Genomic DNA, 57,671 nt, shown 5'->3' with positions numbered 1-57,671 from the left:
ACACACCCACTAAGCAGTAGAGGCCCACGATGCCCTGGATGAAAATGGTACAGAGCGTCAGGATACCTGCGCCTACAGCAAAGAGGAAGAGCAGACGTCCTCCGGTAAAGTACCGCAGCAGGAAAGTTCCGATCCAGCGGCCAACGAGGAAAATGACCAGGGCAGCAACAGCGTAGTACACCGCATCCGCGTTGGCAATTCCAATAGATTCGGCCAGTTGGTAAACGTATGTCCAGCACATGATCTGCGCACCCACATAGAAAGCCTGCGCAATTACCCCTCCAACAAAGCGGGATTGGGACCACAACCGGCCAAGGGCCGCCATGATACCAAGCCCGTCATCTTTCTCTTCTTTTTCCGGCATTTTGGTGACCAAAAAGAGCATCAGCATAGCGATAACCGCGATCCCTAACACAACGTAGGGGTTACGAATGGTGGCCAGGTCGGAGGTCCTGATCCCCGCCTTTTCGGTAGCATCCAGCGCAGCGTAGGCCTGCGCACCGAGGTCGGCAGCCGTCTGCCCGAGACGCTCTCCTTCAGGCAGGGCAGCGTAGGCAGAGCGCCCCAGTTCTTCGACCCGCAATTTGGCGAGGATGAATTGTTGGGCAACCAGCAAACCACCCAACGCTCCGATCGGGTTGAAGGCCTGGGCAAGGTTCAGGCGCTGCGTCGCAGTTTCCTCCGAGCCAAGCGTCATCACGTAAGGGCTGGCGGTGGTCTCCAGAAACGCCAGTCCGCAGGTAATGACGAAGTAGGACAGCAGGAAGAAGCCGAAGCTCTCCGCGCTTGCGGCCGGGTAGAAAAGCAGGGCACCAACAGCGTAGAGTGCTAAGCCGATAATGATTGACTTCTTGTACGAATACTTTTTCGCAAAAATAGCGGCCGGGAGCGCCATGCAGAAGTAGCCGATGTAAAAGGCAAACTGTACGTAGGACGCCTTGGTGTTGTCCAGTTCAAGTACCTTCTTAAAAGCAGATACCATCGGGTTGGTGATGTCGTTGGCAAAACCCCACAGGGCAAACAGCGAAGTGACGATAATGAAAGGCAGCAGGTACTGCTTGGGAACTAAGGCTTTTGAGTTTTCCATAATAAAGGCTAAATCTGATAGTGCGTGATCGAATAATGGGTAAGGCAGTTCTGACGGTAAAAACGCGCCATGCTCTCGCGTAAGGAAAAGCTTACTCCTGGGTAAGCAAAGACCGGTCTAAATGTACGTAACCTCCGTCGCAAAATACATGCTGCCCCGTGGTGTGCGAAGCACACCCGGAAATCAGGAACATAGCCGTGTTGGCGATTTCCTCCGGAGTAGTCATTCGGTTCTCCAGAGGGATCTTTTCTACGATACCCTTGAGCTTTTCTTTGCCGTTAGGCAGGGAATTGATCCACGTATCGTACGCAGGCGTCCAGCTTTCGGCGATGATGATGGCGTTGGAGCGGCCACCCCACTTGACGAAGTCTACCGCCCACTCGCGGGTTAGCGCCAGTACCCCACCCTTCGCAGCGGCGTAGCCGGAAGTGTTGCCCTGGCCGGTGTACCCGACTTTAGAGCCAATGTTGAGGATGTTGCCCTTCGCGGCTTTAAGCTGCGGCAGGCAGTGCTTCGCCAACAGGAAATAACTCACCATATTCAACTGAAGGCTGTACATGAAGTCTTCGTAGCTTCCCTCGAGCCCTACCCCGTCGTTTACGCCAACGTTGTTGATCAGAACATCGATGCGGCCGTATTTGGCTACCACGCCTTCCACGGCGGCTTTTATCTGCTCGGGCTTGGTTACATCGGTCTGGAAAAACGAGGCATCGACGCCTTCAGCCTGTAGTTCCTCCACGTAGCCGAAGCCACGGGCGTTACGGTCGATAATTGCCGGGATGGCTCCCTCGCGGGCAATGGCCCGCATCATTACCTCCCCAATGCTGCCGCGGTGCCCCGCAGCGCCGGAAATAACAACAACTTTATCTTTCAGTTTCAAATCCATGGTGGTCGTTTTTAAGCTTGATATTTTTGAATTCCCGCACTGAGCGCATCGGTCAGGCCGGGCACCTCGTTGAGGTCCGTACCCCACCAATCCGTTTTGCTGAGCACGTTACGTGCGAGCTGAACCGTTGTTTGCTCGTTGGCAGTAACCCGGCTCCACTCCTGCTGAAGGAAGGTAATGCGGTCTTCAGCATCCCGCAGGGCAATGGGCGCTCCATTGCGGTCACCCCGGTAAAACCGGATCAGGGCAGCGAAGGCGCGGACAATGCCCGCCGGAAGTTCGCCTTTTTTCTTTTGGTAGGCCAGTAATGAAGGCAAGAGTCTGGTCCTGAATTTACTGGTGGAATTCAGGGAGATGTCCATCAGTTTATGATGGATACTTGGGTTACGGAAGCGGTCGAGCACATCGGCCGCGAAGGCTTTAAGTTCAGCTTCCGGATAATCGAGCGAGGGGATGATTTCGTCGTTCAGAACACTGTCCAGGAACGCGCTCATTTCAGCGTCGGCCATCACATCGCCTACGGTTTCGAGGCCGGCAAGGTAGCCTGTAGGTACAATACTGGTATGGGCGCCGTTCAGGATACGGACTTTAATCTCCCGGTACGCGTCGAGGTCATCGGTAAAAGTAACGTTGAGGTCAGTATCGCTAAAAGGCAGTTCTTCAGCCACTTGAGGTGGGCCTGATATTACCCAGCTGTGGTAATATTCTCCGGCTACGAGCAGGGGGTCAGTGTGGCCGGTCTCGGCGGCGATGGCCGCCGCGCGATCCGCAGGATAGCCCGAAACGATACGGTCGACAAGCGTATTACAGAAGTGATTTTCCTCCTGTATCCACTGCCGGAAGGCATCCGACAAGCCCCAGTGCACTGCGTACTTGAGGATGCATTCCCGGAGTTCATCGCCGTTGTTCCCGATGAGTTCCAAAGGCAAAACAATGCACCCGCGGCCGCGCCCTGCTGCCCCGAAATGCTGAAACCGATGATGGAGCCACAAACAGAGTTTAGCCGGAAACTCGGTTGGCATTCCCTCTTCCGGAAGCGGTTCCTCCCGGAAGCGGATACCGGCTTCGGTGGTGTTGGAAATCACGAACCTCATCCCGGGCAGCTCGGCGGTAGCCAGGTAGGCGGCCCGCTCGGTATAAGGCTGAATGACCTGCTGCACGCAGGTTACGACCCGCCGGTCGCTGATCAGTTCTCCCTTACGAATGCCATCGAGCGCCACGGAGAACAAGCCGTGCTGCGCCCGGAGTTCTGTATAGTCTCCACGGCTGGTTGGTTTCACGATGACCACGCCACCGTTGAAGTCCGTTTGTTCGTTTAAAACGTCGATCATCCAGTCGACAAAGGCCCGCAGAAAGTTGCCACCTCCGAACTGAAGGATGCGTAAAGGGCGTTGCGGACGGTCAAAATCCTGAGGATTCAGCATTGTTAATTTTTTAAAGGGAAACGCCTCGTTTCCAGGGAATAAAATCGTCCTGCCCCAGGCGTTGGGCTGCGGTTTGGTATTTTCCGGAGGCTACCTCGATCAGCAGTTCCAGCAGTGCTTCGCCACGTTCGGCGATGGATTCTTCTCCGGTAATGACCGGCCCGGCATCGAAGTCGATAATATCTGCCATGCGCCCGGCAAGTATTGAATTACTGGCCATTTTGACTACCGGAACAATGGGGTTTCCGGTGGGTGTGCCGAGGCCGGTGGTGAAGACGATGAGGTTACAGCCGGAACCGGCCAGGCCGGTGGTGCTTTCCACATCGTTGCCCGGCGTACACAGCAGGTTCAGGCCGGCTTTGGTGACGGGCTCGGCGTAGTCGAGTACATCCGCAACTGGTCCGGAGCCCCCTTTTTTGGCTGCGCCGGCCGATTTCATAGCGTCGGTGATCAAGCCGTCCCTGATGTTTCCCGGAGAGGGATTGTTTTTGAAGCCGGAGCCTACGGCTTCCGCCGCGTCGGAATAGGCCCGCATGAGCGCCGAGAATTTATCGGCCAGTTCAGGGCTTGCGCAGCGGTCGATCATCTCCTGTTCCACCCCGTTCAGTTCGGGGAATTCGGCAAGAACTGTTTTTGCTTTCAGCGCTACCAATAAGTCAGACACGTGGCCCAGAACCGGATTGGCAGACAAGCCGGAGAAACCATCGGAGCCACCACACTCGAGTCCTAAGGTAAGGGCAGATAAGGGCGCCGGAGCGCGGGTGCAAAGATCGGCTTCCATGAGCCCGGCAAAGGTGAACTTCACCGCTTCTGCCACGAACGAGCGTTCGCTGTTGCTCGCCTGCTGTTCGAGATAAAAGACCGTTTTATCACCGGCAGCACCTCGTTTTTTCAGGGCTTCCTGCAGGATGGGAATCTGTGCGTTCTGGCAACCAAGACTTAGCACCGTAGCACCCGCAACGTTGGGGTGACTGATGTAACCCGCCAGTAATTCGCAGAGCACTTCCGCGTCTTGCCGGATGCCACCACAGCCACCGTCGTGGGTCAGGAACTTGATGCCGTCTACGTTAGGGAATACTTTCTCGGGCTGCACTTCGCTTCCTTTCCGCAGCGGGTCGAGTTGCAGGATCGCTTCAACGTCTGCACCGGATCGGTAGGCATCTACGAGCCGGTGCACGTCGACGATCGTATCCGGTTGACGGCCGTACCCCAGTTGATCGATCATTGCGTCGCGGATGGTTTCCACATTGCGGTTTTCGCAGAAAACCAGCGGAATAACCAGCCAGTAATTGGCCGTGCCAACCGCGCCACCGGCGCGGTGATACCCGAGGAACTCCCGACCTTCCCATTTGCTTACATCCGGAGGGCTCCAGGTGTAGCCCTGTTTGCGGGCGCCGTAGGATTGTGCTGCATGAACTACGTTGCCCGTGTGGATCAATCCTCCGGCAGGAATGGCCTCCGTGGCTTCGCCCACCAGTACCCCGTACATAAAAAGTTGCTCACCAACGGCCAGGGAGCGGTCGGTGAACTTATGCTTTGCGCGGACAGCATTCTGCAGACACAACGGTTTTCCCGCAACGTCGATATTGTGTCCCGCGGGGAAGTCACGCAGTGCGACCAATAAGTTATCGGCAGGATCGAGCCTAAGCCATTCGTGAGTCATGTATCAGTATCCGTTTAATTCCGGGGCGACTGTTCTTCAAAGGAAGAGCAATCGCCCCGGATAGGTCGTAGCTGTACTCAATGCAGCGTACTAATCTAAAGAATAATTACTCCAGTTCGAGTTTCACTACGGTTGCCATTTCATTCATCGGGGCGTCCGGAATCACGATGTAGCTCTCGTATTTGTCGATAGCGAATTCCACTTCCGTACCGCTTCCCAAGAGGGTCGCTCTCTTTACCGGGGTAGCCGGTGGGTACTGAATGCTGGAGAGGCTGCTCAGCTTCACCTTTTTGCCCTTTTCGGGAGCCCCGAGGAAGATGACGTAGATGGCACTGTGGTCTTTTGCTTCGGTAAACCGGACATCGCCCGGGCCGTACTTAACGGTAGCAGACTGACCACCGTGGTTGCCGTCTTTCGCCTTTGCGGTTCCGAACCCGTACTCCATCCGTGCGCGGGTGTTGTAAATCGCCTCGCCGTACGTGTCGAGCCAGCTACCGAGTTCTTTCAGTACATCAACCTGCTCCTGGGGGATGCTGCCATCGGCCCGGGGCGAGATATTGAGCAGTACCACACCATTTTTACTGACTACGTCGATGAAATTACGGATAACGACTTTAGGGTCTTTGTACGTTTGCCCTTTTACGTAGCTCCACGACTTGTTGCTGAGCGTAATGTCAGTAAGCCACACGCGCTCGGAGGCATCCTTCTTACCTCCCTGTTCGATATCGAGAATACTGACGTCGAGGGGAAGATCATCCTTTTTGTGAGCGATGACGACCTCTTTACCCTTAGCCTTGGCGTGGTTGAGGTAATAGGCACAGAATTCTTTGCGGTATTCTTCGGGAATCAGATTCAGCCACACGTCGAACCAGATCACGTCGGGATCATACTGGTCGATAACTTCCTCGAGCTGAGCCAGCCAGTAGGGGTACCATTCTTCTTCGGGAACGTTGCCGTACAGCCACTTGAGCTTATCGTCTTCGGTGGAAGTTGCCCAATCGGGGTTGTACGGGTAGTGGCTGTCCCAGCCATCCCAGTATTTTTCGTTGTCGGCGTTGCGCTGCAGGTTGCGGGCGTGGTGGAATGAAGTGATGAGCTTCATGCCTCTTGCTCTGAGGGCTTTTGCCATCTCTCCGGTAATATCACGCTTGGGGCCCATTGCGGCGGTGTTCCATGGGTTGACTTTGCTGTCCCACATTGCAAACCCATCGTGGTGCTGGGCCACGGGCCCTCCCCACTTAGCCCCTGCCATCTTCATGAGGTCAGCGATTTCGTCGGCATTGAACTTATCTGCCGTGAACATAGGGATGAAGTCATGGTAGTTGAACTCCGACTGATCGCCGAAGTTTTCCTGGTGGAATTTGTAGGCTTCCTGCCCGGGCAGGTACATATTCCGGGGGTACCATTCACTGTGTTGCTCGGGCACGACATAAGGCCCCCAGTGAAAGTAAATTCCTAGTTTTGAATCGGCAAACCAATCGGGCGATTCGTTTACTTTAGCCAACGACTCCCAGTCGGCGGTGAAGTCACCGTCCGTGGAGGTTGAGGAAATATCCGCAGCGTTTTTCACTTCGGTCATATGGCATGCCTGAGCGAAAAACAGCAGTGCCAAAAAGGGCAGGCAAAGTCTCATAAGTAGGTAGTTTTTGATGATGTCAATACGTGGTTCGAGGGGACTATTATTTGTCCCAGTTGGCCTCAATGACCTGCTGAAAGCGGGGGTAATTTTCGTCCGTTTCTTTTAGTTCTTCCCGCATTTCCCGAAGGTCATCCTTTAGGCTGGCGATGACGTCGGCGTAGGCCGGGTCATCGTAGCGGTTTACATTTTCCGATGGATCTTTTTTCAGATCATAGAATTCCCACGCTACGGGCGTTGCCGTTATGGGGTAAGAATCCTCTTTCCACCACATACTTCCGGTCCCGATCAACTTTTCTTTATAGGGTTGTGCGTAGTAGAAAATGAGTTTAAAGTCTTTGGTCCGCAGGCCAAAGTTCGCCGGCACATCGTGGTGCGTGAGGTGCATCCAGTAGCGGTAGTAGGTTGATTTCCTCCAGTCGTCCGGTTCACTTCCGTCGAGGTACTCGGCGAAGCTCCGGCCCTGCATATAGTCCGGCGTTTCACCTCCGGCCAGTGAAAGCATGGTTGGCCCAAAATCAGTATTATTGATGAGCAACTCACTTTTCGTACCTGCCTTGATCCCTGCGGGATAGTGCATTATGAACGGCATTCGCATGCTTTCGTCGTACATCCAGCGCTTGTCCATGTAGTCATGCTCTCCGAGCATGAATCCCTGATCTCCGGTATAGATGATAACTGTATTCTCCCAAAGACCTTCGGCTTTCAGGTAGTCAAACAGGCGGCCCAGGTTGTCGTCGACTCCTTTTACGCACCTCAGGTAGCGTTTGAGGTATTCCTGATAGGCCGCGCTGGTGGCAGAATCCCGGGGTGTTTTGGTGATGCCATACTGTTCGGTATAGCTGCGGTACGGATGCCGGTCCGATACGGACGTACCGATGCGATTGCGGAGGTCGTCGTTGACGCCCCGGGTAGCTTCGGAGCCGAAGTCCGGCTGATTTTGATCGTAGAGGTTGGCCGGTTCGGGAATGTGGGTGTTTTCCAGGTAATCCGCGTAGCGGGGAGCAAACTCGAAATCGTCGTGCGGTGCTTTATAATGGTGCATCAGGAAAAACGGCTGATCCTTTTTACGTTTCGTCTTCAGCCAGTCAAGGGTAACGTCGGTAACGATGTCTGTCGAATGCCCTTCGTATTTCACGAAGTTGTCGGGCCAGGTGCCCGCGTCGCTGGCGCGGAATTCGGGGTTGAAGTATTTGCCCTGGCTTTCCAGAACGTGGTAATAGTCGTAAGCTGCAGGCTCCGCCTTAAGGTGCCATTTCCCGATCATGGCGGTTTGGTAGCCCAGCTTGCTCATTTCCATGGGCAGGTATTGCCGTGCCGGAGGCAGGGTGTCGTCCAGAGTCAGGATACCGTTGGTCTGGCTGTACTGCCCGGTCATGATGTTGCCCCGCGAGGGCGTACAAATGGAATTGGTACAGAATACATGGCTGAACAGCGCTCCGTCGGCCGCCAGTGCGTCGATGTTCGGGGTTGGGTTCAAGCTGGCCAGTCTGCTACCGTACGCACCAACGGCCTGGGTGGTATGGTCATCCGACATGATGAAGATGATGTTCGGTCGTGCGGTGTCTTCCCCTTTGGCCGGAGCCAGGGCGGTCTGGTTCCCACAAGCGGAAAACAGGAAGAGTGCAAGGATCAATAGATCTGTTGTCAGGGTTAAGTTCTTCACGGGCGGACGACTTTATGATGGGTTAGTTTGCCTGCAAAATCCAGGCGAAGAATGTAAACCCCGCGCGAAATTCCGGGCAGGGGCAGAGTAATGCTCCGCTGGTCGGCAGAGACCAGTAACTGATCTTTGTAAACGATGCGGCCTGAAGACGTAAGCAACTTCACCTGCAGGTCACCTTCTCCTGTGGGGAGTTGGAGCTGTAGTTCATCGGAACGTAACGGATTGGGGTATACGATGGGTTGGTCGGCAGCCTCATACACACGAATGCGTATGGGTTGCAGTACGGGGCAAAGACCCTGCCCTGCTATTGTATCAACCAGCACTGCATCCTGCGTGCGCGCCAGATCACGGTAAACTTCCCCCGAAGTAAGTTCAACGATCTGCTCTTCGAGCACGGTGAACGGCAGTTTTTCGGTACGTTCGATCAGCAAAATTTCCTGATCCGAGGTGTTCGTCTGCCAGTTGTAGCGAAGTTCGGGTTCTGCAGCCTCCGGGCTGCACTCCGTACGGGAAGTATGGTCGATCAGGTACCAGCTTCCGTCGGAACGGATTCCGGTTAATTGGTTCCAGGCGATACCGGTGTACGTTTGTGCAGTCTGGCTGGTAAAAGTCACCACCACACTATCAATCGGAGCACTGGAGGCAGGCGCTCCGAAGTGAACCGGAACCGCGGAATGAGAGAGGTATCCGGAACCTCCGTCTACCTCGCGCAGCCAGCTTTCTTCGCCGGCAAAAAGGGTTAGTTTAAGTGTATTTCCAGGAGTTTCGAGTGCGAGCCATTTACCCGTTTCTCCGCCTTCGTTGTGCAGCAGGCCGGCGGTAGTCTCATTGCCGCCAGAGCCCGTCTGTACTGAGTTGATGGCTACGTCGGGGTAGCCGTCGAGATCGTAATCCGCCACCGCAAGGCCGCGGGCCATTTTAACTACCGCACCAACGCCTGACGGTGCCGATTGGTCGGCAAAGGAGCCGTCTCCGTTATTGTGGTAATAACGTTGTGCTTCTGGTTCGTTGTTGAGTTCCGCAACCTGTCCGTTGGCAACGATCAGGTCGAGATGACCGTCAAGATCGAAATCGGTGAAGGAGGTTCCCCAGCTGGTGAGTTCGGGCAGGGCAACGCCTGCGAAGTAAGAACTGAAGTTGAAGAAAAGGCCTCCTCCGGTGTTCGTAAAAAGCGGATTCTCCCTGATATTGGTAACGTAGAGGTCGAGGTCGCCATCGTTGTCGTAATCGCCCTTGGCGATGCCCATCGCGTTGATGGTCGCGGCGGTTCCGTTTCTATCCGCTTTTCTGGAGAAAGACGGGAAGTCGTTCTGAAAATATTCGTTGGGTTCAATGGCGTAACCAAAGTCGTTGGCGAGGTAAAGGTCGGGCCGCCCATCATCGTTCAGGTCCGAAAAGGTAACCCCGAGGCCGCAGCCCGGGTCGTCGAGCTGCAGTGCGGTGGCCACTTCCGTAAAGCTGAAGTTACCGTCGTTGCGATACATGAAGTTCAGTTGTCCTCCGTCTGCGGGCACGGTGCCCGCCATGTAGTTGCTCACGTAGATGTCCAGGTCGCCGTCGCCGTCGTAATCGCCGGTAGCCGCTGATGCGCTGTAGGCAACGTCGGTGATGCCGGCCGTAACGGATACGTTGCGAAAGGTGTTGCCGCCGGTGTTTTCAAGTAAAACATTCGGTGTGCCGTCCATCGTTGTGATGAATAAATCGGCGAAGCCATCGTTGTTGAAATCAGCACTGACAGCGCCCATTGTTCCCGTTATGCTTAACACTCCTGTGCTTTCGCTCACGTCGGTAAAACTGCCGTTCCAGTTGTTACGGAACAGCCGCGTCGGTTGCAGACCGTTGAGGAACAAGAGGTCGGGGTACCGGTCGTTGTTGTAGTCGAACCACACTACTCCACCAGACATGAGCACCGGGTCGGTAGCCTGTCCGTCGATCCCGGCAGCTGCGCTAACCTCACTGAAGTTTTGCGCCGGCAAAGCGGACGTTGCCGCCAGCACACCGATCAGAATTACCGTTAGGAATTTGGTCATAAGTTGGAGTTTCACCGGTGGTGAAATGGAGGGAGATGCGAAAAAGAGTGACCCGACCTTCGCCGGGCCACTCCGAAAAATCACTTAATTATCAGTATAATCGATGCTTCGTTTTTTCCGGAAAATCAATTCCTACCGGCCACTGGCCGTTACGTAAATCGTTCCTCCCATAGGAGAGTTATGATTGACTGTCAGGCCACCTTCAGTAATGGTTCCTTCCAGAATGGCGGAAATTCTGACGGCCTGGTTGCGGTTGCCCTGCTTGGTTATGGTAAGGGTGGTTCCGTCGCTGGAAAGAACGCCTTCAGGAATGAAGTCCGGATTACCGAATCCATTTACGAACCTGAGATCGGTGATGGGTTGTGAGAAGGTGTACACGGTACCGATCGGTCCGAGCCAGCCCATCTCGATGCCAACGTCTCCGAGGTCGGAAAGCGTCGCGTTGGCTCCCGGAGTAATTTGCATGCCGTACGTAGAGGCGTTGTTGTGGTAAGTCTGCGTAATTGCTGCCGCACCCGGATTGAAGATATACAGGGCCGTATTCGCTACGTCAGAGAAGGTGACGCCACTCTGGGTGAAGGTGAATTCCTCACCACCGAGGGTAACGGTCCGCGAGTCGTTGCCACCTCCGGTATTGAAGTTGAGCTCAGCCCAGGTCTGCGACTCTCCCAGAAAGGAAACAGCATAAGAGAAAGGCAGAACAATCGAGCCACTGGCTACGGAGAATGATCCGGTTTCGGTGAACGAAAGAGTGTACGTTTCACCAACGTTGAAGTCAGCCGGGTTAACGTTCAGTTGCACGATGTTGCTTGCCCAGGCCGGAGTTTCCACACTGGAAACGGCTACCGTTCCACCACCACTTCCGGTGATCGTGAATTTGTCGGCGAGGTCGGCAGCCAGAGCGCCGGTGTCTTCGTTCAGGGCCAGCAGGATCGCCGATCCATCGCGGTTGAAGCGGGCACTTCTTGATTGCGTAACCGGGTCATCGAACGTTTGGATGAAGTCTTCTTTGGTAATTACGTCCGACGCACCGGTGCTTCTCCGTATTACCTCCAGGGTTACGGAGTAGGTGCCGGTTTCGGGGAATACGATCGAAGGATTGCTTTCGTAAATAGTATCGGTCGTCACGCCAGGAACAAACCAGGCGTAAATGATGGCACTGTCGCCCTCCATCAAAACGGAAGGGATCGCTCCTACCCCGGTAGTCAGGTTCTGGAACTGAACGGCCGAGCCTTTCTGCAACGACGTTGGCGTTGCCGAGAAGTTGGCCACTACGGGAGGAACTACCAGTATCGGTAGCCGGCGACGCTCGGTTGAGCCGTCATCGAAGGTAGTGGTAACGTAGGTGAGAAACTCTCCGGCATCCGGGTAGGTTACCGTCGGGTTGATGTCGGTAGACGTTGCCGGAATACCTCCTTCAAAACTCCATTCACGGCTGACCGCGTCGTTGGATTGATCTTCGTAGGTGATGGTACTTCCGGCGTCGGTTACGAGGCGGTCGGCAGAGATGAAGAAGTCTACCGGACTGAAGTTGTAGAAGTCGTCATCTTCGGGTGTACAGGCGGTGAAGAGTGCCGTAGCGGCGAGGCAAAAAACGAACAGTTTGCCGAGGTAGTTGAAAAAAGATGGTTTCATATTCAAGCAATGAGTTGTAAAGTACTTTAAGTCTTCCGGCACATATTGAATTACCGGTTACTTACATGATCGGTGTAAATATCCAGTCATTCCGCGCCCCACGGGGCAACAGATGTTTAAAAGGAAAGCACATATGGATTTACCCCACGAAAAGTCCGCAGTTTTCCCGCTTTTTAGTGCTTTTGGGGCGCAAACGCAGGTGCAGGCAAGGGTTTTGGCTCCGGTCCTGCAACAATATCACCCCTCTCCGTACCAATGGGTACGTGCTCCGAAACCAACCTTTATGAATGTCTCCATATTACTGGACATTTTTGATTTTCCACCTTACCCTCCGCCCTCTCCAGCAAGGTTTGCTTCGCAGTACTTCGTGCTCGCCTTAAGGCTCAGCGGAGAGGGAACCAAACCTCGAAGAAGCCGCGAAGCAAAAGGTCCAGTAGTATGGAATGTCTCTTACTTCAACCGGCGTGTGCAGCCCTGCTGCAAGGAGTTGACAGCACTTGGATCCGGCACTCAAGCCATACCGGCCTGTTTCGCTCGTAAGACTAAAGTCCCGATTCAAAATTTGAGAAAACACCAGGGTGCGTAGTCTTCCTTTGGCGTCTTTTACGTTTTGTTACTGCTGAAACGCAGGACGTTTCACAGAATACCCCCTCTCCGCTGAGTCCTGGGGCGAAGCTCATCGGAGAGGGGGTTGAGATGAGGCGTATACAGGCAGAGCTGATGTCCCGTTATACACCTCATTACCCTAATACTTCAGCAACCGGAGCGGCCCTTCGTTGATAGCGACCAATAATGCCCGCTGTCCGTTTTCGCCCAACCGGATCGGGTAAGCACCCTTCACGTTTTCCGGCAAAAACACGCCGGATTCCGCCGGGGAAAGAGCCACGAAAGTTTCGTCTCCTTTCCCGCCAAGCAGTACCGTCCCCGTGCCGCCATCAGCACGGGTGGTTTCTATCTCTACTTCGTACTTATTGCCTACCGTTACGAGATCCTCATGGCCGTCACCGTTTACATCCGTTGCAACTATCCCGTTGATTACCGAAAACTGAGCTTCCAGCGGCAGACGGTGAAGCACCAGTTTGCCACCGTCGTTTTCCAGCCAGGAGTTGGCAAATTCACGCACTTCGTACCTGATGGCATCGGGCTTTTCGAGGTCGATGATCTCTGCGAGTTCTGCGGCAGCGAATGCATTATAAGTCGGGAATTTTTCCGCGATACCCGGCACCTGCTGGCTGGAGCATTCCCGTCCTCTGATCGGGACGAGGTCTTTGCCGTTTTCTTTGGCCAGAAAAATATCGTTGCTGCCGTTCTGATCGAAGTCAGACGCGAAGACGTAAAATGGCTTTTCGGCCGAGGCACTGAATTTGTAATTGAGCCCCAGGTTGCCAAGAACAAAGTCTTCATCCCCGTCTCCGTCCAAATCCGCAGCTATTACTTTGTTCCACCAGCCCTGGGTTTCTTCCAAACCTCCGGCGGCGGTAACGTTTTGGTAGGTACTTCCCTCCTTTTTGAACACTGTGATGGGCATCCACTCTCCGACCACGATCAGTTCGGCCACTCCGTCGCCGTCGGTGTCGCTCCATACGGCCGAGGAAACCATTCCGACCCGCTCCAGTTCGGGAGCCCGTTCTGCGGTCACGTCCCGGAATATTCCGCCTTCGTTTTCCAACAGGAAGCTTTGCGGTGCCGCCGGGTAACGGGCTGGCACTACCCTCCCCCCTACGAAAAGGTCGAGATCGCCGTCGCCGTCCATATCAAAAGGAGCGATACAGGAACCACTACTCCGGATATCGGGCAGGCCTTCCGACTTGCTGAAACGTCCGCTTCCATCGTTCAGGTAAAGCCGATCCTGAAAATTCGGCGATTCTTCGGGGAATTCACTTCCTCCGCTGACTACGTAGAGGTCTGGGTCTCCATCTCCGTCTGCATCAAAAAATTCTGCGGCGGTATCCTCGTGTTTGGCGTCCGCTGCTACAAAAGCGGCATCTCCTGCTGTGAATTTGCCGTCTGCTTGCTGCAGGAAGAGTGCTCCGGCGATCTTTTTGGCCCCACCAACGTAGAAATCATCCCGCCCATCGCCGTTCACATCACCAACTGCAACCGCCGGCCCCGATTTGCTGTGGGCGTGGGGCAACAACACCTGGCTGGCGTAATCATCGAACTCATTTTCCCGCTGGATGAAGGTGGTCGCAAAATGCTCGTCGGTAACCTCTGCAAACAAAGGCGCTAACGGAACGGGCGGCGATGAACGCTGCTTCGCATCCTGATGGCTGACGGTCAGTAATTCTGCTGTTGCGGGCCGCTCCACTACCGATTCTTTACCGTCGGGCCATACCACCCGGACCCGCTCAACCGGTCCGAGCTCGCCCAAACCGAAGTGTACGTATGGCTCGACGGAAGAGAGGTACCCCCGAACTGTTTTCATCTGCTGGTACTGTTTCCCTTCCGCCTGCTCCACGGTAACCTTTGCTCCCAGGCCGTAGCTGTTCCCCTTCGGGCCTTGTAACCACAAGCGGAGACTCCCGCCCGGGGTGATGTTGTTCCGGTAAATGAAAGCCTCTTCCTCCAGGTTGTTGATCACCAGGTCGAGGTCGCCGTCGTTGTCAAGGTCGCCGTAGGCGGCACCGTTGGAGAAAGATGCTTCCCCAAGCCCCCATTCCCCGGCGGCGTTCCGGAAGCGTAACGCTCCGGAGTCATCGTACAGGTAATTCTGCAACGGAACCGATTTAAACATATCGATCACGATCCGGGCATTTTCTTCGTCGGTTCGGGCCCTCCTCTCCGGGCTTTTGAGGTATTTCTGGAAGCGGATGTTCCCGTCTTTATCGGCTACGTCGCGCCGGTACCCGTTGGTGATGAAAATCTCTTTTTGCGCGTCGTTGTCGAAGTCGGCGCCAAGTACGGCCCAGCTCCAGTCCGATTTCGCGACTCCGGACAACTGGCTGATTTCGCTGAAAAAGCCATTCCCACGGTTCAATTGCAGGCTGTTGTGCATATACTGGTCATGAAAACCGCTGGCCATTATGCGGCGGTATTCATCTACGTTCATGCTGGCCATCGTCGTCTTGGAGCGGACGTAATCTTCGGGCGACATATCCAGTTGGATCAGGTCTTCGAAGCCGTCGTTGTTCAGGTCCGAAGCATCGATGCCCATCCCGTAGAAACTGGTGTGGTTGGTGTACTTCTCGATGCTTTCCACGAAGGTTCCATCGCCCTGATTTTCGTAGAGGTAATCATTTTCGAGGTAATCGTTGGAAACCAGGATGTCGGTAAAGCCGTCGTTGTTTACGTCGGCGGTAACGAGACCGAGGCCGTAACCGAAGTTCCGGGTGATTCCGGCAGTTTCGGTTACCTGGGTAAACTGATTGTTATCGTTGCGGTACAGCTGATCGCTGAACTTGGGGTCCTGACGCGCCTTGGCTTCCAGCACGCTCCGGTAAGGGATGAAAAACTTATCCGGCCGGTTGGTGACGTAGACGTCCAGGTCGTTATCGTTGTCCATATCGAAGAATACCGCTTGTAGCGAGTAGCCGGTATCCGCCAATCCGAATTCTTTTGCGGCTTCCCTGAATTTACCTTTCCCGTCGTTGAGAAACAGCAGGTTGGCGCGATCTCCGGGGCTGCTGTCGTCAGCAGATCCTCCGCGGCAGAGATATATGTCCAGGTGTCCGTCGCCGTTCACATCGGCCATCACCACGCCGTTGTCCCAGCCGCCGTTTCCGGCTACGCCGGCGGCATCGGTGATGTCCTCGAAGGTCATGTCGCCGGTATTCCGGTAAAGCTTGTTGCCCGTTTCGTTGGCGGTAAAGTAAACGTCCTGCAACCCGTCGCCGTCGATGTCGCCAATCGCCACGCCTCCCCCGTTGTACACGTACTGAAAGCGGGCGAAGAAATTTTTGAAGTTCTCCTCTACGTGGTTCGTGAAGGAGATATTACTGCTGGAGGATGGGACACGCTCAAAAACAGCTTTCCCTTCTTCGGTTAATGGAGTCTGAATGGTCTCCGGTGTTGGCTCATTGGTACACGAGACAAGCAGAAAGATGAATATGACAGAGGTCAGTAAAAAGCGCATGATTCTAAATTTTCGATAAAAATTTACCTGATACTAAGCGGATAAAACAGCGTGTGCTTAGGTAGCGCGGCCGCAGGTGCAAAGCGGGGATTACGGCAGAGCGGAGACCAGCCTGAAAGGTCGTTTCCTTTGCTCGTAAAACTGGCTTTGCACCCGCGTACGCGCCCAAAAAAAGACCCCGGCAAATAACGCGTATTTGCCGGGGTAAGATAAGATTGTTGCTGTAACTGCCCCGGATACCGTAAGTGGTGAGACAGGTACAGGATTAATCTGAAACCACTAATTCTCGTAACCCGGATTCTGCGTCATGCTCTCGTTGAGGTCAAGAACACGCTGCGGAATAGGCCAGTAAATGTGGTGAGGTTTCGGATCGGGCCTACCCGGACAAACCGCCGAGAAAGAACAATCGAAATCGGACATCAGCGGGATCAGTCTGCCGGTACGGATCAGGTCTCCTTTGCGGTGGCCTTCGTAAAGCAGTTCCTTCTGGCGCTCCTTCAGGATGGCGTCGATCAGCGCTTCTGTCCCCATGTCGGCGGTCAGGTCCGGAAGGAATTCATCCGCCGAGGCTTCGCCACGGGCACGAGCCCGGACGCGGTTTGCGGCAGCAACTGCCGCTTCGATGTCTCCACCCGAGCGGATCTCTGCTTCAGCATAACCGAGCAAAACTCCCGCCAGACGAATGTACACGTAATCGAAAGGTGTATCGTTGGCCCACGACTGGCCGTTGGCCACCTGCGGCTTCTGCCATTTCCAGGGAAGGAACTGGTTGGGGCCACGGGTACTATCCTGTACGTTGGGTGCATTGTGGTAGGCAAAAGAAACACGGCGGCGAATATCATCACGGTCGAACTCCATCTCCAGTTCGGAGTTGGCCCATGCAGTACCCCAGCCCGCACCGTCAGGCAGCTGACCACCGGGGCCCATGAAACTACCCAGGTTGGAGGTAGCGGTGTTGTCCAGCGACTGGCCGGGGCCGTCGTGCTCTACGATGTAGATGCCCTCGTCGTTGAGTTCATTCTGGTAACTGAACACAGATTCAAAATCATCGAGCAGGTTGTAGCCCATACCCATTACAGATTCGTACTGGTCGGCAGCGAGTGCGTACTTATCGTTCTGGTTGAGCGGCTCCCCTGCCATCTGAAGGTAAACGTTGCCCAGAAGTGCCTGAGCTGCACCCTGTGTGATCCGGCCGGTATTCATTCCCGGCTCAAGGACGCTGACTGCAAACTCCAGTTCGCTGGTAATGAACTCATAGATAGCAGCGGGGTCGGCCTGGGTGAAATCGAGGTTCGTAAAGTCAGTACGCTCTTCGGTTTCCAGCGGAACGTTACCGTAAATACGAACGAGGTTGAAGTAGAAGCTGGCGCGGATGGTCCGGCCTTCGGCCAGGATACGGGCTTTCTCCTCCGGATCGATCTTATCTTCCGTCATCAGACTGATCTGATTAAGGATGGTATTGGCCCGGGCAATTTCCTGATAGTGGCGCTGGTAGATCGTGTAGAAAGCGTTGATCGTAGGATCGAGTTGAAACAGTGCGATGAGACGGCGATCCGGCGGATTGGTCCATGGTGGCACCACGATGTCGTCCGTTCCGTGCATACCCCAAACGTTGGCTACGCCGGCATCACCTCCGGAGTAACCCTGGATACGTTGTTGGCCGGCATAGATGGCGTTGAGGGCAACCTCCGCATCGCTGGCGTTGCGGAAAAAGTTGGTAGGAGAAAGTCGGTCCGTTGGTTGTTCCACCAGCAGGTCATCGTTACACGAAGTAAAAACAAGCAGCATGGGGACAAATAGCAACCAGAGTGACCTAGTAGTATGTTTTAGCATGATTTTTTTAAAATTGAATCCGTCCTGGACGGATAATTGTTAGACAATCTGTTTTCTATTAGAAAGTTACGCTCAGTCCACCGCGGAAAACGCGCTGACGAGGGTAGCTGTCTAAGTCGACACCCGGGGTTGTAGCGTTATTACTTACACTTACTTCGGGATCGTAACCGGAGTAGTTGGAAATAATCCAGGCGTTGTCGACGGCCAGGAAAACGCGTGCGTTACTGCTCGATATGAAGCCACGCGGAAGATTGTAGTTAAAGGTGACGTTGGACAGGCGCAGGAATGATCCGTCTTCGACGTAATCACTAAGTGCCTCTGAGCTTACACCGCCGTCCGTAAGTCCCCAAATGCCAGGGATGTCAGAATCGGGGTCATCTAGTGTCCAGCGGTCACGGATTTCACCGAGTTTGTTCAGGCCGGTGATTGCCGTGGTTGTACCGAGGTTACGGTTGAGGTTATACACCTCGTTGCCGATGGAGAACTGCCACAGGAAATTCAGGCTGAAAGATTTATAGCGGAAATCGTTGGTGAAACCACCGAAAAGATCAGGTTGTACGGATCCCAGGATGGTCCGGTCAGCAGAGTTGACGATTCCGTCGGGAACCATTACACGGTTACCGTTTTCATCGAAACCGGCAATGTCCTTGATTTTAACCATACCAGGACGGTACTGCGCAACACCAGCGCGGGTAACCACACCTTCATGGAGGGTGTAGAAGTTGTCCCAGTACTGAGGGTTCTCACTGTTCCGGATCACGTCGGCGGCTTCCTGAGTGGAAAGACCATCGAAGATGGGGAAGTCAGAGTAGTTGTACACTCCGTCGGTGATGTAGCCGTAGTAGCTGCCCAGCGGGTCTCCTACCCGGACGATGAAGTCCTGGCTGGTAGGCCCGGGTGCATTGAAGAGAATCTCTTCGGCATCGCCGATGTCTTTAACGGTGTTCTCGTTACGGCTGAGGTTCAGGCGAATGTTCCAGGTAAAGTCTCCCCGGTCGATTGGAGTAGCGTTGAGCGAGAGCTCGATGCCTTTGTTTTCCACTTCGCCCAGGTTCTGCAGAATCACATCAAAACCACTCTCCGGCGGAGAAGGAGTGTTGAGGAGTAGGTCAGAGGTGGTCTTCACGTAGTAGTCGAAGTCGAATGTGATCCGGTTGTTGAACAAACCGAGTTCAAAACCTACATCAGACTGTGCGGTGGTTTCCCAGGTCAAAGCTTCGTTAGCAGGACTGGTCTGGGTGGCACCACCAACGATAGAGCCGTCGATGATGGCACGGGTCGGGCCGAAGGCCGCCAGCGAACGGTACTCACCGATGTTGTTGTTGCCCGATACACCGTAGGTAGCACGAAGTTTCAGGTTACTGATGGTCTTGCTGTTGGTCAGCCAGGGTTCTTCGCTTACGCGCCAGCTGAAGGCAGCAGAGGGGAAGAAGCCCCATTTGTTACCTTCGGCAAAACGGCTCGAACCATCGCTACGGCCACTTACCGTAAAGAGGTATTTATCGTTGAGGGTGTAGTTTACACGCCCCAGGTACGACTTCAGCCCCCAGGTGGATTTACCGGACTGGGTAAGGAGCTGGAGGCGCGAAGACTCCAGTGCATCGATGCTGACCCCCGGAAGCGGGAAGTCCTGGTTGTTCGTGCTGAGGTTGCGGTTAGTAGACTGCTGCTGGGTAAAACCGGCAACAACGTTGAAGCGGTGTATACCGAGGTCTTTATTGTAGTTGACCGTGTTCTCGTTTAACCAGCCGTAGCTGCGGAAAAGGTTCGTGAAGGCTGCACCGCCAATGGCTTCGGACCAGCCGAAGTCACTCGGGTAAGCACCCTCGCTGTTGACGTTGTAGAAGTTACCACCAAAGGTAGATTTAACGGTCAGCTCATCACTGAAAGCGTACTGCAGGTAAGTGTTCGCGAATGCATTGACGGTATTACCGAAGTTGTGGGTGCTTTCTACCTGGCGCTCCGGGTTGAAGGTTGCTCCGTTACGGCCACTAAGGATAAAACCATCCTCATCATAAGTAGCTTCCGCGTCACGGATGCGGCCCTGCACGTTGGGGAACAACAAAATCTGAGTCAGCAAACTGGAACGTGAAGTACTGTTGCCCTCAACAGCAGCCGTAACGGGGCCGCCACGGTCGACAAAACCAGCGTTTACGTTAATGCCCGCGCTCAGGCGGTTAGCAAGTTCCTGATTGATGTTCAGGTTGGTGGAGTAACGCTCGTAGAAAGAGCCGGGCAAAATGCCTTCGTCACGTCCGTACCCGAAGGAAACGTTGTAACGTGTGCGGTCGCTACCTCCGTTCAGGTTGAGGTTATGACGCATATTGAAGGAGTTCTTGAATATACGCTCGGCCCAGTTTCTGGTTTGGATCACGTCTCCGTCAAGCGCGAGGTCGTTGCCGAAATCATCACGGTAGGCACGGTCCTGATCGTTGAAAGTAACGACGCCGAAGGCGTAGTATTCGTTCCAGAAGTCCACGTACTCCTGCGGAGAGAGGATGTCGATGTTTTTAGTGATCGACCCGACGCCGAAAGAGTTGTTGTACGTCAGGCGTGCACGGCCTTCTTTACCCGTCTTGGTGGTAATCAGAATTACCCCGTTGGCACCACGGCTACCGTAGATGGCCGTAGAGGAGGCATCTTTGAGTACCTCGATCGACTCGATATCCTCGGGGTTGATGGTGGAGAGCGGGCTCTCACTCACCGTACCGGGTCCGGCGCTACCGTTTACGTTGGAACCAACCAGCGGGAAACCGTCGATTACGTACAGCGGATCGCTGGTTCCGGTGATACTCGTACCTCCACGGATGCGGATAGTAGAGCCGGAACCGGGGCCACCCTGTGTCCCCGTCACCTGAACTCCCGCAGCCTGGGCCGCAAGGCCCTGCTCGAAGCTCGAAGACTGAACACGCGTCAGATCTTCCGACTTCACGGAAGAAACAGCTCCTGTGAGGTCCTTTTTATCGACGTAACCATAACCAACTACGACAACCTCTTCCAGCGTTTCCGCATCGGTAGCCATAGTAACGTCAATCGAGGAACGGTTGTTAACCGCTATCTCCTGCGTCTTATAGCCGGTGTAAGAAAGCAGCAAAACACTGGAACCACTGGGAACGGTAAGTTCATATTTACCGTCGAAGTCAGTAATCGTACCAGTATTCAGGTCTTCTTTTACCCTAATCGTTACGCCAATCAGAGGATCTCCTTCATCGGAGACAATTGTACCGGAAACAGCCAACTGGCCGTAAACGGTACTGCTCATAGCACATAGCAGTATGGGCAAAATTGCCCCTGCCGCCAGGCGATGAAACATAATTTGAAAAGTGTTTTTTAGCATGATAAACTAGTTGAGTGTGAGGTAAAAGACCATCCGAAATACGGGAGGTCTTCTTCAATTATCCTTGAGGACGGAACAAATGTGGGAATTGAATCAATCCCGCTACGCTACGCATGTTTTATAAGCTAGAACAAATGGTTTAAAGCGATTGAATCCTTGGTTTTTACCGTTTATTCTGGTTTTCAGACCTTTCCGGAGCAGAAATTACAAGCAGCTACAGCCGGAATGAAAGTCAGTTTTTTCGCTTTTATCCTTTTGGTGCCAGGGTTACGTAGTAAGCTCCCCGCTCTGTTCCGCTTTCGTCTTTCACTACGGTGAAAAGCTTTGTGGGGCCGGCAACTAATTCTGCCTCAAATTCGACGTAAGCATCCGCTGATCCCGCCGTGGCCTGTAGTTCCTGATCATCGATGAAGCAACTGACCTCTACCGGGCGGATGCTCAACCCCGGTTTGTAGGCAGTACCGTTGGGAATTTCGTCTCCCGGCGGAGCAACGGACCCGAAAGCAAGCCCTGATTCCGGAGGGTACCGGTACAGTCTGATGCGGTAGGTTCCTGCCCTTGCTGTTTCGAGTGCCCACCAGCCATTGTCCGCCAGGCCAGCACGGATGTAATTTTGGTTCCAGGGCGGCGGATTGGTCGTGTGCCAATCGTGGGCTGTAAGCAGGGTTTCGGGCTCTGCCTCGTCCCCGATGACGATTCGGTGCATCACTTTCAGGTCTTCGGTCATGCTGTCCCACCAGGCATCATAAGCGGCCTGCATGGCCGCTACCCGCTCAGGATGCTGACCAGCCAGGTCTTCCCGCTGGCCAGGATCTGCGGCCAGATTGTACAGGTTTTTCCCGTTGATCAGGCGCCAGTCGGCTTGCATCACACAGCTCTGTTTGCCTCTTACCGGTACCTGTTTGCGCTGCGTATCCACTACCAGGAAACGGTCGTTCAGAAGTTCCTGACTCCCGGATGTGAGCAGTGGCATCAGGCTGGTTCCGTCGAGGCGATCCCGGGAGGCGACCTCTCCTCCGGCGTATTCCACCAGGGTTGGCATGAAATCGGTGTAAGCCGTTAGCTGATTGTACTCTTGCGGCTTAATTTCGCTTTTAGCGGGGAACTTCATGAAGAAGGGAACCCGGTGACCGCCTTCGTATTCTTTGCCTTTGTAACCGCGCATCCCTGCATTAAATCCTCTGGTGACGTGGAACGATTGATCATAGGCGGCACCCGCAGCGGTGCCGTTGTCGGTCATGAAAATAACGAGCGTGTTTTCGTCCAGCCCCGAGGCTTTCAGCATCGACATCAGTTTGCCCACGTTTTCGTCTACGTTGGCGATCATGCCGTAGAAATTAGGATTCACGATAGCATCGTTGTTTCGGTAGGGCGCTACGTATTTTTCCTCGATGTGAAACGGACCGTGCGGAGCGTTCGTAGCGATGTAAGCAAAAAACGGCTGTTTCGCCGCCGCTTTGTCCTTAATGAACTTCATCCCTTCCTCAAACCATACGTCTGTGCAGTAACCGCTGTATTTTTCAGGCTGTCCGTTGTGGAAGTAGGTATCATCGAAGTAATCGTTGTTCCAGGCGTCCGGGGTTTGACCAACGCCACCTCCGCCGTGAATCAGGACTTCATCGAAGCCCCGGTCCTGCGGCCGGAAGGGATAATTATCGCCCAGGTGCCACTTCCCGAAAATGCCGGTGGTATAACCCTCTTCTTTGAGTTCATCAGCCAGGGTAACAAAACGGGTGCCAAGCATCGAGTGCCCACCGATCGTGTGCCATGCTCCGGCACGGTTGCAGTTCACACCGCCCATCAGTCCGGCCCGCGTCGGCGCACACGTAGTCGCGACGTGAAAATTGGTGAAGCGGACGCTCTCGTCGTGCAGCGCATCGAGGTTCGGCGTCTGCAGCCACGGATTTCCGTGTGCGCCCAGGTCTCCGTAGCCCTGGTCGTCGGTCAGGATAAATACTATGTTCGGAGGCTGTTCCTTTGCGTCGGTTTCAGGTTGGACGGCGCGGGCGCAGGTGCAAAGAGTCGTTAACGAAAGAAGGGCAATTAATCGGAGCATGTCGGTTATTCTGATCGAAATTAAGATGGATCAAACCGCTGTACATTTTGCTCCGAAAACAACGAACGTCCCAAAACGCATAGCGTTTCACAAGTCCCTCCCCCGTGGGGAGGGATTTAGAGAGGGGTTTCATGGGCAATGTACAGCCATTTGAAAATGGATGTAAATTTTACTTTTCAGCGCTGGTCAGGGTATAGGTTCTCACCCAGTCCACGTACATCCGGTTGCGGGAGTCATCGGCGAGCTCTTCGTCGGTTGGGGTGTTCCCTTTTTCCACGCGCCAGTCGTGGTCTTCGGTGTCCAGGATGAGGTACATCGGCCGGTCCATATTGTCGACGCTTTTGTCGAGGTAGGTTTTCGTGTAGTTCTGGTCAAAGAGCTTCGCGTCGGCCCACGAGCTGTTCTCCATTTCCTTCCCGTCGATGTAAAAGCTCACTTCGGTAGGGCTCTTCCAAAAAACACCGAAGGTGTGGTAATCCATACGCCATGGGGTGGTATCCGGCAGGTAGTGCCCACTCAGGTCATTGAAGTCGCCGTGAATGCCGGATGCATCTCTTTTGAAGAGATGAAAATTAGTGGTTGCCCGGGTCGGGTGCGGCCAGGCCTCGGTTCCTCCGTACACCTCCAGCACGTCGATCTCCCGCTTAGCGTCTTTGCTCAGCATCCAGAAGTTGCTGCTCAACTCCAGGTTGCTGGCCTTGATGCGCGCCTCGGTGTACACCGGATAGCTGATGGGCTTCTGAGAGGTGATGATGCCCGCCCCTACTTTACCGTCGGATTCCCGCGAGGCCCTGATCACCAGATTTCCGTTTTCAACCTGGCTGTGGTCTTCCCGCCAGCGGGTAAGCCCGGGCCCTTCCCATTTGCTCATGTAAGCAGACCGCCAGCGCTTCGTGAAAGCCTCCGGCTTTCCGCTGTAGTTGAAGTCGTCGGAATAATCCTCCAGCAGGGTCCATTCCATGCCCGGCCCGGCAGGGGCCGGTACGGGCAACGCTTCCCAGTCGGCCGCAACCTTCTTTTCCGGAAAGTCCTTACTCCATACACGTACGTATTTTACTTTCATCTTTCCCTTCAGGCGGTCATCGTCCGGCAAGGCACCGAACCATTTGTTGGACTCACAATTGATGTTGATCTCCAGCGGCTGATGCCAGTGGGTGTTTTCCTGTTCCCGGAACAGGACGCCGTCGAGGTAGAAACGGATAAACTCCGGCGTCCATTCCAGTCCCCAGACGTGGTAATCCTTTTGCAGTTCGAATGGTACGTAGTATTTTTTGTTGAGGGCAAAGTGCTCCGTTACGTTCCCTTTACCGGGCGGAGCCCGGAAGACGTGGACGTTGGAGTTCAGGTCGTGACGGTTCCATTTCACCCCCGGCGCATTTTCGCAAATATCGATCTCTGTCCACCAGTCTTTATCCACGTTGGTCAGCCAAAAACCGCTCACCCAGGGAGCGTCCATCGGCTTGAGTTCCGCTTCGATGTAGCCGTACAGGAATTTCTCCCGGCTCTTGATGAAGCCCGTGGTATGGGTAAAGCCTTCCGGTAAAGCCTCCTTGCCGTGTTGGTTTACGCGCACCACTACTTCGCCACCTTTCTGGCGGATGTTACTACCGTGGAAAAAAGTAGGCGGGCGCCCTTTCCACTTCGGGTTGTTGGGGTACCATTTCGTTTCGTTGAGTTTGCGCCCTTTAAACTCATCACTCAGCGAAGTATTCAACTCCCAACCGCCACTGTTTTTCTGGTCACTGAGGGGCAACTGGTCGGTGCTGCGTTGGGGCGCTGCGGAAAAGTCGAGACTATCGGTATAGTGCTTCAGTGGTTTGGTCTCCTGCGCCTGAAGCCCGGCACCAAGGAGAACCGAAATTGAAAGTAACAGGCAGCGGAGCGTGGTAAAACTCATTTGTTTTTATTTTAATTTGAGGCACCCACCGGGCGGGTGCGATTGTGTTTTTTCGGTAGCCGCACAGATCGTTGATCAGCGGACTTTTTTACGGCACAACAGGGCCGACTACAGCCGGGGAGCTCTGCTTTTTAAGACCCTTTTTTGCACCCGCGGCCGCGCCCCATAAAGAGCGGAGCAACTCAAGAATACCTGCCATCCTTCGGTCAGACGAGCAGTTTCTTCACTACGTGGCCGTGTACATCCGTCAGTCGGTACCTCCGGCCCTGGTGCTTGAAGGTGAGTCGTTCGTGGTCTACCCCAAAGAGGTGCATGATGGTAGCGTGAAAGTCGTGTACGTGCACGGGATCCTTGGTAATGTTATAGCTCAGATCGTCCGTCTCTCCGTAAGATAATCCCGGTTTTACGCCGCCGCCGGCCATCCACATGGTGAAGCACCGCGGGTGATGATCGCGGCCGTAGTTCGTCTTGGTCAGTTTCCCCTGAGAGTACACCGTCCGGCCGAATTCTCCGCCCCAGATCACGAGCGTATTTTCCAGTAATCCCCGCTGTTTGAGGTCTTTAACCAGTGCCGCAGAACCCTGATCGGTGGCTTTGCACTGGTTTTTTATACCGCCGGGCAGGTAAACGTGCTGGTCCCATCCACGGTGGTAGAGGGCGACGTACCGCACGTCTTTTTCCAGGAGTTTCCGGGCCAGCAGACAGTTGGCGGCAAAGGTTCCCGGGTCGCGGCTGTCGGGGCCGTACATATCGAAAACAGAATCCGGTTCATCGCTCATGTCCGCCATTTCCGGCACGGAGCTTTGCATTCGGTAAGCCATTTCGTACTGTGATATACGGGCGTCGATTTCAGGGTCTCCGTAGGCAGATTTCTGCACGCTGTTCAGCCCTTTGAGGTAGCCCAGCATCCGGTGCCGGTCTTTACCATCGTAGCCTTCCGGATCGTTGAGGTACAAAACGGGGTCTTTGCCCGACGAGAACTGTACGCCCTGGTGCTCGGCGGGCAAAAAGCCGTTGCCCCACAAGCGGGCGTAGAGCGGCTGCCCGCCTGCGTTCTTCGATTGGAGCACCACGAAGGTTGGCAGATTGTTGTTCAAAGATCCCAGGCCGTAACTCATCCACGAACCAATGCTCGGCCGGCCGGGCAACTGGTGGCCGGTATGGAAAAAAGTGATGGCCGGGTCGTGGTTGATCTGCTCGGTGTAAAGGGATTTCACAAAGCATAGGTCATCAACGATGCCCGCAGTATGGGGCAGCAATTCACTCACCCACGCCCCTGACTCGCCGTACTGCTTGAAGTCATAGACCGAAGGAGCGATCGGTAAACTCGACTGATTAGCACTCATCCCCGTCAGCCGTTGCCCTTTCCGGAACGAATCGGGCAGGTCCTGCCCGAACATGTCTTTCAGCTTGGGCTTGTAATCGAAAGTTTCCAGCTGTGACGGTCCCCCACTCTGAAAGAGGAAAACGATGCGCTTTGCCCGCGGCGCAAAATGGGGCAGACCGGGAATTGCGGCCATCATTTCTTCCTGAGATTCAGCCTTCATCAGGTTACTGAGCGCAAGCGCGCCAATACCGAGGGTTGCCTTGGTCAGGAAGTTCCGACGGTCCATTTTCTGCTGTACTTTGAATAGCTCGTGCATGATCTTTAGGTTTTTTGGATGACGGTGGCAGGTGCCTTTGGGCGCGGTGCGCAGGTGCCGAAATAGTTAGGGGAAAAAGCGGAGAGATTACCGTTTGGTAATCACCGCGTCGGAATTGATGATGACGCTGGCCAGTACGGCGTCAGCGGCCACCTCGATGGGATCGAGCGTTGGGTCGGCCCGGGTATAACCGGCCGACAACCAACCGTCTGCCTTGGCGGGGTGATCGGAGAAAACATCTACTTCCTGTTTACGCAATTGCCGCAACAGATTGATTTCCTCCTCTCCCGGCGGCCGACCGCTCAGGTAGGTAAATACCTCCCTAATGGCTTCGTCCCGGTTCTGAGCTTTGGTGATCCTGCTGCCCAGAATGCGGGCAGCTTCGACAAAAGCAGGATCGTTCATCAGCACCAATGCCTGCAGCGGCGTATTGGTCTCCTGCCGGCGAACGGTGCATTCGTTGCGGTTCGGTACGTCGAAGGTGGCCAGGGTTGGGTGCGGAACCGTTCGTTTCCAAAACACATAAAGGCTCCTCCGGTAGAGTTCATCTCCTTCGTCCTGCTCGTAAACGGCGTTGTTCATCTTCCACAGCCCTTCGGGTTGGTAAGGCTTCACGCTTTTGCCCCCGATTTTATCGTTCAGCAGCCCGCTTGCAGCCAGGGCATTGTCGCGAATCATTTCCGCGCCCAGCCGGCCCGAAGGGCCGCGCGCGAGCCACACATTGTCCACATCCGCCAGGCGTTGCTCCTCACTTACTGGTTTAGAACTCATGCGGTAGGTCCTGCTCATCACGATGGTCTTCAGCAAAGCTTTGGTGTCCCAGCCGTTGCTGATATATTCTGTGGCCAGCCAGTCCAGTAATTCCGGATGGGTAGGCAGTTCTCCCTGGTTACCGAAGTCTTCGGCGGTTCTCACCAGGCCCCGCCCGAAGAGTTGCAGCCAATAGCGGTTGACGGCTACACGGGCGGTCAGTGGATGCTCCGGCTGGAACAACCACTGCGCCAGCCCCAGGCGGTTGGCCGGGGCCCCTTCGGGCATCGGGGCCAGCCAGTCCGGCGTCCGGGTTTCTACGGGTTCAGTTGGCGAATCGTAAAGCCCGCGGTCCAGGATATGTGATTGCCGGGGAGTTTTCATTTCCCGCATAACCATTATCTCTTTCACCTGCTCCATACTGTCGACCAGGCGGGAGCGCGTTGCCATCAGGTCTTTGTAGGCGATCTGGTAGGCTGGTAGCGTAACCATGAAGTAGTACTGCCGCAATAAATCCTTCTCGGAGGAGGAGAGTTCTGCAGCTCCTTTGGCCAACAGTCGACGGGCTTCTTCCGGGTTTCCGGAGCGCATCACCTCCAGTGCACTGAGTGCACGGCTGTACACTTTGATTTCGTCCACTACGGTTCCCTTCACGCCTTTCCCCCGCCAGCGGGCACCGATTTGCAGCCCGGGTTCGATCACGTCTTTATAAATGACATCGGTCATATTATGAAAGATGATGTCGCGGGTCAGGTCGTCGGTTCTAACGTCGGTAGGCAGTTCTTTACCGTTCATGTACAGGCGGTATCCGCTGGCTTTGCTGGAACCGTCGTACGTAACTGCCAAGTGAATCCATTCATCGCGGGGTACGTCTGTCTCGGCAAACTCGACGATCGAATTGCCGGGGTTGACGTGTGCCATCAGTAGTTCCAGCCCGAAGGTGTCGAGGTAAAGATGGTACCCCCGTTCTCCGTGCAGGCGGGTCCCCTGCCCTTTGTGGAAGAGAAAGCCGGTTTTCAGGTCTTTGGGTATTTTGGTCCACATTTCAATCGAGAATGCTTCGTCCCGCGAGTAAACTCCGACCGGGTAGAGGTCCAGCCAGGCGTCTCCGTCCAGCAGGAGGCCGTTCCCGGAATGACCTTTCGTCATTTCGGGCGATTCGCTTTGAGAAAACTTTCGATCCATTTTACCTTTCTCAGCGGGTCGGGCGGCGTTGATCAGCCGATTGTTATCGAGCGGATAGTGGGCCCGCAGGCTCGCGGTTCGTGGCAGTTTCTTGTAGCCTTCCTGATTGATCCACTCTTCGGCCCTGGCCTTGTTTTCTTCCGTTACCGCCACTAGCCCGGCTTCCTGTTTTTTTTCCATTTCCCGGAGGAAGGTGATGATGCTGTCCTGGCGCTCGGTTGGCAGGTCGAGACGGGGCGGTGGCGTTGCGCCGTCCCAGGGGATGAGCCCGGCTTCGTCGACATTGTTGAAGAAACTGTAGAACTCGTAGTAATTCCGCTGGCTGATGGGATCGAACTTATGGTCGTGGCACTTTGCGCAAGAGAGCGTAAGCCCCAGCAGCCCGGTACCTAATACATCGGCCCGGTCCGCAACGTAAGCGCTGCGGAATTCCTCTTCGATGATTCCTCCCTCCAGGTTTTGCGGGTGCAGGCGGTTGAAGCCCGTGGCCAGGATTTGTTCGCGCGTAGCGTTGGGCAGCAGGTCGCCGGCCAGTTGCCAGGTTACGAATTCATCGTAGGGTTGGTTTTCGTTGAACTTCTCAATCACCCAGTCCCGCCAGGGGCTCATGTCGCGGTAACGATCGACGGTGTAGCCATGGGTATCGGCAAAGCGGGCCAGGTCCATCCACTGGGTGGCCATGCGTTCGCCGTAAGCGGGGCTGGCCAGCAGGCGGTCTACCTGTTTTTCGTAAGCATCAGCGGACCGGTCGCTCTCGAATGCTGCAATTTCGGCTGGGGTTGGGGGCAGGCCGGTTAGGTCGAAGCTCAGCCTGCGGAGTAGCAAGTCGCGGTCGGCCTCCGGGGCGAAGCCGAAGCCCCTGGCTTGCTGTTTGCGGCGGATGAACTTATCGATCGGGTGATCATTCCATTCTGCTTCCGCTACGGTAGGCGGTTCCGGCCTTTCGGGAGGGATGAACGCCCAGTGATCGGCGTAGTCTGCTCCCTGTTCTATCCACTTAGCGATCACGGCTTTTTCGTGGTCGGAGAGCGGAATTTTGGCGGCGGCCTCGGGCATAACGAAGTCGGGATCGTCGCTGAAGATCCGGGCCAGTATTTCGTCTCCGTCAACGAAGCCGGGTACGTCGAGGCGCAGGTCGGCGGCCCGGCGGGCCGCATCGGGCCCGTGGCAAAGGAAGCACTTATCGGACAGTACCGGTTTAACGTGAATGTTATAATCTAACCGTTTGGGTAAAGCGGCATAAGCCTCTTCCACCCCTTCAGGTAAGTTGGGCCCACAGCCACTACAAAGTGCCAGCACGGTCATAACTAACAGACCATAAAGGAGATAACTTTTCATGGTTGCAAGATAACGGCACGCCTAAGGCCTCTGATACAACAAATGATTATTAGACTACTACTGAAAACCATATCCGGACTTTCATGATCCTGATCCTTGAAAATGCTACTTACCTTTTGCCATCGGTACTAAATAACCATTCATTATTAACCCATTTGTCGTCATGTTTTCAACTTTTATTCAGCGTTTTGCGCCCTTGTTTCTGCTGGGGTTTCTGGCTGCAGCCTGCTCCCCTAAAGTAACCACTCCTGATCCGGTTACGAGCTTCCCCTTCGAGTTGCCCGACACCCGCCCCGACCGGCCGCTGAGCAGGGCCATGGAACGCAACTACACTGCCTACCCTGCCCCCCGCCCTGAGGAGAACGAGCTCTTTTCACAATTCCGCTACACCAAGCTCGAAGGCTTCGACTACAACAACGGCGACGGAACCATCTCCCGGCGGGATCCCTCCAAGGTCATATTTGCCAACGGCAAATACTACGTCTGGTACACCTACCGCAACACCCCGACCCCGCCCAAAGGAGCTGATGCTTCCACCGAAACCATTCCGTCCAGCGACTGGGACCTGAGCGAAATCTGGTACGCAACCAGTAAGGACGGATTCACCTGGGAAGAACAAGGTGTCGCCGTAGCCCGCCCGCCCAAGCCTCAGGTGGGCTGGCGCTCCGTAACCACCTGCGACATCCTGGAGTGGAAGGGCAAATACTACCTCTATTACCAGGGTTTCATGGAAGCCAGCGGAAAAAGAGGCGACGACTGCCCGGTGGCGGTGTCTTACGCCGATTCTCCGGACGGGCCCTGGACGCCGGCCAACCAGGTCGTAATCCCCAATGGCCCGGAAGGAGCGTGGGATCAGTATTCCATCCACGATCCTTACCCACTGGTTCACGATGGTAAGATTTACATTTACTACAAATCCGATTTCGGCGGCGCTAACAAAACCCTCGTCCGGATGCAGGGGCTGGCCACCGCCGATGATCCGCTGGGCCCCTTCACGAAGCACCCGCTCAATCCGGTCATCAACTCTGGTCACGAAACCACGCTCTTCCCGTGGCGCGAAGGCATCGCCGCGCTCGTCATCAAGGACGGCAACGAACACTTCACGATACAGTACGCTGAAGACGGTGTCAACTTCGACATCAAGTCGATCGTGAAGCTTATGCCTACCGCAGCGGGGCCTTACCTGCCCGATGCTTTTACCGATACAAAAGATGGCCGGGGAATAACCTGGGGCATTTCTCACATCACCAACGCAACCACCTGGAGCCAGAACCACGCAGTACTGTTACGCTTCGATTGCGACCTCAGCCAGGACGTACACGACCCCGAGATGAAGAAGCACAATACATACTACAAGCCAGACTTTTACTACAAGCACGGCCTCAGCAAGGCCCAGCGGGAACGCATCAGGAAAGCGAATACAAAGCAGTAATTTCCGGGGGGGGGAATAAGCTCTAACTTTCAATGCACCTGCGTGCGCGCCGGATACGATTGTATTTCGGGCGCGCACGCGGGTGCAGGGAGAGGTTTCCGGCGAGGATTTCCCCAGGCACTACGGTAGAATCAAAAAAGATCTCTAGCCGCTAACGTACGGTAACCACCAGCGAATCACTTAGCCCGTCGCGCCGGAAAGTAACGGGCAGATTGGTGGCCAACGGTTTTGCGTCCTCCCAGGAATAGAGCGACACGACCGCCCTACCCTTTTTCACGCCACGAACCATCCCGAACTTGTCCACCTCCGCCACCAGCGGATCGCTGGAATGGTAAATCACGTTGTTTCTCGTAGCGTTGGCCGGCTCCAGCGTATGGTTAAGCTGCTGGGTTTCACCCACCGACATCTCCACATCACGCTGCACCAAACCAACGGATTCGACCGGGATGTATTCGTTGCGGACAATCACATTACGCAGGCGTTGGTAGGCGGCCTCCTGTTCGTCCGTAAGGTGGTTCAGGTCAAGGCCGCTGTAAAGACGTACTTTCCATTTCCGCTCCAGAAACGTGTCACCGGCCTGTTCCAGGCTGTCGCTTCTCAGGTCGAAGAAGCGGCCTTCAGGAAACTCTTCGGTAGGCCCGTAGTACTTAAAATCGTTGTCGAAGGCGTACCGCAGCAGCTTATCCGTTTTCTCTACCGGGTCGTTGCCATTCCACCACGAGTAAACATGATCGCGGTGAGGTTCCGGCTTTCCCATCACCTGCTGCCAGAAACTGACACCATCCAACTCCGAAGCACGGGGTATCTCTATTCCCGTCGCTTCAGCGATGGTAGGAAATATGTCGGTGATATCAACAATGCCCGTGTATTCGCGGTAAGGCCGGCTGCGGGTAGATTGAATGGTTCCGGGCTGGCTGAAAATCAGCGGAACGTGGGTTCCGTTGTCGGCGGTTCCGCCTTTCCTACCGGGATATTCTTCTCCCGCCGGCCACACATGGGTAAAGATTTCCTTGGTGCCGTTGTCGCCCATCACCACGATCAGGGTACGTTCACGCAGCCCGTGTTCTTCGAGTTTGGCGACCACTTTCCCGATGAGCTTGTCCATGTATTCGATCATATCGGGCAGGTACCGGGGGTCGTCACCTGTGTGTCCGTCGCGGTTATGGTTTGCTTCGTCGAAGTTGTCGAACAGGCTTTCGGGTTTTGTATCCGGGGTCGGCTTATGGTCGTCGTGCACCAGTAACATCGGGTAATAGAGGAAGAAGGGTTCGTCTTTATGACGGTCGATAAAGTCGAGGGCGTAGCGGTTGCAGATGTCGGGCCCGTACCAGCGTCGCCCGGTGGCGGGGTCGGTGTCCGTACGACCGTTGTAATCCATTATTTCCCCGTTGATGACCAGGTTGGGATTGATGAAGCGCTGCCCTTCTCCGATGACGTCGAAACAAGCGAACTCATCCCAACCGAACTCGTAGATGTAGTCTTTGCCCGGTATTTCCTTGGTCCCACGGGTCTGCTTCCATTTCCCGAAAATGCCCGTGGCGTAACCTTCGCGCTGAAACACGTCACCAAAGGTTACATCCGAAGCATGTTGCGACTTGACCTTCAGCAAGTTGCGCTGGTTGGTTTTGCCACTCATGAGCGCAATGCGACTGTTTTCGCAGATGGGATAAGCGTGGGAATTGGCACAGACGAGGCCATCGGTCGTTAGTCCGTCCAGGGTTGGGGTACTGAACTTCTGGTTGGTAAACAGGCCCCAATTGGAAGAAAGACGGTCGGCTCCGTAGGCCGAAACACCGAGGTAACTGAGGTCATCGATCAGTACGAGAACCACGTTGGTTTTTTCCTCCTTTGTGAGGACATCGCTCACTTCAGCTGCTTCCGGCGTGCAGCCCGTGGCCAGGGCAAAGTGAAAGATCAGCAGTAGTTGGATAAATCGTGTATTAAGCATGGTCCAAAGCTATCGCCCCGGGCCACCCGGGGCTAACACGATCCGTTTTGAGCGTAATACGAATGATTTAATCCTGAGTTACCGGATCGCCTGACGGCAGACCAACGCTTCCGAGAAACGGAATTAGGGATCAGGGCATGATGCTACGGGGGTGGAGTTCTACTTCGGGATCGGCCAGCTTTTCCGGGGCCGGGCTGCGCCCTTCTTTCAGAATTTTCATGCCCAGCATATACGCGCGGGCATGGTTGACGGCATCCACCGCAACCAGCTGGTCGTCGGTAAAATACCATAGCGAACGTTTGCAGGGCGTGCTGTCCGCTTCGTTGCGAACGATCACCCGGTTGTACCCTGCGGCGATGCCACACATTTGTAGTTTCACTTCGTACTGATCCGACCAAAACCAGGGAATGGCGTCGTAAGCTGTGGAAGAACCGCAGATGTTAGCGGCGGCGACCTTAGCCTGGTCTACCGCGTTCTGAACGGATTCAAGCCGAATCTCGCGGCCGTAGCGGGGGTGGTGAAAGCTTGTGCAGTCTCCGATGGCGTAGATATCAGGGTCGGAGGTAAGCATCCGGCCATCTACCAGAATACCGTTCGAGTTTTTCAATCCTGCGGATCTTGCCAGTTCCGTATTCACCCTTACCCCGACGCCGACGATGACCAGGTCAGCAGAGAACCGCAAACCACCAGCGCAAACCACCGTCAGGCTGTCTCCGTGCTGTTCCACCGACGAAACGTTGTGTTCGGTAGCAATGGCGACGCCTTTTTGGGTGTGCAGATCTGTAAAAAAGGCCGACATCTCCGGCGAGGTGACCCGCGCCAAAACCCGGTTTTCTCTTTCCAGAACGGTCACCTCACCGCCCAGTTTCCGTAAGGACGCAGCGGCTTCCAGCCCGATGTAGCCTCCGCCAATGATGACGACATTCTTGCCACGACTATTCATGAAGGCCGCCCGGATGCCCCGGGCATCCGCAGCGGTTCGCAGCGGAAAGACTTTGTCGCTGCCCTTCAGTCCGGTAATCGGAGGAATAAATGGGCTCGCTCCGGTGGCCAGGATCAGTTTGTCGTAGGCGTGCCTCGTTCCGTCCGCCAGTTCGATCCGCTTCGCGGAGCGTTCGATGGCACGAACCGATACTCCACGGTGCAGGCCGATCTGCTCGGTTTCATAACTGGCTGCAGCCTTAAGCAGGCTTTCTTCTACGGTAGTATCTCCGGACAGGAAGCCCTTAGACAACGGCGGGCGGTGATAAGGCAACTCCTCGTCGCGGTCGAAAATGGAGATTGTCCCCGCCCATCCCGCCCGCCGAAGAGCAAATGCCGCGTTTACGCCCGCGTGGCTGGCGCCTACAATCAGGCAGCTTTGGTTTTGGGTGTCTTCCACGGCTAATTGGCTACTTTGAGGGTAATTCCGTCGAGTTCGTCTGAGATGGACATCTGGCAGCTCAGGCGGCTGAACTCACTGGCGTTGTCGTCGAATTCGAGCATATCTTTTTCCATGTCTCCCGGCGCACCTGTTTGCGCCCAATCTTCGGGGGCTACGTGAACGTGACAGGTAGCGCAGGAGCAAACGCCACCGCAGTCTCCGTCGATGCCGGGTACGCTGTTGTTGACGGCCAGTTCCATTACGGAACCGGAGGCTGCTTCGAGTTGCATTTCTACGCCGGCCTTAGTGATAAAGTTGATTTTAGCCATTTCAGTTAAAAATTTCAGATCGTTTACGAAGAAGTAAACTGTGCCGCTTTGTTCCTTTTTATCAGGGAACCGGTTTGTGCACCAGCTTTGCGGCAACCAGCATACTGTTTGATTAAAATTGTGGACCAGAGAATCAGGAAATTTTCACCTGCAGGCGGTGAAAACCTACTTTGCGGTTGAAATCTCCCCACTGTTCGATGTTGTCTTGGTGGTCGGTGACTTGAATGCTGCTGACCCTTTGGGTCAGGGCGGTGATCAGTACTTTCAGTACCTGGCGGGCGTGGGGCGCCCCGAGGCACTTGTGAATACCGAAGCCGAAGCTGAGGTGAGGATTGGCCTTGCGTTCGATGTCTACTTCATTCGGCTTCTCGAACACCTTCGGATCCCGGTTAGCAGAGGCCCAGCAGAGAGATATCCGGGAGTCGGCCGCAACGGGACAGCCGCTGACTTCAGCGTCAGAGGTCGCAACGCGCCCCATGTGCGTCAACGGCGCGAAGTAGCGGACGAGTTCCTCGACCGCCCGGGCCGACAATTCCGGTTGTTCCCTTATTTTCTGCAGGTCTTCCGGATGCCCGGCGAAGTACGCCAGGGTATTGGTTACGGCGTTGATCACGGTATCCCGCCCTCCGGCGAAAGTCAGAATCATTACGCCCTTGATTTCCTCATGGGTTAGTTTTCGGCCGCGGTACTCCGCCCGGAGGAGGTGGGCGAAGATGTCTTCGCCGTTCTCAACGTCGCGGGAGGCGCGCTCGATCTGCGCGTCGAGGTAATCGTAAAGCTGGTTGGCTTTGTCTCCGTCAAGCGGATCATCGTCGCTGCGGAACACGTGGGTTCCCCAGCCAATCCATTCCTCCGCTTCTTCGAGGGGGCAGTTGAGCAATAGCGTCAGCGCACGCGACTGTAGCGGCAGGGCAAAATCATGTACCACTTCCAGCTCTCCGGAGGAGATTGCCCGGTCCAGTTCCTGATTAATGAGGTTGGTAAGTCCAGCCTCGTAGGATTCGGTCAGCGGCCTCCGGAACCAGCCTTCCACCAAAGCGCGATATTCGGTGTGTTCGGGAGGGTCCGTCTCGAAGGGAATCTGCCGGATGTCGCGGATATTGACCTCAGAAGGCACTACGATCCTGCCGGGTTTCGCTCCCGACTGAAAGGTTCTCCAGTCGTGGGCAGATTTTCTCACGTCGCGGTGGCCAAGAACCATCTTTACGGGGTCCCCCTGGTCATCGATCTCACGGATGCCTTCCGCAGCGCGAGCTGCGGCAAAAGGATCGGGGAATTCACTGAAAGGGCATTTTGCTGAAGACATGATCGGTAAGTATTTAAAGCGTACCTGTGCGGAGACGCTCCTGGCAAAGTTCGACAGACAGCGACTTCAATACATTGCGGATAAACACCAAAAAGTACCTTATTTTGTCACCAACAGCCTGAATTCAGGAAAATGGACAAAAAATAAGCAACTATGCGCGCCATTTTTGAGGACCTTCCCGTGGGTAACCAGCAGTCGATTAATGCTTTCAGCTACGCTGAACCTGCATTCAATACCCCGTGGCACTTCCACCCTCAGCACGAGCTTACGCTGATCGAGGAAAGCAGTGGCACCAAGTTCATCGGGGATTACGTGGGCGCTTATTCTCCCGGAGAACTGGTTTTGCTAAAGGGAAACCTGCCTCATTGCTGGAAAAACCAGCAAAGCCCGGGCCTGAGCCGCTCAACCGTTATTCAGTGGAACCCCGAAACCTTCCCTAAAGTGCCTGAGCTGGAGCCAGTATTCGTACTCCTGCGGGAGGCCGCACGAGGCATCCTCTTCGAGGCTGAAGAGGTCAGGACCTTACTGCCTGAGATCAGGAACTTACCCGGCTTGCCGCCCGCTGAAAAATACCTCCGGCTATTGTCGGTGCTCCAGCGACTATCCGGTTGCCGCCGGGTTTTACTTTCGGCGGCGGGTTTCACGGAGACACTCCCCCGCACGGCGGGTAACAGGATGCAGCGGATCCATCGTTTTGTGGAACAAAACTACCAGCACAAAGTACAGCTGAGTGAGGCGGCCAACCAGGTACACCTGTCGGAGCAGGCATTCAACCGATTCTTCCGGAAGACGATGGGGCGGCCGTTCTTCACTTTCCTGAACGAGTACCGGGTCAACCGGGCCAGTCAGTTGTTGGTGGAAACCGACTGGCCGGTGGCGCAGATTGCACAGGCCTGCGGCTTCGCTTCGCTGCCTTTTTTTCACCGGCAGTTCAAGCGGTTTATGGAGACCACGCCATTGCAGTACCGTAAAAAGCACTGATTACAGCTTAGAATTTCACTACCGCTTTGATTACTCCGGTTTCGGGCTTGAGCCAGCTGTCGAAATTTTCGATCATTTCAGTGTAGGGTACGCTGTGCGTGATGAACTTATCGGTCGGGAAGCGTCCGCCCTCCAGGGTTTCCTTCACCCAGCGGAAGTCGTCGAAAGTAGCGTTGCGGCTACACATCAGGGTAGTTTCCTTGGCGTGAATTTTGGGGTGAGCGAACGTCAGGTCGCCTTTACTCAGCCCCACCAGTACGTAGCGACCGCCGTGGCTCATGTAGTCGACGCCCGACTCCAGTGCGCGCTTGCTGCCCGTTGCGTCGAATACAGCCGTAGCCAGGTCTCCGTTGGTGATTTCCATTACGGCGGAGAGCGGATCTTCGAGCACGTTGACGGCGTGGTCGACGCCAATTTCGTCGCGGACAAAGTCGAGCCGCTGCTGGTTGGTATCGAGGGCGATGATGTTGCAGCCAACGATTTTGGCCAGTGCCATCATTCCGATGCCGATGGGGCCGCAACCAACGATGACGATGGTCTCGCCCGCTTTTACGTCGGCACGCCGCAGGGCGTGGGCGCCGATGGCCAGCGGTTCTACAATCGCGATCTCGTCGTGCGATAGCTTGCCGGCCGGCATGAGCACGTTGGTGGGCAGCGTGATGGTCTCCTGCATACCGCCATCGGTATGGACGCCCAGCACACGAATGTTGGTGCAACAGTTCGTCTTTCCGTTGCGGCAGGCGATGCATTCGCCGCAGCTCAGGTAAGGCATGATGATTACGGAATCGCCTGCGGATAGCCCCTGTTCGTTGTCTCCGATTTCGAGTACTTCGGCGGAGAGTTCGTGGCCCAGAATCCGGGGATAGCTGAAGAAGGCCTGGTTACCGGCGTAAGCGTGAAGGTCGGTTCCGCAGATACCGACCCGGTGGATCTTCAGTAGTGCTTCCCCAACCGAAGCAACGGGCTGGTCTTTTTGTTTCAGTTGAAAATCTCCGGGTTCCTGGCAGACGATGTAGTTCATGATGATGTGGTTATTCCGCAAATAAGCCAAACAAAGCCTACAACTACGTGCACCAACCTGCTTTCTGGCTGATTGTGGTATAAGTTTGATAGATAGTGGTAAAGGCCGTAGTGGAAAACAACCGATGAGTGGATCAGTGGATAGGTTATCGTGCAGATGTTGAGCTTCCCGATACTTCTGCGTTTTTCCGATACTCCCGGACCATCTTTGGTTTTTAACCTCACCCCCTGCCCTCTCCGACACGCATCGCCTAAGGCGATGCGGAGAGGGGGCCAAGCCTCGAAGTGAAACACCCAATATCACCAGACACACTGCCAACCCTATCCGCCCCGCAAAGATTTCTGATGGACTACCGGAGGCAGCCGCTCAGCGAGAGGAGCCAAAAACAAACCCTGCACCTGCGTTCGCGCCCCCAAACAGCGCACTCCTACCGCACAATTAATCATACGTGGCAGCATAATGTCGAAAGATTTCAGCACGTCACCTCCGTGCGCCCCTACCTTGGGCATCCTATCAAAAGCCCAGGATCATGCACGGAAGAAGAACCTTTTTACGCACCGGAATACTTGCCTCCGCCACCGCGATGAGCGCTCCGGCCTTTGCCATTGGAGGTAAACACCGAACTGAAGACAAGGGTATAATCGGGCATGGCGGCTACCGCTATAAAGTCGACAAGGGCTGGGCGGGTACCAACCCTTTCAACACCTTCATCGACAACTGTCACGAGATGGTACAGGACAGCAAAGGCCGCCTGATCATGATCGGAGATGACCCCCGCAATAACATTCTGGTCTTCGATAAATCCGGCAAAATACTGGACAGCTGGGGTACCTACTGGCCCGGCGGACATGGCCTCACCCTCGTGGATGAAGGCGGAGAAGACATGCTGTACGTCAGTGAAAGTGGCTGGGTAAAAAGCCAGAAGGACGGTCGGTCAATGATCCGGCAAAACGGCTACGTTGCCAAAACAACCGTGGACGGCCGCCTCATCTTCACCATCAGCCACCCCATGACCGCAGGAGCCTACACCCCCGATATGGCTTTTCAGCCCACCGAAACCGCGGTAGCTCCCAACGGTGATATTTACGTAGCCGACGGCTACGGCTCCGACTATATTCTGCAGTACGACGAATACGGAAAGTTCATCCGCAAGTTTGGCGGACACAACAACGCAGATAAGAACTACGACCTGCACGGCGCCCACGGCATCGCCCTGGATTACCGCGACGCGACCATGCCGAAACTGATCGTGACCAGCCGCTCCCGGCAGTCGTTCAAATACTTCACCCTCGACGGCAAATGGCTCAAAACGGTAAAACTGGCCAACCTGCAGGTTTGCCGCCCGGTCATCCACGGTAAAAACGTTTACGCGGGTGTTTGCTGGAGCCACGACTTCGGCAAGAGCGACGCTCCCAAACCATGGCTCGTGCAAACAGGATTCACAATGGTGATGGACGAAAACGACAAAGTGATTTCCTGCCCCGGTGGCACAGAACCGATTTACAAAGACGGTACGCTGCAAGCCGTTGCGCAGGATGCCGCCAAGACCTTCTACCATGGCCACGATGTCTGCATCGATGAAGACGAAAGTATGTATGTCTGCCAATGGAACGGAGAGCGAACCCCTCCCGTAAAGCTCTCCCGGGTTTAAAATTTTCCTGATTCACCTTCAAACAGCCCGGGAAGAAAATTGTCCCGGTTTACATCATGTACCATAAAATCTCCACCTTGACTTCACGAACTATCTGCAGTTGCGTCCTCCTGGCCGTTCTGAGTGCTTGTTCGCCCCGTTTTGATACCGCTACGTCGCCGGACTTTAACAAAAACTGGGACTTTTCGCTGAATCAGGGCGAATGGAGCAGCGTCGATCTTCCGCACGACTGGAGTGTTTCCTTCCCCTTCGATTCCATCAAGGGTGAGGGCGCGACGGGCTACTTACTGGGCGGACATGGGAAATACCGCAAAACTTTCGCAACCACGGGTTTGCCGGTCACCTACCTGTACTTCGACGGTGTTTACAACAACGCCACGGTAAGCCTCAACGGAGAAAAGCTCGGTTTTCACCCTTACGGTTACTCACCATTTCATTACGATATTTCGCAGAAAGTCAATGCATCAGGCAAATCGAACGAACTGATGGTAGAAGTGGACCGCAGTCGCTACGCCGACAGCCGGTGGTACACCGGCTCGGGGATTTACCGGGAGGTAAAACTGATCAACGAACCGGCGCTGCACGTTCCACCGTGGGGAATATCGGTAACCACCCCGGAGGTATCGGCGGCGATGGCGACCGTCCGGGTGAAAACGAAACTGGTAAATAAAGGGGCGGGGACGCAGGATGCAACGCTCGTTACCCGGCTTGTGGACGAAAAGGGGAACACCGTTGCCACCCAAACCACGCCGGTCCAACTGAAGGCCGGAGCGGAGCAAACGCTGGAACAGGAAATAACCGTTACTTCCCCCGCACTGTGGGACGTCGATGCTCCAAATCTGTACACCGCCGTCTCCGAACTGAAAACAGGTAAAGAAGCGGTACGGGAATACCGTACCAGTTTCGGGATCAGGAGTTTCCGTTTCGATGCCGCAACAGGTTTTTACCTCAACGGCGTAAACCGGAAGATAAAAGGTGTCTGCCTGCACCACGACGGCGGGTTGGTAGGAGCAGCTGTACCCAAGGCTGTTTGGCGCCGGCGGCTGCAAACCCTCAAAGATGGCGGTTGCAACGCCATCCGCAGTGCCCACAACCCGGCCTCAGAAGAATTCCTGAGCCTGTGCGACGAAATGGGCTTCCTGGTGCAGGACGAGTTCTACGATGAGTGGGACTACCCAAAAGACAAGCGTAAGAACATGGGCGAGTCTTCCTCGACCGACTACATCACCCGCGGCCACCACGAGCACTTTCAGGAATGGTCGAAAACAGACCTCCAGAATACCATCCTGGCGCACCGCAACCATCCGTCCATCATTCAGTGGAGTATCGGCAACGAAATCGAATGGACGTACCCGCGCCAGAAAGAAACCACCGGTTTCTTCGGTGCCGATGCCAACGGCAACTACTTCTGGAACCCGCCCCCCTACTCTACCGAAAAGATCAAAGAGCTGCAGGAGACCATCCCCCGCACCAAATACCAAATAGGGGAAACCGCCCAGAAACTGGCCGACTGGACCCGGGAGATCGACACCACCCGCCCGGTCATCGCCAACTGCATCCTCCCTTCCGCCAGCTACGAATCCGGCTACGCGGATGCGTTGGACATCATCGGATTCAGCTACCGCAGAATCATGTATGACTATGCTAAGGAAAACTACCCCGACCTCCCCGTGATGGGCACCGAGAACCTGGGGCAGTACCACGAATGGAAGGCAGTAATGGAGCGTCCCTGGATATCAGGTACCTTTCTCTGGACCGGCATCGATTACCTGGGCGAAAGCAACGGTAACTGGCCGCAAAAGCATTCCTCTTCCGGCTTACTGGATCTCGCGGGCTTCCCCACGCCGAGCTATTACATGTACAAATCTTTGTGGACAAAAGAGCCGATGGTTTACCTCACCAGCCAAACGCTGGACAAGTCCATCTTCAAAGTAGAAGACAAGAGAGTAGTTGAGCGTAAGCCCGGTGGCTGGAAACACGCCCTCTGGAGCTGGCACGACGTAAACCACCACTGGAATTACGAAGACGGTGAAACGGTTATCATTGAAGCCCTCAGCAACTGCCCCGAAGCAGAGCTTTTCCTGAACGGGAAAAGCCTGGGCCGACAACGCCTTGCCGACAACGAGGACCACATCTATAAATGGGCGGTCCCCTATACCGCCGGAGAGGTAGTGGTGAAAGCTTACGCTGACGGCAAAGTGGTGGAATACACCCTTCGGACCAGCGCTCCTCCGGCTACTGTTCATCTCTCCACCGACGGAAGACTTGAGGGCGGAATAGAACATATCATCGTGGAACTGCGTGACAAGAACGGTAATCCGGTAAGACATGCAGACCGGGAAATCACGTTTACCGCTAGTGGGGCAGAATTGCTCGGCGTAGACAACGGAGCACCGAGCAATACCTATGCCTTTCAGGGCGGTAAAGTAAAGACGAACAACGGCAAGGCCCTTGCGATTCTCCGCCTTAAAGAAGGAACCAGCAAGCTCACCGTAAGTGCGTCCGGGCTTCCGGACAAGACGATTTCCCTGTCTTCCAGACGAGGATACCTGTCTTCAGCACTACCTTCTCCCTCCTCCTCAACAACAACCAACTGAAAAACAAATAAACAATGAATAATAAAGCAACCCAGTACACCGGCAACAAACAGTTTGCCGTAATCGATACCCAACGTGAAGAACCCGGAGCGGGCGAAGTGCGGATCAAAGTCGCTTACTGCGGCGTGTGCGGCACCGACGTACATATTTACCACGGAATGATGGACAAGCGGGTTGATATTCCCGTGACCATAGGTCATGAGATGTCGGGCGTCATCGACGCTATTGGTCCTGATGTCAGCGGATACGCAGTAGGCGACCGTGTAGTTGTCCGTCCGCTGGACAACCGGGCGGAGAAGCCTTCCGACAAAGGTTTCAGCCATATTGCGGCCGGTCTGAAGTTTATCGGTATCGACAGCCCCGGCGCTATGCAGCAGTACTGGAACGTTCCGGCTTTCACCCTGCACAAACTCCCCGCTGATATCGACATGAAACTGGCGGCTCTGACCGAGCCCCTCGCTGTGGCTTGCCACGATGTGCGCCTCTCCGGTCTCACAGCGGGAGAAACTGCGGTTGTCCTTGGTGGTGGCCCCATCGGGATGTTGGTGGCACTCGTTGCCCGCGAAGCGGGCGGCAAAGTCATCATTTCCGAAATGAACCCAACACGTATCGCGCTGGCTGAAGAGATGGGTTTTAATGTAGTCAACCCGGCAAAAACCGATCTGGTGGAATACGTCTCCGAAAAAACCGACGGCGGTTTGGCGGACGTCGTCTTTGAAGTTGCCGGCGTTCAGCCCACCGTTGATGTGATGACCGAGGTTGCCGGTATTCGTGGCCGGATCGTGATGGTGGCCATTCACGGCCAGCCCCGGCCGGTGAACCTGTTCAAGTTCTTCTGGAAAGAACTCAAGCTGATCGGCGCCCGGGTTTACGAACCGGAAGACTACGACAAGGCCATTGCATTGGTATCGGCTGGCGATTTGCAACTAGGTCGGTTGGTTACTTCGGTAGCTCCGCTCTCTGGGGTTCAGTCGGTATTCGAGCAAATCGATGCTAACCCTGACGGTATGAAGGTGCTTCTGGACTGTCAGGCGTGAGTGGAAATCAGCCCAACCCATATGTTGCAGTCTAAAATACGTAGGTGATAGCCGGGAGGTTACCCACGACTGTACTTTGCCGCCGAAGCAAAACTTCCATTGATGAGCAAAGTTTACAATTTCGACCTCTACCGCAACGGAGCTTGGGTAGAAGCACAGACAACAGAGAAAGACACCATTTACAGCCCCACCGACGGATCGGAGGTGGGGACCGTTCCGGTGGCAGGAGCAGCCGACGCCATTGCCGCGCTGGAAGCGGCAACAGCCGCACAGCCGGCGTGGGGTCGGCTGCCCGCCATCCAGCGGGCAAAGGTCCTGCACGCATTTTGTGCTGAGATCCGCGCCAACGCCGAGGAACTCGCACAGCTGATTACCCGAGAACAGGGTAAACTATTGAAGGTGGCCCGCTTCGAGGTGGAAGTGACCTGCTCGTTTATGGAATACGCCGCCGCTCACGCGCGGCACCTCGAGGGCAATATCGTCCCGAGCGATAACCCCGACGAACAGCTGTTGATTCACCGGGTTCCCCGAGGCGTGGTCGTTGCGATCACCGCCTGGAACTTCCCCTTGGCACTGGCGGGAAGGAAGATCGGCCCGGCTCTGGTAACGGGCAATGCAGTTGTACTTAAACCAACTCCCGCTGCTCCATTAGCGACCCTTGCACTCTGCGACCTCGCCAAAAAAGCCGGCGTGCCCGATGGCATCCTGAACATGGTGACCGGCGATGTGGAAGCAGGAAAAATCCTAGTAGAAAGCCCGCTGACCAAAATGGTGACCATGACCGGCAGCACCCCCACCGGCCAGGCTATTGCCCGCTCAGCGGCCCAAAATCTTACTCACGTACAGTTGGAGCTGGGCGGTAAAGCCCCCTGCATCGTCTTCGCCGATGCTGACATCGACCAGGCCGTAGCCGGAGCCCTGCACAGCCGGTTCGACAACTACGGACAGGTCTGTACCTGCAACGAACGGATGTACGTGGAAGAAGAGATTTACGACGCGTTCATGGAAAAATTCCTAGCCGAAGTAGATAAACTGAAGCTTGGATACCCCGAAGAGGAAGACACCGACCTCGGGCCCCTAACCGAAGCGCGCAGCGTTACAAATCTGGAACGACTGGTCGCCATAACCGTAGAACAGGGAGGCCGCATAACCCGTGGCGGAGCACGGCCAAAAGGCGAAAGATTCGCTAAAGGTCACTTCTTCGAAGCTACTGTAATTGAGGACGTTACCCAGGGCATGGATATCGTCCACGACGAGCTGTTCGGTCCGGTACTACCCGTAATAAAATTCAAGGGCTACGACCAGGCGATGGCCTACGCCAACGATTGTGAATACGGACTGGCCGCTATGGTTTTCACCAAAGACCTCAACAAAATTATGCGCCTCCACCAAGATCTGGAGTTCGGCGAAATTTACATCAACCGGGGCCACGGCGAACTGCACCAGGGCTTCCACAACGGCCTGAAACTGAGTGGTACCGGAGGAGAAGACGGCCGCTACGGGCTCGACCAGTACATGGAGAAAAAAACCACCTACCTGAAGTATTAGCAACGGCAAAAGGCAAACGCCAAGGATTTTGCTTTCGAGTAAAAACATAAAAGGAAAATACCGGATGAGTAAAATAAAGAATGTTAAAACCCAACTATTTAAAGTCCCTTTACCGGAGGTATTGTCGGATGCGAAGCATGGCGACCACTTTCATTTCGAGTTGGTAACGGTGACCGTTACCCTGGAGGACGGCACCGAAGGGACCGGCTACACCTACACGGGAGGCAAAGGCGGACAGGCCATCCGGGCGATGGTGGAGTACGATTTTGCTCCGGAGCTGATGGGCAAAGACGGCACTGACATTGCCGGGCTCTACGACTTTATGGAATGGCACATTCACTACGTCGGTCGGGGCGGTATCGCTTCTTTCGCGATCAGTGCCATCGACATTGCGCTGTGGGACATCCGGTGCAAACGAGCCGGAGAGCCGCTGGTACGGGTTGCCGGAGGCGCGGATACCAGCTGTAAAGCTTACTGTGGCGGGATCGACCTCATGTTCCCTCTGGAGAAACTGCTGAACAACATCCGGGGCTACCTGGCACGGGGTTTCACCGCGGTAAAAATAAAGGTTGGCAGACCGGAACTGGCCGAAGACGTTGCCCGGGTGAAAGCCGTACGGGAACTCATCGGCCCCGACGTCACATTTATGGTCGACGCCAATTACAGCCAGACCGTGGAGCAGGCCATCGCAATGTCCAAAGCATTCGAACCGTACGATATTTACTGGTTCGAAGAGCCTACTATTCCGGACGATTACCAAGGCTTCGGGACCATTGCCCGCGCTACGAATATTCCGCTGGCGATGGGTGAAAACCTGCACACCATCCACGAATTCAGCTACGCATTCGAACAGGCAGAACTGTCGTTCATCCAGCCAGACGCGTCAAATTGCGGAGGCATCAGTGGTTGGCTGGCGGTAGCCGAGATGGCCAGAAAATACGACATCCCGGTATGTGCGCACGGGATGCAGGAGCTGCACGTGAGCCTCATTTCCAGTCAGCCGAACGGTGGCTGGCTCGAAGTACACAGTTTCCCGATCGATGAATACACCAAACGGCCACTCGTGGTAGAAAATACCCGCGCCGTAGCACCGGAAGCGCCGGGAACGGGGGTGGTCTTTGACTGGGAGAAACTGGGGCCTTTTGAGGTGAAATAAGGCGGTAAAAGAGCCTTATCAGTAAAATTTCAAACACAAACAACAAAAGTATTAAAACGACGATCATGCCCATTTCAACAACATCCTTTGGCTCGTTTGCCGGCAGGGAGGTTAAGCTCTACACACTGGAAAACGCCAACGGGATGCGCGTAAAAATCACCCCCTACGGTGCGACGGTAACCTCTATCAGCCTTCCTGACGGAGACGAGCGGGCAGAGCTCGCCGCCGGCTTCGACAGCCTGAACGGATACTTCAGCAAAGCGTACCAGGAGAATGCACCCTACTTCGGATGCACCGTCGGCCGCTATGCCTCTCGGATCAAAGACGGGAAGTTCATCATTGACGACAAGGGCTATCAGGTAGACGTAAACGACGGATCGAACCACCTGCACGGAGGCGTGGGGGCTTTCGATAAGCGCCTCTGGGTCGTAGAGCGGGCCGAAGGCCATAACCTGAAACTGAGCCTACACAGTGCGGCTGGCGACGGTGGGTACCCCGGCAACCTCGACGTCAGCGTCACTTATACCCTGACCGACAGCAACGAACTGATCATAGATTACACCGGCACCACCGATCAGGCAACGCCGCTATCTATGACCAACCATACCTACTTCAACCTATCGGGATTTAAAGAAACGATCCATGACCACCAGGCAAGGATCGACGCCGACGCCTTTCTGCAGCCAGATGCTACCAATGTTCCCGTAGGAGAAGAAACAGCCGTCGATGGTCATTTCACCGATCTGAGACAGCCCGTTCGGCTGGGAGACCGGCTCGACCAGACAGAAACGGGGTTCGAGACCTACTACCGTTTTCCGTCCGGCACTGAAACTGCGCGGGAAGTCGCTCTTTTCACGCATCCTGCTTCCGGGCGCGAGCTGAGGGTGCTGACGACGGAACCCGGCGCACTCTTCTACACCGGCTTTTTCACTTCCGACGAGCTCTCCCGGAGCAACGGAGACCAATACGGCAAATACCGGGCCTTCTGCTTTGAAGCCAGCCGGTACCCCAACGGGCCTAACCTCCCGGGAGTAACGGACGCGATCCTCCACCCCGGCGAGGAATACAAAAGCCAGACGATCTACCAACTAAACTTCTAACCATACACACTTACCGATCATGACATTAGGAATACTTACGGCCATTGCGGCTGGCATCATGCTGGGCCTGTACGCCCTGCCCGAGAAATACGCTAAGGACTTCGAGTTCGAGAATACCTGGGGACTGATGTTCTTCATCAATATGCTCATCGTTCCCGTCATCGCCGGCTTCGTGCTGGTCGACGGATTTACCGACATCATCGGGTCTCTCTCCGGAGAAATTCTCCTTAAGATGAGCATCGCGGCCCTCGCCTGGGGAATCGGGGTGATGCTGTGGGGCAAAGCGATAAATTACATCGGTCTTTCCCTTGGCTTCTCCATCTTCATCGGTACGGTGATCCTCGTCGGGTCGCTCCTCCCCTTTCTGGTGGATGGTCTTCCGCCCACCAATGCCTTCCTGACCATTCTCGGTGGCCTGGTGATTGTTCTCATCGGGATCGTTGCCAACGGACGGGCCGGCATGACCCGCCAGAAAGACGAGCAGGATGCACTGGTCACCGCCAACGACCAATCGGCCATGAGTACCGGAATTCTCATTGCCATCGGTGGTGGCTTACTGGCCACGGGCTTCAGTTACGCCAACGCAGCCGGTCGGCCGGCCATTCACGCCGCCAGCCAGGCGGCGGGCAACCCGGAATGGGTAACAGCGGTGGTGGTCATGTTTGTCATCTACGTAGCCGGGGCACTATTCGTGATGCCGTACTTCATCTACCAACTAGGGAAAAAGGAACTCTGGGGTAAATTCAAAACTCCGGCGTTCAGCAAAAACCTCCTGCTTACGGCCGTGATGGCAGTACTGAACTTTGCGGCTTCGGTAACCTTTGCCTACGCTGCCTACCAGCTTGGCAAAGCCGGAAACACCGTTGGTTACGCAGTCTTCAATACCGTTAGCGTTGCGGTTGCTATTCTAACGGGCCTCTCTACCGGAGAATGGGTGAAGGCATCCACCAAAGCGAAGAATTTCCTTTACGTCGGCCTTGCGGCCATGGTATTGGGAGTGGTTGTAATTGCCCTGGGCAACGGAATGGTGTGATACTGGTCCCGCGGACTTAGGCACACAGGACGGGGTGAGTGTACAGCGCTTTAGTATGGCTTTGCTCACTGCGCTCGTAACCTCACCCCCGGCCCCTCTCCGAAGGAGAGGGGAGCGAAACAACGATCGTAGAAAGCCAAAACGGTGGCGCACTATCACCACCAGAAGGAACGGCCTAATCTCAGATGTCATAAAAGCGAGCACAATTCTCGCCGAAAACGGCTTTCTGGTCTGCTGGTGATGAGTCCTGCAGGAGGGTCTCGATGAGACCCTTTACCTGTGCGTAATCTCCGGCAACGCGGCAGACGGGCCAGTCGGAACCGAACATACAGCGGTCCGGACCGAAGACTTCCAGCGCGTGCCGCAGGTACGGCAGGAGTTCATCGGTGGTCCAGTTATGGTAGTCGGCTTCGGTGATCAGGCCGGAGAGTTTGCAGCAGACGTTGGGGAACTCAGCGATGGCGGCCATGGCGGCGGCCCATCCGGTGAAGTACCCCGCTTTGGCGTAAGGTTTGGCCAGGTGGTCGATCACAAATTTGTATTCGGGAAACTGCTTCACCAGTTCCAGGGCGCTGACCAACTGGTGGGGGAAGATCAGGATGTCGTAGGTGTATCCTTTTTGCCCGATCAGGTCGATGCCGCGCAGGAAGTTGGGTTGCAGCAGGAAGAGCGGATCGGGTTCGCCCTGCACCACGTGGCGAAAACCTTTTAATAAAGGCTGACCGGCATACCGTTCAAGCTGTTCTGCGAGGTCATCGGCACGGAGGTCGATCCAACCGACGACGCCTTTGACGAAGTCGTGTTTGGCGGCGATGTCGAGCAGGAAGTCGGTTTCGGCGAGGGTTTGGTCGGCCTGCACGGCGATGCAGCCGTCGACGCCGTTGGCGGCAAGGATGGGTTGCAGATCGGCCGGCATGAAATTGCGGCGGATGGCGGCCATCTCATCGTCGATCCAATCGTGTTTCGGCAATTCGTATTTCCAGAAGTGCTGGTGACTATCCAGGGTCATGGGGTACATATTTAATGATCGAAAGGTAAAACTTTGCTCTTTAAAAAACTTGTCTGCACCTGCGTCTGCGCCCCGGGAAAAGCCTGATAAGTGCTTCTTCTCCGCGAAATATCCATATGTAGTAGAGTGTAAACGGTGTGTGCTAGAGACCGAGCGGCGGCGGTGTAATCTTTGCTTCCGTTCCGTACGCCAATTCAACGAAAACCATCAGGCGCGGACGCAGGATGCAATGATCAGTTGATTGAACATTGCGATCACCCTTAAAGCAAAAACATGATCTTAGACAACTTCAGTTTATCCGGAAAAACAGCCCTCGTCACCGGTTGTAAACGCGGCATCGGCTTCGCAATGGCCGTCGGCCTCGCCGAGGCCGGAGCCGACATCATCGGTGTATCCGCCAGCCTCGAAACCAGCGGATCGAAAATTGAACAAGCCGTTACTTCTCTCGGGCGGTCTTTCAAAGCCTACCAGTGTGACTTCAGTGACCGCGCAGCACTGAAAGCCTTCATCCAGGAAGTAAAATCCGACAACGGAACGCCCGACATTCTGGTGAACAACGCGGGGACCATCCTGCGCGAGCCCGCTGCTACCCACTCCGACGAGTACTGGGACAAAGTCATTGAAGTCAACCAGTCGGCGCAGTTCATTCTGGCGCGCGAGTTTGGTCGCGACATGGTGGAACGCGGCAGTGGTAAGATCATCTTCACCGCCTCGCTGCTCACCTTCCAGGGCGGAATTACCGTACCCGGCTACGCCGCCTCTAAGGGCGCCATCGGCCAATTGACGATGGCCCTCTCCAACGAATGGGCCGGCAAGGGCGTACAGGTCAACGCCATTGCACCCGGTTACATAGCCACCGACAACACCCAGGCCCTGCAGGACAACCCCGAGCGGAGTGCGTCCATCCTCGGCCGCATCCCGGCCGGGCGCTGGGGCGAGCCCGAGGACTTCAAAGGCCCGACCGTATTCCTGGCCAGCGCCGCGGCCGACTACGTCAGCGGAGCCGTATTGCTCGTAGACGGAGGCTGGATGGGGAGATAGCACCATCATCCCTGCCTACCCTCCCCAACACTTCTTCGACCTCAACTTAAAGTACATCTTCATGCTTACCCGACTATTCCTACCCTGTTGCTTAATGGCGGCCCTGGCTGCCTGCTCCGAACCGGCGCAAACAGAAAACGCAGTGGCAAACACCCCGGATTACACCAACATCGACCCGGAAATTATCGATTACCTCGGCATCACCGACCCCGAACACCTGAGCGCCGCGAGCAAACGCGCCCTGGCCTGGCCGGAGGGCAGCCGCAGCAATAAATGGTTTCTGCAGTACGAAACGTTTGACCTCAAGGGTGATTTCGCCTACGAAGAAGGCGTGGTACGGCGCGACCCTTCGGCCGTCATCAAAGTCGGCGATACCTACTACACCTGGTACAGCCGCAGCGTGGGCCCGAGCCAGGGCTTCGGCGGCGACATCGAGAACGACAAGGTTTTCCCCTGGGACCGCTGCGACATCTGGTACGCGACCAGCAAAGACGGATGGACCTGGGAGGAACAGGGCGTAGCCGTAGCCCGAGGCGAAAAAGGCACCTTCGATGACCGCTCCGTATTCACCGTCGAGTGTTTGCCCCACGACGGCAAGTACTACCTGACCTACCAGACCGTCGGTGGCCCGTACGAAGTACGGGTGAAAAACCAGGTCGGTATGGCCTGGTCGGAAAGCCCCGACGGCCCCTGGACCAAACTCGACGAGCCGATCCTCAGCCCGGCCGATAACGGTGTATGGAAAGGAACGGCGCAGGACCGTTTCGCCGTTGAGAAAAAAGGAGACTTCGACAGCCACAAAGTGCACGACCCCTGTCTGATGTTCTTCAACGACAAGTTCTACCTCTACTACAAAGGCGAACAGATGGGCGAAGAGATCACCTTCGGCGGCCGGCAGATTCGCCACGGCGTGGCGATTGCGGACAACCCGCTCGGCCCGTACGTGAAGTCTAAGTACAACCCCATCAGCAACAGCGGCCACGAGATCTGCGTATGGCACCACGACGGCGGCATCGCGGCCCTCGTTACCACTGATGGCCCGGAGAAAAACACCATTCAGTGGGCGCCAGACGGGATCAACTTCGAGATCAAAAGTTACATCCCCGGTGCGCCGCACGCGATCGGACTCGTCCGGGAAAATGACAATACCGACGATCCGCTGAAGATTATGGAATGGGGGTTGACGCACCAATACGTTTCATCGGATTATCAGATCATACGACGCTTCGAGGGTGCGCGCAAAGAGCGGCATAAAGCAAAGGGCGTCAAATAGTAGAAAGCGAACACCTAAAACCCTTTTACTCCTTTTTCGCGGCCATATACCTATCTAATCCATCAGTCATCATGCGAATTCTTCCCGTTTTCCTCCTACTCCTGCTTTGCACCTGCGTCCGCGCCCAAATGAACGCCCAGAACCCCGTCAAAATAGACGTCAACCTCGACCTGCGCCACTCGGTCAACGGTACGGACAGTTTTGCCCGGGAGCGTTTCATCGTGATGCACGAGAACCTGTTCAGTAATGACTGGGACAGCGACGAACAACGCAATTCGTTCCTGAACGATTACGATGTTTACCTGGGGCGCGACAACGGCTCTCTGGTATGGCAGTACAACCAGTCGTTCGAAGACCCGGCCCGGCCGGGCTACCCCTTACTTGCCAATCTTGCCACCAAAGGGGTGAACGACAAAGCACGGTACGCCGGCTCTCCGTCAGCCCGGGCCATCGAGCACCGTACCCGCTCGATGATGGTGGGCGGACAGATGTCGATCTTCCCCACCTCCGGCCCCACCAACCCGAACGCCTGCTGTGGCCCCGACGAAGGGTGGACCTACGCCAACGGCTCCGCTTTGGGAGAGTTCATGGCCACTACCGTGAAGGAGTTTTACGGAGAGGGAGGAGCCAGCGGCCAGGTACGCCCCACCATGGTAGAAGTGGTAAACGAGCCTTTCTACCAGGCGGGTGACTGGGGGACAACCCCGCTGGAAATTGCCCGCTGGCACAACGATATTGCCGAGCAGTTCGATCAGATCCTGCCGGAAGTACTGGTGGGCGGCTACACCGCCGCCTTCCCCGAACTGGAGCGGAACGACTTCGATCAATGGCGCGACAACTGGAAGATGTTCATGGACGAAGCCGGCGACAATATGGATTTCTACAGTGTTCACCTCTACGACTACGGCGTACCCGCCAACCCCGAACAGGTAGTGCGGCGCAGCGGCTCCAACATCGAAGCGGTGCTGGATATGATCGAGCACTACAGCGTACTGACCTCCGGCAAGGTAAAGCCATGGAACATCTCGGAATACGGCTACTGGAGCCCTGGCATCAACGGCACGACCTACACCAAGGAGCGCGACTGGCATAACCTCCGCTCGTTCAGCACCATGATGATGCAACTGATGGAACGGCCCGATGTGATGCTGAAAACCGTTCCCTTCATCCTCAACAAAGCCACATGGTGGAGTGACCCCAGCGGAAACAAATATCCCTACCGCCTGATGCGGCAACAGCACGAACTGGCCGGCGAAACCGGCGACGAATGGGTGTACACCGAGCTGCTCGGGTTCTTCGAACTATGGAAAGACGTGCGCGGGAAGAGAGTCGACAGCTGGTCGCCAGACCCCGACATTCAGGCCGATGCTTACGTGAACGGCAATAAGGTTTACGTGATCCTGAACAGCCTGGAGTTTTCACCGCAGGACATCGACCTGAGCGTTGTGCACCCGCAGGGCGCAGCCCCAACTAACATCCGGGTCAAGCATCTTTACCGCCAGTCGGACCTGGTGCCGGTTCTGGAAGAAACGACCCCGAGCACCCTGCCCTCCTTCACCCTAGGGCAGGAAGCCACCGCCGTGATCGAGTACACGTTCGCCGAAGCGTTGACCCCAAATGAGCGCAGCGAAGAACGAAAAACCTACGCTACCGATATGCTCCGCCCGATCCTGGCCAACCAGCCGCTCACCTTTCGGGTGGAAGGTCTTGCGACCGGTGCATACGGAGAAGCGACCCTCCGGCTGGGCATTGGCAGAGACCGGGTCAGCAACCGTCGCCCTACCCTGTCGATCAACGGTACACCGGTGAACGTACCCGAAGACTATCGTGGTTACGATCAGAACAACCGCGACCGGTTCTTCGGCATGCTGGAAATACCGGTTCCCTATTCCCTGCTGCAGGAGAGCAATGAAATTGTTGTGACTTTCCCCGACAACGGCGGTCACGTCAGTTCGGTAGCCCTGCAGACCTTCGCCTTCAGCCGCGAAGTGCAACGGAGTTCAGGAGCAGTGGGTACTACTGCCCCCCGGCTTGCGGAAGCCCAGGTGCTGGTTTACCCCAACCCGGTCCACCGTGAACTGACAGTAACGCTCGATGCCGGGTTGCCGGAGGCAACCTTAATCCTGATCGACAGTGCTGGCCGCATTATCGCCAGACGCGACAACCAAAGAGGAACCGTTCGGTTGAATGTCGCCGACTTTGCGACTGGCGTTTACGTACTCCGTGTAAGCACCAACGCAGGAAACGCCGAGCGGAAGGTCATAATCCGATAAATTCGGGACAAAACCAGACCCCAGGCGGGTTCTCTTTTTGCCGGGGAACGTGTGTATCATGGGAGGTATGGATCTCCCTCTCCCCGCTCCTCGGGAGAGGGGGGACGTGACAGGCGGCAAATTCGTGATAGCAGTGCATTTGGTGATACGCGCTCGCGGTGTGTAAATAACAAATTGCACGAACGAAAACACAGGGGCGAATCCCTGTGCTACGTAAGACGGACCTCCGGTCCTGGACATTTTTAAAAGGGAGATCGGACGCTCGCAGGGTACACCCACCATCAACCTAAGACGAAGACGATGTCATACGACTTACTGAAAGAGAACCTCCGCAATCACCTCCCGCTACCGGATGAGGACCTGAACACCATCAGCAATTACTTCAACTTCAGCGAAGTAAAGAAAAAAACCTTTTTACTGAGAGGAGGTAAAACCTGCCGTTTTGAAGGCTTTGTACTGAGCGGGTGTTTCCGGATATTCACCATTGACCAAAAAGGCAACGAAATTAACCTCTACTTCGCGGTGAGCGGCTGGTGGCTGATGGACATCGACAGTTTTACCAACCAGACGCCCTCAGATTTATACATTCAGGCGCTGGAAGACAGTGAAGTGCTGCTGATCAGCCGGGAAAACAAAAGCAAATTGTACGACGCTCTTCCGGTAGTTGAGAAGTTGTTCCGGATCATCTTCCAAAAAGCACTGGTCTCCTGGCAAAGACGGTTGGTCCGGAATCACTGCCTGACGGCTAAAGAAAGGTACCTCTATTTCATTGAGACCTACCCTGACATCAGCAAAAGGCTGAGCAACAAACACCTGGCCAGCTACCTCGGAATACGCCATGAGTTCCTGAGCAAAATCAAGAATGCCGATAAAGCCCGGTAACGACAAATATGTGTATCACGAGATGCACGGATCTCCCTCTCCCCCGGCCCGGCTCCTCGGGAGAAGGGAGCCGTGACAGGCACCAATTGAGTACAGCTACGCTCTGCAACTGAGAAGGAAAAATCACCGGCGAAGATGACATTCAACCGAGAGTCGGTCAGGCATCGGGGTCGATTTTCGGTGCGTAGAGTATAATAATTTGCACGATGACCGCCATGATAATCAGGGCCGCGATCTCCAACTGAGTGAACAGATAGGCCGACCCCAGGGCTTTTTTACTCTCGTAGAGTTCCCTTTTCCCTTCCTGAACCTGAATGTCTGCCAACTCGTCCAGTTGTTCGCGAACGGTCATGAGATTGGCTTTCATCTTTTCGGCAGATTCCTCATCCGCCGCAGCGGACGCTGCAGTTGACTTGAGGTCCTTCAGGCTCTCTTTCAACCGATCGAAGAACATCTTCTCCTTTGCCGTCAGCTTCGTAGCGGCAAACAACCTGATGTATTCCTCGATGCTATCGTTGTTAGAGCTGAGATTTACGTTTAGCTGATCAGAGCCGGATTTGGCGTAGTCTACCTCAATTTGTGCGACTTCATTGGAGATGTCGTAAATGATGTCCTGCGCGATTATCCGATCCGCGTAGATCGTTTCGATCGACGCCTCAATGATCATGAAGTTCTGCCGATCGACCAGATTGGTAGTGATTACGAGCAGGAAGACGACGGCGATACCGAGAATCCACTTTATTTTATTGAAGAGCGTCATAATTAGAGCATCTGGTTATGAAGAAATGATGATGATGTGAGGCTGGACAACCCGAAGAGTGGAGGCGTTGAACTTTTGGGTAGCTGAACCCGGTCATCGATCCTGAAAGACGGCAGTTGGCCAGACGTAAGGATGCCCCCCGGCTTTGCCGGGGGGCAGTGAATTCCTTAGCTCCGGTCTATCGGCGCAGCCGAACAGACAACTGATTGTTCTTATCTGTGGCGCATGTATACTTACAGCGAGCGACGGGATTTGGCGCTCCGGTTCTTGTAGTGCGGGCTGATCAGTTTGCGGCGGATATAGGTGGGCGCAGCCGTGGTATCCGCTGCAACCGGAGTCCGCTTTCTGTTCTTATAGGCCGGTCCGGTTAGCGTTTCCTGTTTGCTGGCTGTTGCGGCGGGCGCGTTGCGCCTGAGAACCTCAACTCGGCCAGCGGCGTTACGATTCTTGTAGTGAGGGCTGTGGGTCAGCATCTTCTCGATTTGCTCAAGCTTCGCCTGGTCAGCGCCAGCAGGAAGGGAATCGTTAACGATGGTAGCTGCGGACGTTCCTGCCAAAAGGCTAACCGATGACAGCATGAATACGAATAAGGCAATGATTGACTTCAGATTAAACATGGATTCTATTTTTTAAAAGTAAAACTATCATCAAAACACAGGAAGACCTCTCTTTGTTGATAGCTTTACTTTTAAAATGTAATATTACTGTCAAGCCCTTCTGGTTTCCGGCGCAACCATATCTCTTACTGTCCCTTCTTACGATTTCTGGAGAAAATCTCCGCTAGCCTTTGCAGCGCAACAAGGCTGCAGACATCCCAACTATTCCAGCATTCCCAACCGGGTTATATTCAAGGTATCACGGGCGCGGCCGCAGGTGCAAGGGTGGGTTATAATAGGTTGTCGCGTCTACTCTTTCTTTCCAACTGGCCTTCGGTGTAAATGTAGAACGGACCAACGCGCGCAAACTAAAGGCGCCTTCTCCGTTCCATGATAGGGGCCACAAAAAAAACATCAGGAAGCCGGGGACACACCGGAAACGCCACCCAATAGTCACTAGTCGACAAGTGCTGAGGTCTCTGCGGGTAGCTATTCAGTGGGTGGAGTTTACTAGGTAGGTAGCTCTAAGTCTCTGAAAGCATACTCTTATATGCTTCTATTTTTTTACAGTTTAAGTCATTGTTCCCATACTCTATTCCGACTGACACCAAAGCGTCTAATAATTCTTTATCCTGAGTCGAAAGATTTAAAAACATCTCGTAGATATCTTCATCTTTTAGCCGACACATTAATTGAATTAATACAATGCCATGATCATAGTTGGTTGCTCCTCCAGGTAGATGTGTAGCTAGCTTATAAAAACTAGATTTGTTGCCATCTAACGCATTTTCTAATTCGGTACAATAATCGATTTTAGATGCATTCGCTGATGTTTTTAGAGCCTGGCCAACATAAATTCCATCGATATTGCATCCGTTTTCCGAACTGCAACAAAGCATTAGAATCGACAGGAATAGTGTGATGTAGTATTTACCTACTTTCATTACTGCATCTTTACTTTAGAGTTATCCGGAAGATTCCCAGAAACATTTATCTCTCCGTATTTGGTAAGCCATGAAAAAGGGTTATACCCTTGCCTGCCTCTTTTATCCTTTACCGTAGAAGTACTAGTAGTAGGGTGTTCCGTCTGTTAGCTCCTGCCCACGCCTGATTCTGTCCTTTGTAAAAGTGTGCTCGCAATCCAGTAGCTTTGAGTTGCGAGACAAAAAACACGGATGCGAGCACGACTCAAAGCTA

At 55.0% G+C, this 57,671-nt stretch carries 37 protein-coding genes (1 of these 37 running past the window's edge); 13 read left to right on the top strand and 24 right to left on the bottom strand.

The genetic code is table 11. From position 1 onward, the window contains the following. From fucP to FUA23_RS16840, 15 genes are all read right to left on the bottom strand, one after another. A protein-coding gene (fucP, locus tag FUA23_RS16910) for an L-fucose:H+ symporter permease (RefSeq protein ID WP_147931944.1) crosses the window boundary here: on the bottom strand, window positions 1-1,087 show its 5' portion. Its footprint begins 290 nt before the window's first position; the window shows 1,087 of its 1,377 coding nt (coding positions 1-1,087); the start codon lies at window positions 1,085-1,087; its stop codon lies off the left edge, out of view. Between the two features lie 91 nt (window positions 1,088-1,178). Beyond that, entirely contained in the window at window positions 1,179-1,973 is a 795-nt protein-coding gene (locus FUA23_RS16905; protein WP_147931943.1) for an SDR family oxidoreductase, read from the bottom strand. A gap of 11 nt (window positions 1,974-1,984) precedes the next feature. Continuing rightward, complete coding sequence (locus FUA23_RS16900) at window positions 1,985-3,397, bottom strand: tagaturonate reductase (RefSeq protein WP_147931942.1); 1,413 nt, start codon at window positions 3,395-3,397, stop codon at window positions 1,985-1,987. Between the two features lie 10 nt (window positions 3,398-3,407). After that, a complete protein-coding gene (locus FUA23_RS16895; protein ID WP_147931941.1) occupies window positions 3,408-5,060 on the bottom strand; it encodes a UxaA family hydrolase in 1,653 nt (550 codons plus the stop codon). A gap of 106 nt (window positions 5,061-5,166) precedes the next feature. Next, window positions 5,167-6,693, bottom strand: a complete 1,527-nt coding sequence (locus FUA23_RS16890) for an alpha-L-fucosidase (protein WP_246144307.1) — start codon at window positions 6,691-6,693, stop codon at window positions 5,167-5,169. Window positions 6,694-6,739: 46 nt separating this feature from the next. Then, window positions 6,740-8,362, bottom strand: a complete 1,623-nt coding sequence (locus FUA23_RS16885) for a sulfatase family protein (RefSeq protein ID WP_147931940.1) — start codon at window positions 8,360-8,362, stop codon at window positions 6,740-6,742. Beyond that, the gene (locus tag FUA23_RS16880; RefSeq protein ID WP_147931939.1) at window positions 8,359-10,392 is read right to left on the bottom strand and encodes an FG-GAP-like repeat-containing protein; all 2,034 of its coding nucleotides are present in this window, start codon (window positions 10,390-10,392) and stop codon (window positions 8,359-8,361) included. The genes FUA23_RS16885 and FUA23_RS16880 overlap by 4 nt, the downstream gene beginning before the upstream one ends. 132 nt (window positions 10,393-10,524) lie before the next feature. Beyond that, window positions 10,525-12,027 (bottom strand): PKD domain-containing protein, encoded by a 1,503-nt coding sequence (locus FUA23_RS16875; protein ID WP_147931938.1) that lies wholly within the window; start codon window positions 12,025-12,027, stop codon window positions 10,525-10,527. 745 nt (window positions 12,028-12,772) lie between these two features. After that, entirely contained in the window at window positions 12,773-16,099 is a 3,327-nt protein-coding gene (locus FUA23_RS16870) for a VCBS repeat-containing protein (RefSeq protein WP_246144305.1), read from the bottom strand. Window positions 16,100-16,378: 279 nt separating this feature from the next. Beyond that, window positions 16,379-17,887: a RagB/SusD family nutrient uptake outer membrane protein gene (locus FUA23_RS16865; protein ID WP_187271106.1), complete on the bottom strand. Its 1,509-nt coding sequence runs from the start codon at window positions 17,885-17,887 to the stop codon at window positions 16,379-16,381. Window positions 17,888-17,990: 103 nt separating this feature from the next. Beyond that, the gene (locus tag FUA23_RS16860) at window positions 17,991-21,194 is read right to left on the bottom strand and encodes a SusC/RagA family TonB-linked outer membrane protein (protein ID WP_187271105.1); all 3,204 of its coding nucleotides are present in this window, start codon (window positions 21,192-21,194) and stop codon (window positions 17,991-17,993) included. Window positions 21,195-21,516: 322 nt separating this feature from the next. Beyond that, a complete protein-coding gene (locus tag FUA23_RS16855; RefSeq protein WP_147931935.1) occupies window positions 21,517-23,325 on the bottom strand; it encodes an arylsulfatase in 1,809 nt (602 codons plus the stop codon). Window positions 23,326-23,494: 169 nt separating this feature from the next. Continuing rightward, window positions 23,495-25,222: a family 16 glycosylhydrolase gene (locus FUA23_RS22410; RefSeq protein ID WP_187271104.1), complete on the bottom strand. Its 1,728-nt coding sequence runs from the start codon at window positions 25,220-25,222 to the stop codon at window positions 23,495-23,497. Window positions 25,223-25,428: 206 nt separating this feature from the next. Further along, entirely contained in the window at window positions 25,429-26,865 is a 1,437-nt protein-coding gene (locus tag FUA23_RS16845; protein ID WP_147931934.1) for a DUF1501 domain-containing protein, read from the bottom strand. A gap of 87 nt (window positions 26,866-26,952) precedes the next feature. Then, the gene (locus FUA23_RS16840; RefSeq protein WP_147931933.1) at window positions 26,953-30,138 is read right to left on the bottom strand and encodes a DUF1553 domain-containing protein; all 3,186 of its coding nucleotides are present in this window, start codon (window positions 30,136-30,138) and stop codon (window positions 26,953-26,955) included. Between the two features lie 163 nt (window positions 30,139-30,301). Here FUA23_RS16840 and FUA23_RS16835 point away from each other — a divergent pair, with 163 nt between their 5' ends. After that, entirely contained in the window at window positions 30,302-31,570 is a 1,269-nt protein-coding gene (locus FUA23_RS16835; protein ID WP_147931932.1) for a glycoside hydrolase family 117 protein, read from the top strand. Between the two features lie 151 nt (window positions 31,571-31,721). On the opposite strand, the gene FUA23_RS16830 is transcribed toward FUA23_RS16835, so the two are convergent. From FUA23_RS16830 to FUA23_RS16815, 4 genes are all read right to left on the bottom strand, one after another. Beyond that, window positions 31,722-33,518 carry a sulfatase-like hydrolase/transferase gene (locus tag FUA23_RS16830; protein WP_147931931.1) on the bottom strand — a complete coding sequence of 599 codons (1,797 nt, stop codon included), beginning with the start codon at window positions 33,516-33,518 and terminating at the stop codon, window positions 31,722-31,724. Between the two features lie 130 nt (window positions 33,519-33,648). After that, window positions 33,649-34,899, bottom strand: a complete 1,251-nt coding sequence (locus tag FUA23_RS16825; RefSeq protein WP_147931930.1) for an NAD(P)/FAD-dependent oxidoreductase — start codon at window positions 34,897-34,899, stop codon at window positions 33,649-33,651. A 2-nt stretch (window positions 34,900-34,901) separates the two neighbouring features. Beyond that, entirely contained in the window at window positions 34,902-35,210 is a 309-nt protein-coding gene (locus tag FUA23_RS16820; RefSeq protein WP_147931929.1) for a 2Fe-2S iron-sulfur cluster-binding protein, read from the bottom strand. Between the two features lie 133 nt (window positions 35,211-35,343). Then, window positions 35,344-36,516 (bottom strand): cytochrome P450, encoded by a 1,173-nt coding sequence (locus FUA23_RS16815; RefSeq protein ID WP_147931928.1) that lies wholly within the window; start codon window positions 36,514-36,516, stop codon window positions 35,344-35,346. A gap of 153 nt (window positions 36,517-36,669) precedes the next feature. On the opposite strand from FUA23_RS16815, the gene FUA23_RS16810 reads away from it, so the two are divergent. Next, window positions 36,670-37,497: an AraC family transcriptional regulator gene (locus FUA23_RS16810; protein WP_147931927.1), complete on the top strand. Its 828-nt coding sequence runs from the start codon at window positions 36,670-36,672 to the stop codon at window positions 37,495-37,497. A gap of 7 nt (window positions 37,498-37,504) precedes the next feature. On the opposite strand, the gene FUA23_RS16805 is transcribed toward FUA23_RS16810, so the two are convergent. Continuing rightward, a complete protein-coding gene (locus FUA23_RS16805; RefSeq protein ID WP_147931926.1) occupies window positions 37,505-38,518 on the bottom strand; it encodes a zinc-binding alcohol dehydrogenase family protein in 1,014 nt (337 codons plus the stop codon). Between the two features lie 529 nt (window positions 38,519-39,047). Here FUA23_RS16805 and FUA23_RS16800 point away from each other — a divergent pair. The 7 genes from FUA23_RS16800 (at window position 39,048) to FUA23_RS16770 (ending at window position 48,640) form a co-directional block, all read left to right on the top strand. Further along, window positions 39,048-40,169 carry an NHL repeat-containing protein gene (locus FUA23_RS16800; protein ID WP_246144303.1) on the top strand — a complete coding sequence of 374 codons (1,122 nt, stop codon included), beginning with the start codon at window positions 39,048-39,050 and terminating at the stop codon, window positions 40,167-40,169. A 77-nt stretch (window positions 40,170-40,246) separates the two neighbouring features. Continuing rightward, window positions 40,247-42,766 (top strand): glycoside hydrolase family 2 TIM barrel-domain containing protein, encoded by a 2,520-nt coding sequence (locus FUA23_RS16795; RefSeq protein ID WP_246144301.1) that lies wholly within the window; start codon window positions 40,247-40,249, stop codon window positions 42,764-42,766. 14 nt (window positions 42,767-42,780) lie between these two features. Beyond that, window positions 42,781-43,803: a zinc-dependent alcohol dehydrogenase gene (locus FUA23_RS16790; protein ID WP_147931924.1), complete on the top strand. Its 1,023-nt coding sequence runs from the start codon at window positions 42,781-42,783 to the stop codon at window positions 43,801-43,803. A 102-nt stretch (window positions 43,804-43,905) separates the two neighbouring features. Next, window positions 43,906-45,351, top strand: coding sequence for an aldehyde dehydrogenase family protein (locus tag FUA23_RS16785; RefSeq protein WP_147931923.1), 1,446 nt, complete (start codon window positions 43,906-43,908; stop codon window positions 45,349-45,351). 64 nt (window positions 45,352-45,415) lie between these two features. Then, window positions 45,416-46,507 carry a mandelate racemase/muconate lactonizing enzyme family protein gene (locus tag FUA23_RS16780; RefSeq protein WP_147931922.1) on the top strand — a complete coding sequence of 364 codons (1,092 nt, stop codon included), beginning with the start codon at window positions 45,416-45,418 and terminating at the stop codon, window positions 46,505-46,507. Between the two features lie 65 nt (window positions 46,508-46,572). Then, entirely contained in the window at window positions 46,573-47,607 is a 1,035-nt protein-coding gene (locus FUA23_RS16775; RefSeq protein WP_147931921.1) for an aldose epimerase family protein, read from the top strand. Window positions 47,608-47,626: 19 nt separating this feature from the next. Further along, window positions 47,627-48,640, top strand: coding sequence for an L-rhamnose/proton symporter RhaT (locus FUA23_RS16770; RefSeq protein ID WP_147931920.1), 1,014 nt, complete (start codon window positions 47,627-47,629; stop codon window positions 48,638-48,640). 181 nt (window positions 48,641-48,821) lie between these two features. Here the strand turns inward: FUA23_RS16770 and FUA23_RS16765 are convergent, their stop codons facing one another. Beyond that, entirely contained in the window at window positions 48,822-49,649 is an 828-nt protein-coding gene (locus FUA23_RS16765; RefSeq protein WP_147931919.1) for an amidohydrolase family protein, read from the bottom strand. A gap of 276 nt (window positions 49,650-49,925) precedes the next feature. On the opposite strand from FUA23_RS16765, the gene FUA23_RS16760 reads away from it, so the two are divergent. The 4 genes from FUA23_RS16760 to FUA23_RS16745 all read left to right on the top strand — a co-directional run bounded on the left by FUA23_RS16760 (window position 49,926) and on the right by FUA23_RS16745 (window position 55,118). Next, window positions 49,926-50,690 (top strand): SDR family oxidoreductase, encoded by a 765-nt coding sequence (locus FUA23_RS16760; protein ID WP_187271108.1) that lies wholly within the window; start codon window positions 49,926-49,928, stop codon window positions 50,688-50,690. 61 nt (window positions 50,691-50,751) lie between these two features. After that, window positions 50,752-51,963, top strand: a complete 1,212-nt coding sequence (locus FUA23_RS16755; protein ID WP_246144299.1) for a glycoside hydrolase family 117 protein — start codon at window positions 50,752-50,754, stop codon at window positions 51,961-51,963. 71 nt (window positions 51,964-52,034) lie between these two features. After that, window positions 52,035-54,236, top strand: coding sequence for a T9SS type A sorting domain-containing protein (locus FUA23_RS16750; protein ID WP_147931917.1), 2,202 nt, complete (start codon window positions 52,035-52,037; stop codon window positions 54,234-54,236). A 300-nt stretch (window positions 54,237-54,536) separates the two neighbouring features. After that, a complete protein-coding gene (locus FUA23_RS16745; RefSeq protein ID WP_147931916.1) occupies window positions 54,537-55,118 on the top strand; it encodes a Crp/Fnr family transcriptional regulator in 582 nt (193 codons plus the stop codon). 157 nt (window positions 55,119-55,275) lie between these two features. Here the strand turns inward: FUA23_RS16745 and FUA23_RS16740 are convergent, their stop codons facing one another. The 3 genes from FUA23_RS16740 to FUA23_RS16730 form a co-directional block, all read right to left on the bottom strand. Next, entirely contained in the window at window positions 55,276-55,878 is a 603-nt protein-coding gene (locus FUA23_RS16740; RefSeq protein ID WP_147931915.1) for an MCP four helix bundle domain-containing protein, read from the bottom strand. A 233-nt stretch (window positions 55,879-56,111) separates the two neighbouring features. Beyond that, the gene (locus FUA23_RS16735; RefSeq protein WP_147931914.1) at window positions 56,112-56,495 is read right to left on the bottom strand and encodes a hypothetical protein; all 384 of its coding nucleotides are present in this window, start codon (window positions 56,493-56,495) and stop codon (window positions 56,112-56,114) included. A gap of 503 nt (window positions 56,496-56,998) precedes the next feature. Beyond that, the gene (locus FUA23_RS16730) at window positions 56,999-57,418 is read right to left on the bottom strand and encodes a hypothetical protein (protein ID WP_147931913.1); all 420 of its coding nucleotides are present in this window, start codon (window positions 57,416-57,418) and stop codon (window positions 56,999-57,001) included. Window positions 57,419-57,671: the final 253 nt, after the last annotated feature.

The organism is Neolewinella aurantiaca, assembly GCF_008014675.1.
Taxonomy (GTDB): Bacteria; Bacteroidota; Bacteroidia; order Chitinophagales; family Saprospiraceae; genus Neolewinella; species Neolewinella aurantiaca.
Note: the sequence above shows the minus strand (reverse complement) of the source record. Positions and strands in the feature narration are given on the sequence as shown.

Bases quoted from the DNA above. Each gene is read 5' to 3' on its own strand.
- FUA23_RS16730 (WP_147931913.1), bottom strand. From the start codon at position 57,418: ATGAAAGTAGGTAAATACTACATCACACTATTCCTGTCGATTCTAATG.
- FUA23_RS22410 (WP_187271104.1), bottom strand. From the start codon at position 25,222: ATGAGTTTTACCACGCTCCGCTGCCTGTTACTTTCAATTTCGGTTCTC.
- FUA23_RS16900 (WP_147931942.1), bottom strand. From the start codon at position 3,397: ATGCTGAATCCTCAGGATTTTGACCGTCCGCAACGCCCTTTACGCATC.
- FUA23_RS16845 (WP_147931934.1), bottom strand. From the start codon at position 26,865: ATGCACGAGCTATTCAAAGTACAGCAGAAAATGGACCGTCGGAACTTC.
- FUA23_RS16835 (WP_147931932.1), top strand. From the start codon at position 30,302: ATGTTTTCAACTTTTATTCAGCGTTTTGCGCCCTTGTTTCTGCTGGGG.
- FUA23_RS16785 (WP_147931923.1), top strand. From the start codon at position 43,906: ATGAGCAAAGTTTACAATTTCGACCTCTACCGCAACGGAGCTTGGGTA.
- FUA23_RS16770 (WP_147931920.1), top strand. From the start codon at position 47,627: ATGACATTAGGAATACTTACGGCCATTGCGGCTGGCATCATGCTGGGC.
- FUA23_RS16815 (WP_147931928.1), bottom strand. From the start codon at position 36,516: ATGTCTTCAGCAAAATGCCCTTTCAGTGAATTCCCCGATCCTTTTGCC.
- FUA23_RS16895 (WP_147931941.1), bottom strand. From the start codon at position 5,060: ATGACTCACGAATGGCTTAGGCTCGATCCTGCCGATAACTTATTGGTC.
- FUA23_RS16875 (WP_147931938.1), bottom strand. From the start codon at position 12,027: ATGAAACCATCTTTTTTCAACTACCTCGGCAAACTGTTCGTTTTTTGC.
- FUA23_RS16790 (WP_147931924.1), top strand. From the start codon at position 42,781: ATGAATAATAAAGCAACCCAGTACACCGGCAACAAACAGTTTGCCGTA.
- FUA23_RS16860 (WP_187271105.1), bottom strand. From the start codon at position 21,194: ATGAGCAGTACCGTTTACGGCCAGTTGGCTGTTTCCGGTACAATTGTC.
- FUA23_RS16820 (WP_147931929.1), bottom strand. From the start codon at position 35,210: ATGGCTAAAATCAACTTTATCACTAAGGCCGGCGTAGAAATGCAACTC.
- FUA23_RS16800 (WP_246144303.1), top strand. From the start codon at position 39,048: ATGCACGGAAGAAGAACCTTTTTACGCACCGGAATACTTGCCTCCGCC.
- FUA23_RS16870 (WP_246144305.1), bottom strand. From the start codon at position 16,099: ATGCGCTTTTTACTGACCTCTGTCATATTCATCTTTCTGCTTGTCTCG.
- FUA23_RS16750 (WP_147931917.1), top strand. From the start codon at position 52,035: ATGCGAATTCTTCCCGTTTTCCTCCTACTCCTGCTTTGCACCTGCGTC.
- FUA23_RS16740 (WP_147931915.1), bottom strand. From the start codon at position 55,878: ATGACGCTCTTCAATAAAATAAAGTGGATTCTCGGTATCGCCGTCGTC.
- FUA23_RS16765 (WP_147931919.1), bottom strand. From the start codon at position 49,649: ATGACCCTGGATAGTCACCAGCACTTCTGGAAATACGAATTGCCGAAA.
- FUA23_RS16830 (WP_147931931.1), bottom strand. From the start codon at position 33,518: ATGCTTAATACACGATTTATCCAACTACTGCTGATCTTTCACTTTGCC.
- FUA23_RS16755 (WP_246144299.1), top strand. From the start codon at position 50,752: ATGCTTACCCGACTATTCCTACCCTGTTGCTTAATGGCGGCCCTGGCT.
- FUA23_RS16865 (WP_187271106.1), bottom strand. From the start codon at position 17,887: ATGCTGCTTGTTTTTACTTCGTGTAACGATGACCTGCTGGTGGAACAA.
- FUA23_RS16890 (WP_246144307.1), bottom strand. From the start codon at position 6,693: ATGAGACTTTGCCTGCCCTTTTTGGCACTGCTGTTTTTCGCTCAGGCA.
- FUA23_RS16780 (WP_147931922.1), top strand. From the start codon at position 45,416: ATGAGTAAAATAAAGAATGTTAAAACCCAACTATTTAAAGTCCCTTTA.
- FUA23_RS16840 (WP_147931933.1), bottom strand. From the start codon at position 30,138: ATGAAAAGTTATCTCCTTTATGGTCTGTTAGTTATGACCGTGCTGGCA.
- FUA23_RS16735 (WP_147931914.1), bottom strand. From the start codon at position 56,495: ATGTTTAATCTGAAGTCAATCATTGCCTTATTCGTATTCATGCTGTCA.
- FUA23_RS16905 (WP_147931943.1), bottom strand. From the start codon at position 1,973: ATGGATTTGAAACTGAAAGATAAAGTTGTTGTTATTTCCGGCGCTGCG.
- FUA23_RS16745 (WP_147931916.1), top strand. From the start codon at position 54,537: ATGTCATACGACTTACTGAAAGAGAACCTCCGCAATCACCTCCCGCTA.
- FUA23_RS16805 (WP_147931926.1), bottom strand. From the start codon at position 38,518: ATGAACTACATCGTCTGCCAGGAACCCGGAGATTTTCAACTGAAACAA.
- FUA23_RS16880 (WP_147931939.1), bottom strand. From the start codon at position 10,392: ATGACCAAATTCCTAACGGTAATTCTGATCGGTGTGCTGGCGGCAACG.
- FUA23_RS16775 (WP_147931921.1), top strand. From the start codon at position 46,573: ATGCCCATTTCAACAACATCCTTTGGCTCGTTTGCCGGCAGGGAGGTT.
- FUA23_RS16855 (WP_147931935.1), bottom strand. From the start codon at position 23,325: ATGCTCCGATTAATTGCCCTTCTTTCGTTAACGACTCTTTGCACCTGC.
- FUA23_RS16810 (WP_147931927.1), top strand. From the start codon at position 36,670: ATGCGCGCCATTTTTGAGGACCTTCCCGTGGGTAACCAGCAGTCGATT.